This window comes from Streptomyces sp. NPDC102437 (assembly GCF_044765565.1).
GTDB lineage: Bacteria > Actinomycetota > Actinomycetes > Streptomycetales > Streptomycetaceae > Streptomyces.
Genome location: NZ_JBIWKI010000024.1, coordinates 1 through 56,505, shown reverse-complemented (window position 1 = coordinate 56,505; position 56,505 = coordinate 1). Strand labels below are relative to the sequence as shown.

The 56,505-nt window shown below is 71.8% G+C and carries 51 protein-coding genes and 4 pseudogenes (1 of these 55 only partly in view); 11 read left to right on the top strand and 44 right to left on the bottom strand.

Annotation, left to right across the window (positions count from 1 at the left end):
- On the bottom strand, window positions 1-76 hold the start of the coding sequence (gene fxsA, locus ACIRJP_RS27480) for an FxSxx-COOH cyclophane-containing RiPP peptide (RefSeq protein ID WP_404179411.1). It extends 92 nt beyond the left edge of the window; only the first 76 of its 168 coding nucleotides appear in the window; its start codon is at window positions 74-76; the stop codon falls past the left edge of the window.
- A gap of 256 nt (window positions 77-332) precedes the next feature.
- Here fxsA and ACIRJP_RS27475 point away from each other — a divergent pair, with 256 nt between their 5' ends.
- Window positions 333-1,229 (top strand): DUF4231 domain-containing protein, encoded by an 897-nt coding sequence (locus ACIRJP_RS27475; protein WP_404179552.1) that lies wholly within the window; start codon window positions 333-335, stop codon window positions 1,227-1,229.
- Between the two features lie 36 nt (window positions 1,230-1,265).
- On the opposite strand, the gene ACIRJP_RS27470 is transcribed toward ACIRJP_RS27475, so the two are convergent.
- From ACIRJP_RS27470 to ACIRJP_RS27445, 6 genes and pseudogenes are all read right to left on the bottom strand, one after another.
- A complete protein-coding gene (locus ACIRJP_RS27470; protein ID WP_404179408.1) occupies window positions 1,266-1,745 on the bottom strand; it encodes a hypothetical protein in 480 nt (159 codons plus the stop codon).
- A 214-nt stretch (window positions 1,746-1,959) separates the two neighbouring features.
- Window positions 1,960-2,858: pseudogene (locus ACIRJP_RS27465) on the bottom strand (S1 family peptidase).
- A 254-nt stretch (window positions 2,859-3,112) separates the two neighbouring features.
- Entirely contained in the window at window positions 3,113-3,928 is an 816-nt protein-coding gene (locus ACIRJP_RS27460) for a DUF1684 domain-containing protein (protein ID WP_404179405.1), read from the bottom strand.
- A 4-nt stretch (window positions 3,929-3,932) separates the two neighbouring features.
- A pseudogene (locus ACIRJP_RS27455) lies at window positions 3,933-5,207 on the bottom strand (NtaA/DmoA family FMN-dependent monooxygenase).
- Window positions 5,184-5,417 (bottom strand): annotated as a pseudogene (locus ACIRJP_RS27450) (FAD/NAD(P)-binding protein); the annotation flags it as partial. The pseudogenes ACIRJP_RS27455 and ACIRJP_RS27450, both read right to left, overlap by 24 nt.
- Window positions 5,414-6,281: pseudogene (locus ACIRJP_RS27445) on the bottom strand (amino acid ABC transporter permease). The pseudogenes ACIRJP_RS27445 and ACIRJP_RS27450, both read right to left, overlap by 4 nt.
- A gap of 506 nt (window positions 6,282-6,787) precedes the next feature.
- On the opposite strand from ACIRJP_RS27445, the gene ACIRJP_RS27440 reads away from it, so the two are divergent.
- Complete coding sequence (locus tag ACIRJP_RS27440) at window positions 6,788-6,949, top strand: hypothetical protein (protein WP_404179402.1); 162 nt, start codon at window positions 6,788-6,790, stop codon at window positions 6,947-6,949.
- Window positions 6,950-6,985: 36 nt separating this feature from the next.
- Here ACIRJP_RS27440 and ACIRJP_RS27435 read toward each other — a convergent pair whose 3' ends face one another.
- Entirely contained in the window at window positions 6,986-8,221 is a 1,236-nt protein-coding gene (locus ACIRJP_RS27435) for a DUF5685 family protein (protein WP_404179399.1), read from the bottom strand.
- 308 nt (window positions 8,222-8,529) lie between these two features.
- On the opposite strand from ACIRJP_RS27435, the gene ACIRJP_RS27430 reads away from it, so the two are divergent.
- A complete protein-coding gene (locus ACIRJP_RS27430; RefSeq protein ID WP_266736239.1) occupies window positions 8,530-8,970 on the top strand; it encodes a cell division protein SepF in 441 nt (146 codons plus the stop codon).
- 22 nt (window positions 8,971-8,992) lie between these two features.
- Here the strand turns inward: ACIRJP_RS27430 and ACIRJP_RS27425 are convergent, their stop codons facing one another.
- A complete protein-coding gene (locus ACIRJP_RS27425; RefSeq protein ID WP_404179396.1) occupies window positions 8,993-10,189 on the bottom strand; it encodes an acyl-CoA dehydrogenase family protein in 1,197 nt (398 codons plus the stop codon).
- A gap of 73 nt (window positions 10,190-10,262) precedes the next feature.
- Window positions 10,263-11,963, bottom strand: coding sequence for an MFS transporter (locus ACIRJP_RS27420; RefSeq protein ID WP_404179393.1), 1,701 nt, complete (start codon window positions 11,961-11,963; stop codon window positions 10,263-10,265).
- A gap of 531 nt (window positions 11,964-12,494) precedes the next feature.
- Here ACIRJP_RS27420 and ACIRJP_RS27415 point away from each other — a divergent pair.
- Window positions 12,495-13,502 carry a phosphatase PAP2 family protein gene (locus ACIRJP_RS27415; RefSeq protein WP_404179390.1) on the top strand — a complete coding sequence of 336 codons (1,008 nt, stop codon included), beginning with the start codon at window positions 12,495-12,497 and terminating at the stop codon, window positions 13,500-13,502.
- Window positions 13,503-13,616: 114 nt separating this feature from the next.
- Here ACIRJP_RS27415 and ACIRJP_RS27410 read toward each other — a convergent pair whose 3' ends face one another.
- The 4 genes from ACIRJP_RS27410 to ACIRJP_RS27395 all read right to left on the bottom strand — a co-directional run bounded on the left by ACIRJP_RS27410 (window position 13,617) and on the right by ACIRJP_RS27395 (window position 17,390).
- Window positions 13,617-13,832 (bottom strand): I78 family peptidase inhibitor, encoded by a 216-nt coding sequence (locus tag ACIRJP_RS27410; protein WP_266736245.1) that lies wholly within the window; start codon window positions 13,830-13,832, stop codon window positions 13,617-13,619.
- 411 nt (window positions 13,833-14,243) lie between these two features.
- The gene (locus tag ACIRJP_RS27405; protein WP_404179387.1) at window positions 14,244-15,203 is read right to left on the bottom strand and encodes a helix-turn-helix transcriptional regulator; all 960 of its coding nucleotides are present in this window, start codon (window positions 15,201-15,203) and stop codon (window positions 14,244-14,246) included.
- A 58-nt stretch (window positions 15,204-15,261) separates the two neighbouring features.
- Window positions 15,262-16,110, bottom strand: coding sequence for a transferase (locus ACIRJP_RS27400; protein WP_404179384.1), 849 nt, complete (start codon window positions 16,108-16,110; stop codon window positions 15,262-15,264).
- Complete coding sequence (locus tag ACIRJP_RS27395) at window positions 16,107-17,390, bottom strand: glycosyltransferase (RefSeq protein ID WP_404179381.1); 1,284 nt, start codon at window positions 17,388-17,390, stop codon at window positions 16,107-16,109. The genes ACIRJP_RS27400 and ACIRJP_RS27395 overlap by 4 nt, the downstream gene beginning before the upstream one ends.
- 365 nt (window positions 17,391-17,755) lie before the next feature.
- On the opposite strand from ACIRJP_RS27395, the gene ACIRJP_RS27390 reads away from it, so the two are divergent.
- Together ACIRJP_RS27390 and ACIRJP_RS27385 are read left to right on the top strand one after the other, a co-directional pair.
- Entirely contained in the window at window positions 17,756-18,556 is an 801-nt protein-coding gene (locus ACIRJP_RS27390; RefSeq protein WP_404179379.1) for a hypothetical protein, read from the top strand.
- A gap of 137 nt (window positions 18,557-18,693) precedes the next feature.
- Complete coding sequence (locus ACIRJP_RS27385; protein ID WP_404179376.1) at window positions 18,694-19,047, top strand: hypothetical protein; 354 nt, start codon at window positions 18,694-18,696, stop codon at window positions 19,045-19,047.
- Between the two features lie 91 nt (window positions 19,048-19,138).
- Here the strand turns inward: ACIRJP_RS27385 and der are convergent, their stop codons facing one another.
- From der to ACIRJP_RS27355, 6 genes are all read right to left on the bottom strand, one after another.
- A complete protein-coding gene (gene der, locus ACIRJP_RS27380; protein ID WP_072484253.1) occupies window positions 19,139-20,608 on the bottom strand; it encodes a ribosome biogenesis GTPase Der in 1,470 nt (489 codons plus the stop codon).
- A gap of 67 nt (window positions 20,609-20,675) precedes the next feature.
- Window positions 20,676-21,332, bottom strand: coding sequence for a lysophospholipid acyltransferase family protein (locus ACIRJP_RS27375; RefSeq protein ID WP_404179373.1), 657 nt, complete (start codon window positions 21,330-21,332; stop codon window positions 20,676-20,678).
- The gene (gene cmk, locus ACIRJP_RS27370) at window positions 21,329-22,030 is read right to left on the bottom strand and encodes a (d)CMP kinase (RefSeq protein ID WP_404179370.1); all 702 of its coding nucleotides are present in this window, start codon (window positions 22,028-22,030) and stop codon (window positions 21,329-21,331) included. Before cmk ends, ACIRJP_RS27375 begins: the two co-directional genes overlap by 4 nt.
- 128 nt (window positions 22,031-22,158) lie before the next feature.
- The gene (locus ACIRJP_RS27365) at window positions 22,159-23,244 is read right to left on the bottom strand and encodes a prephenate dehydrogenase (protein ID WP_404179367.1); all 1,086 of its coding nucleotides are present in this window, start codon (window positions 23,242-23,244) and stop codon (window positions 22,159-22,161) included.
- Window positions 23,241-23,603 carry a chorismate mutase gene (gene aroH, locus ACIRJP_RS27360; RefSeq protein WP_266736258.1) on the bottom strand — a complete coding sequence of 121 codons (363 nt, stop codon included), beginning with the start codon at window positions 23,601-23,603 and terminating at the stop codon, window positions 23,241-23,243. Before aroH ends, ACIRJP_RS27365 begins: the two co-directional genes overlap by 4 nt.
- Before the next feature lie 204 nt (window positions 23,604-23,807).
- A complete protein-coding gene (locus tag ACIRJP_RS27355) occupies window positions 23,808-24,236 on the bottom strand; it encodes a YidB family protein (protein WP_404179364.1) in 429 nt (142 codons plus the stop codon).
- A gap of 144 nt (window positions 24,237-24,380) precedes the next feature.
- Here ACIRJP_RS27355 and ACIRJP_RS27350 point away from each other — a divergent pair, with 144 nt between their 5' ends.
- On the top strand, window positions 24,381-25,076 hold the full coding sequence (locus ACIRJP_RS27350; RefSeq protein WP_404179361.1) for a DNA polymerase beta superfamily protein: 696 nt from the start codon (window positions 24,381-24,383) through the stop codon (window positions 25,074-25,076).
- 24 nt (window positions 25,077-25,100) lie between these two features.
- On the opposite strand, the gene ACIRJP_RS27345 is transcribed toward ACIRJP_RS27350, so the two are convergent.
- The 14 genes from ACIRJP_RS27345 to ACIRJP_RS27280 all read right to left on the bottom strand — a co-directional run bounded on the left by ACIRJP_RS27345 (window position 25,101) and on the right by ACIRJP_RS27280 (window position 40,533).
- On the bottom strand, window positions 25,101-25,886 hold the full coding sequence (locus ACIRJP_RS27345) for a DNA polymerase beta superfamily protein (RefSeq protein ID WP_404179358.1): 786 nt from the start codon (window positions 25,884-25,886) through the stop codon (window positions 25,101-25,103).
- A 3-nt stretch (window positions 25,887-25,889) separates the two neighbouring features.
- Window positions 25,890-26,912 (bottom strand): ADP-ribosylglycohydrolase family protein, encoded by a 1,023-nt coding sequence (locus ACIRJP_RS27340; RefSeq protein WP_404179355.1) that lies wholly within the window; start codon window positions 26,910-26,912, stop codon window positions 25,890-25,892.
- Entirely contained in the window at window positions 26,909-27,643 is a 735-nt protein-coding gene (locus ACIRJP_RS27335) for an NUDIX domain-containing protein (protein ID WP_376623261.1), read from the bottom strand. Before ACIRJP_RS27335 ends, ACIRJP_RS27340 begins: the two co-directional genes overlap by 4 nt.
- Entirely contained in the window at window positions 27,640-28,719 is a 1,080-nt protein-coding gene (locus tag ACIRJP_RS27330) for an AAA family ATPase (RefSeq protein WP_404179352.1), read from the bottom strand. The genes ACIRJP_RS27335 and ACIRJP_RS27330 overlap by 4 nt, the downstream gene beginning before the upstream one ends.
- Complete coding sequence (gene pnuC / locus ACIRJP_RS27325) at window positions 28,716-29,369, bottom strand: nicotinamide riboside transporter PnuC (RefSeq protein WP_404179349.1); 654 nt, start codon at window positions 29,367-29,369, stop codon at window positions 28,716-28,718. Before pnuC ends, ACIRJP_RS27330 begins: the two co-directional genes overlap by 4 nt.
- Window positions 29,370-29,511: 142 nt before the next feature.
- A complete protein-coding gene (locus ACIRJP_RS27320; protein WP_404179346.1) occupies window positions 29,512-30,666 on the bottom strand; it encodes a pseudouridine synthase in 1,155 nt (384 codons plus the stop codon).
- The gene (scpB, locus tag ACIRJP_RS27315; protein WP_404179343.1) at window positions 30,666-31,313 is read right to left on the bottom strand and encodes an SMC-Scp complex subunit ScpB; all 648 of its coding nucleotides are present in this window, start codon (window positions 31,311-31,313) and stop codon (window positions 30,666-30,668) included. Before scpB ends, ACIRJP_RS27320 begins: the two co-directional genes overlap by 1 nt.
- Complete coding sequence (locus ACIRJP_RS27310; protein WP_404179341.1) at window positions 31,310-32,356, bottom strand: segregation and condensation protein A; 1,047 nt, start codon at window positions 32,354-32,356, stop codon at window positions 31,310-31,312. Before ACIRJP_RS27310 ends, scpB begins: the two co-directional genes overlap by 4 nt.
- A 110-nt stretch (window positions 32,357-32,466) precedes the next feature.
- Entirely contained in the window at window positions 32,467-33,096 is a 630-nt protein-coding gene (locus ACIRJP_RS27305) for a hypothetical protein (RefSeq protein WP_404179549.1), read from the bottom strand.
- Complete coding sequence (locus ACIRJP_RS27300) at window positions 33,093-34,211, bottom strand: ParA family protein (RefSeq protein ID WP_404179338.1); 1,119 nt, start codon at window positions 34,209-34,211, stop codon at window positions 33,093-33,095. Before ACIRJP_RS27300 ends, ACIRJP_RS27305 begins: the two co-directional genes overlap by 4 nt.
- A 369-nt stretch (window positions 34,212-34,580) precedes the next feature.
- Complete coding sequence (gene ald / locus ACIRJP_RS27295; protein ID WP_360920597.1) at window positions 34,581-35,696, bottom strand: alanine dehydrogenase; 1,116 nt, start codon at window positions 35,694-35,696, stop codon at window positions 34,581-34,583.
- Between the two features lie 143 nt (window positions 35,697-35,839).
- Window positions 35,840-37,903: a tetratricopeptide repeat protein gene (locus ACIRJP_RS27290; RefSeq protein ID WP_404179335.1), complete on the bottom strand. Its 2,064-nt coding sequence runs from the start codon at window positions 37,901-37,903 to the stop codon at window positions 35,840-35,842.
- A 228-nt stretch (window positions 37,904-38,131) separates the two neighbouring features.
- A complete protein-coding gene (locus ACIRJP_RS27285; protein WP_376623246.1) occupies window positions 38,132-38,758 on the bottom strand; it encodes an NUDIX domain-containing protein in 627 nt (208 codons plus the stop codon).
- An 89-nt stretch (window positions 38,759-38,847) separates the two neighbouring features.
- Window positions 38,848-40,533, bottom strand: a complete 1,686-nt coding sequence (locus ACIRJP_RS27280) for a CTP synthase (RefSeq protein ID WP_404179332.1) — start codon at window positions 40,531-40,533, stop codon at window positions 38,848-38,850.
- A gap of 418 nt (window positions 40,534-40,951) precedes the next feature.
- Between ACIRJP_RS27280 and ACIRJP_RS27275 the strand changes: the two genes are divergently transcribed.
- Complete coding sequence (locus ACIRJP_RS27275) at window positions 40,952-42,754, top strand: glycoside hydrolase family 15 protein (RefSeq protein WP_404179546.1); 1,803 nt, start codon at window positions 40,952-40,954, stop codon at window positions 42,752-42,754.
- A 7-nt stretch (window positions 42,755-42,761) separates the two neighbouring features.
- Here the strand turns inward: ACIRJP_RS27275 and ACIRJP_RS27270 are convergent, their stop codons facing one another.
- Window positions 42,762-43,643 carry a sulfurtransferase gene (locus ACIRJP_RS27270; protein WP_404179329.1) on the bottom strand — a complete coding sequence of 294 codons (882 nt, stop codon included), beginning with the start codon at window positions 43,641-43,643 and terminating at the stop codon, window positions 42,762-42,764.
- Between the two features lie 215 nt (window positions 43,644-43,858).
- Between ACIRJP_RS27270 and ACIRJP_RS27265 the strand changes: the two genes are divergently transcribed.
- Window positions 43,859-45,484, top strand: coding sequence for a PucR family transcriptional regulator (locus tag ACIRJP_RS27265; RefSeq protein ID WP_383714573.1), 1,626 nt, complete (start codon window positions 43,859-43,861; stop codon window positions 45,482-45,484).
- A gap of 19 nt (window positions 45,485-45,503) precedes the next feature.
- On the opposite strand, the gene ACIRJP_RS27260 is transcribed toward ACIRJP_RS27265, so the two are convergent.
- The 6 genes from ACIRJP_RS27260 to ACIRJP_RS27235 all read right to left on the bottom strand — a co-directional run bounded on the left by ACIRJP_RS27260 (window position 45,504) and on the right by ACIRJP_RS27235 (window position 51,495).
- Window positions 45,504-46,598, bottom strand: coding sequence for a glycosyltransferase family 4 protein (locus ACIRJP_RS27260; RefSeq protein WP_404179327.1), 1,095 nt, complete (start codon window positions 46,596-46,598; stop codon window positions 45,504-45,506).
- Between the two features lie 187 nt (window positions 46,599-46,785).
- Window positions 46,786-47,550 (bottom strand): hypothetical protein, encoded by a 765-nt coding sequence (locus tag ACIRJP_RS27255; protein WP_404179325.1) that lies wholly within the window; start codon window positions 47,548-47,550, stop codon window positions 46,786-46,788.
- 48 nt (window positions 47,551-47,598) lie between these two features.
- Window positions 47,599-49,344 (bottom strand): DNA repair protein RecN, encoded by a 1,746-nt coding sequence (gene recN / locus ACIRJP_RS27250; RefSeq protein ID WP_404179322.1) that lies wholly within the window; start codon window positions 49,342-49,344, stop codon window positions 47,599-47,601.
- Between the two features lie 108 nt (window positions 49,345-49,452).
- Complete coding sequence (locus tag ACIRJP_RS27245; RefSeq protein WP_072484231.1) at window positions 49,453-50,358, bottom strand: NAD kinase; 906 nt, start codon at window positions 50,356-50,358, stop codon at window positions 49,453-49,455.
- Complete coding sequence (locus tag ACIRJP_RS27240) at window positions 50,355-51,170, bottom strand: TlyA family RNA methyltransferase (protein ID WP_404179319.1); 816 nt, start codon at window positions 51,168-51,170, stop codon at window positions 50,355-50,357. The genes ACIRJP_RS27245 and ACIRJP_RS27240 overlap by 4 nt, the downstream gene beginning before the upstream one ends.
- A gap of 7 nt (window positions 51,171-51,177) precedes the next feature.
- A complete protein-coding gene (locus ACIRJP_RS27235) occupies window positions 51,178-51,495 on the bottom strand; it encodes a hypothetical protein (protein WP_404179316.1) in 318 nt (105 codons plus the stop codon).
- A gap of 43 nt (window positions 51,496-51,538) precedes the next feature.
- Here ACIRJP_RS27235 and ACIRJP_RS27230 point away from each other — a divergent pair, with 43 nt between their 5' ends.
- Complete coding sequence (locus ACIRJP_RS27230; protein ID WP_404179313.1) at window positions 51,539-51,886, top strand: SCP2 sterol-binding domain-containing protein; 348 nt, start codon at window positions 51,539-51,541, stop codon at window positions 51,884-51,886.
- Between the two features lie 57 nt (window positions 51,887-51,943).
- On the opposite strand, the gene ACIRJP_RS27225 is transcribed toward ACIRJP_RS27230, so the two are convergent.
- Window positions 51,944-52,798, bottom strand: coding sequence for an ABC transporter ATP-binding protein (locus ACIRJP_RS27225; protein ID WP_404179310.1), 855 nt, complete (start codon window positions 52,796-52,798; stop codon window positions 51,944-51,946).
- A gap of 111 nt (window positions 52,799-52,909) precedes the next feature.
- Entirely contained in the window at window positions 52,910-53,938 is a 1,029-nt protein-coding gene (locus ACIRJP_RS27220) for an HAD hydrolase-like protein (RefSeq protein WP_404179307.1), read from the bottom strand.
- Window positions 53,939-54,010: 72 nt separating this feature from the next.
- Here ACIRJP_RS27220 and ACIRJP_RS27215 point away from each other — a divergent pair, with 72 nt between their 5' ends.
- Entirely contained in the window at window positions 54,011-55,288 is a 1,278-nt protein-coding gene (locus ACIRJP_RS27215) for a DUF1015 family protein (protein ID WP_404179304.1), read from the top strand.
- Window positions 55,289-55,343: 55 nt separating this feature from the next.
- Here ACIRJP_RS27215 and ACIRJP_RS27210 read toward each other — a convergent pair whose 3' ends face one another.
- The gene (locus ACIRJP_RS27210; RefSeq protein ID WP_404179301.1) at window positions 55,344-56,060 is read right to left on the bottom strand and encodes a tetratricopeptide repeat protein; all 717 of its coding nucleotides are present in this window, start codon (window positions 56,058-56,060) and stop codon (window positions 55,344-55,346) included.
- Between the last annotated feature and the right edge of the window lie 445 nt (window positions 56,061-56,505).

Here is a 56,505-nt window from a genome sequence, read left to right as displayed (position 1 = left end):
GGACATCGATCTGGGCGAGCGGCACACGGCTCTTCTTCGCAACGGCGAAGGAGAGGGAGGATTCTGAGGTGTTCACGGCCGTCCTTGAGGGGGTTTGTTCCGATGGAATGGTTCCGGACAGGAATGCAGCAACAGTATCTGCACCATTGCAGTGTCCGGCGGCACGACTTTACTCTCATGGCCTCCGTTGGCAACTGAGGACGGCCACTTGGAACGAGAGCGTCACACAGGCCTGTCCCGAATCGAACGGAACCCCTGATTCCGCCATTCAGGCGACGACATAACCGCAGACGGGAGTGAACATGACGGCGCTTCCCGGGCCGCTCCAGAGCATGGTCTTCAGGAACGCCGATCTGCCGGCGCTCTTTCACCACACGGACGAGATCGCCATCGCAAGGCAACGGGAGGCCGTGAACACCACCCGCGTACAACTGATACTCCTGGTCGCAGGGGCACTGCCCGCCGCCGCCCCCTGGCACGCCGAGCTGGGTGACACGTTTCAACTCACCGATGCCGCAGGTGCGTTGGCCTACCTGGGTGTCCTGATCACGACGTACCTCTCCGCCCGGCGCAAAGCAAAGTCGCATTGGCAACTCAACCGCTCTGCGGCCGAGTTCATCAAGTCGATGTGCTGGCGATACTCGGTGCATGGATCACCTTTCGACACCGGCACCCAGCACCCGGAGGCGGTGTTCGCGAACCGTCTCGAAGAGGGCCTTCAGGAGCTGCGCAAGGTGGGGTGGGCCGATCCCCGCGACCTGACGGCCGATTCGGGCGGGCTGATCACCGAATCGATGCGGGAGTTACGGGACAAAGCGTTCACCGTACGCAAGGAGACGTACGTGCGTGACCGCCTTATCGAGCAGAGAAGTTGGTACCGCAGGCGCCAGGAGGTGTCCCGGTGGGCCACCCTGGTCTGGTCGACCACCATCGCCGCCCTGACCGCACTGGCCCTGGTGTTCGCCCTGCTGCGGACGTTCTCCGTCACCCAGTCCTTCGCCCTGACGGGGGTGCTCTCGGCCGCGGCGGCGGCCTGTCTGGCGTGGAGCGAGATGCGCCGTCACCACCCGCTGATCTCGGCCCACTCCCTGGTGGAGCAGGATCTCGAGGCGATGCAGGTGGCGATGGAGACCACACTGACCGAGCGCCAGTGGCCGGGCGCGGTCTTCGAGACCGAGCGCATCGTCTCCCCGCAGCACACCGACTGGCTTGCCCGGCATCAGATGTGACGTGACGTCAGTAGTGCCGGGCGGCCGGGCCGGCCGTCAGCTCCGCTCCACGCCCTCGCGCCAGATCACCGTGACGGGGCGGCCCAGGCTGCGGGCGTACGTCACGATGTCGCCGGTGCCGCCGAGGCCGCGGGCCGGCCTGCCGTCCCACACCGCGAGCAGCCGGTCGCAGTGGTCGGCGATGTACGCGCCCGCCGCGTAGTACGCCTCGTCGGTGGAGTGCGGGTAGCCGAGCCGGACCTCCCGCACCGCCCGGTCCTTGAGGGCCCGGTAGCGGGCGAGTTCGGCCGCGTCCTCGAAGCAGGACTCGTAGTCGCCGCTCGGGATCACCACCGTCAGGTCGGCGCCGCGGGCCAGGGCGAGGTCGGCGAAGAGCTGATCCGCCCCCACCGCGAGGCTGGAGAGGGCCTCCATGGCGCCTTCGTGGCCGCAGAGCGCCGCCCGTAACCCCGCGAGCACATGGGCGTGGGCCTCCTGCGGAATTGTGCGATGACCGGTCACTCCGATGCGTTTCACGGACCTGGAACCCCCTGAGGTGTCTGCCGGGGGTCCCGGAGGTCATTCCCTCCGGTTGGCACAGCTCCGCCCCCGTGCTCCTGCGTGACCGACCTGCCCCACATCCTCTCAAAAGCCGCGGGGTGCGCGGGAGCCCCCGCCCGGGATTCGGGCAGGGGCCCCTTCACGGTCGGCCGCTTGTTCGAGGGCCGGTCATGGGGGTGTGCCGGGGGGGTCAGTAGACGCTGACCCCGTACGCGCTGAGCGCCTCGGTGACCGGCTGGAAGTACGTGGTGCCGCCGGAGGAGCAGTTGCCGCTGCCGCCGGAGGTGAGACCGATCGCCTTGGAACCGGAGTAGAGCGGACCGCCGGAGTCGCCGGGCTCCGCACAGACGTTGGTCTTGATCATGCCGTAGACGATGTCGCCGTTGCCGTAGTTGACGGTGGCGTTGAGGCCCGTGACGGAGCCGCTGTGGATGCCGGTGGTGGAGCCGCGGCGGGTGACGGACATACCGACCGTGGCGTGGCCGCGCTGGTGATGTCGACGCTGCCGACGGTGCCCTCGTGGGAGACCGCGGCGTTGTCGTACCGGACCAGGCCGTAGTCGTTGGTCGGGAAGCTGGAGCCGACCGTCGGGCCGATGCTGGTCGAGTTCGACGAGTTGGTGTACCAGGGCGGGTTGCCGTCGGTGCAGTGACCGGCGGTCAGGAAGTAGTAGGTGCTGCCGCTGCGGACGTTGAAGCCGAGGGAGCAGCGCCAGCCGGGAGCGTAGATCGCGTCGCCACCGGAGAGCAGTTTGCTGATCTTTCCTGTGGTGCGCTCGATCTTCAGGGCGCCGGCGTTGACCCCGGCGGACTGCTTGATCTGTTCGATCTCGGCTTTCGAGACCGTGCGGTCGACGGTGACCACGAGCTTCTTGCTCACCGGGTCGACGTTCCACGCCGTGCCCGCCACGTCGGCACCGAGCACGGCGTCGCTCGCGGCGGAGAGCTGCGCGGTGCTGAAGGTGGTGTTGGTGTCGGCCTGGGCGCTGGGGACGGCGAGGGCGGCGACGGCGACGAGGCCCGCGGTGATGGCGACGACCCTGGTCCGTCTCGCGGCGCCGCTGAGGGGGGTGGTGCGCTTGATCCTCACTTTTCATTCCTCCCGAGGGGAAGTCGGGGGTCCGCCTGTGGGGTGGTCGGACCCGTGAGGCGCAGTCGATCACACGGCCGTGCGCCCGCGATGCGAGCATGCCGTGTTCCTGACAAGCGCTGCTCGGGAGTATTCAAGGCGTCAACTTGTGGCGCAAGAGGGCCCTCTGGCCTGAACTTGTCGCGCCGCACGCGCGCGGCCCCGGCAGCACACGGGCTGCCGGGGCCGTCGTCCCGGAGAAATGCGACTGCACGTCAGCTGTCGAGGCGGTTGCGCTCCCCCGCCTCGACGGCGACGGACAGGGTGTTGCCCGGGGGCGGGAAGGGGCAGATGAAGTGGTCCGCGAAGGCACACGGCGGCAGCAGCGCACGGTTGAGGTCGACCGTCACGCTGCCGTCCTCGGCGGGTGCCGCGGGCCGCAGGAACCGGAAGCGGTAGCTGCTGTTCCCGCTGGTGGCGTCGGCGAACACCGCCCAGAGCGAGCCGTCCGGCTCGACCGCGACGTGCAGCGTGTGCTCCGTACCGTCGAGCTCGAAGGCGATCTCACCGGCAAGCCCGAGCCCGCGCTCGACCCCGTCGGCGTTCTCGACCCGGACGGTGCGGGCGCTGTCGTACGGGCGGAAGGTTCCCGGCAGCACCCAGCGGGGGTCGTACGGGGTGGCCTCGATGGCCCGGAAGGCACGCCGCGCCGGGGAGTCCGGGTCGAAGTCCCGTACCGCCCACAGCCCTTCGCGGCTCAGCACGACCAGCCGCCGCTCGCCGTGCCCGACGCGGGACCCGCCGATCGGGCCTCGGTCGGCGGTGAGGCGGACCTGGCCGGTGAAGGGCTCGCCGTCCACGGTCAGCCCGTCCGCTGCAAAGGCGCTGAGCACCAGCTCCTCGCCGTCCTCCCGCCACTGCCCGGGTACCTCGGGGATACGGCCCTCCGGGTGGTCGGAGAGCCAGTGGGTGCCGGTGAGGGAGAGCGGTCCGTAGGGGCCGGTCACCGTCGCGGTGCGCTCCTCGTGCCAGTGCTTCCAGTCCGGTGCCGCCTGCTCGGATCCGTGCGGCTGCTGTGCGTCCGTGCTCATGCGGTCAACCCTTCCATACCGGCTCCGCGAGCCCGAGGTGCGATCGCAGCGTGGGACCGGTGTATTCGGAGCGGAACACTCCGCGCTCCTGGAGGAGCGGGACCACCTGGTCGACGAAATCGTCCAGGCCGCCTGGTGTGAGGTGCGGTACGAGGACGAATCCGTCGGCGGCTTCGGCGGCGACGAACTCGGTGAGCTGCTCCGCGACCGTCCGCGGGCTGCCGATGAAGGACTGCCGGCCGGTCGTCTCGATGACGGTCTGCCGGATGGACAGCCCCTTCTTCTTGGACAGCGCCCGCCAGCGCGCCGCGACGGCGAGCACGTCGCCGGTCCTGACCCGGTCCTGACCCGGTCCTGGACCAGCGAGGATCCGGGGTCCGGGTCGATGTCGGGCAGCGGCCCGTCGGGGTCGTACGAGGAGAGGTCGCGGCCCCAGATCTGCTCCAGGGCCAGTAGCGCGTTCTGTGGGGAGACCTGCTGGAGGCGGATCTCGGCGGCCCGCTCCTGGGCCTCCGCGTCGCTGTCGCCGAGTACGAAGGTGACCCCGGGCGTGATCTTCAGCTCGTCGGGCTCCCGGCCGTACTTCGCCAGCCGCGCCTTGACGTCGGCGTAGAACGCGCGCCCCGACTCCAGGGTTCCGTGCCGGGTGAACACGATGTCGGCGGTGGACGCGGCGAACTCGCGGCCGTCCGGGGAGTCACCGGCCTGGATGACGACCGGATGGCCCTGCGGGGAGCGCGGGACGGTGAACTCGCCCTCGATGGCGAAGTGCTGCCCCCGGTGCGTGAAGGGGCGCGGGGTGCCATCGGGCGTCCAGCTGTCCCACAGTTCGCGGGCGGTGGCGACGAACTCCGCGGCCCTGGTGTACCGGTCGGCCCGGTCCAGGTGGCCGCCGCGCCCGGAAGTTCTCCCCGGTGAAGGCGTCGAAGGAGGTGACGACGTTCCAGGCGGCCCGGCCCTCGCTGAGGTGGTCGAGGGTGGCCAGGCGGCGGGCCAGTTCGTACGGCTCGTTGAAGGTGGCGTTGACGGTGGCGGCGAGGCCGAGCCGGTCGGTGACGGCGGCCAGCGCGGCCAGCACGGTGAGGGATTCGGGGCGGCCGACCACGTCCAGGTCGTGGATGCGGCCGTTGTGCTCGCGCAGCCGCAGCCCTTCGGCGAGGAAGAAGAAGTCGAACCTGCCGCGCTCCGCGGTGCGGGCGAGGTGGAGCGCCGCCCAGGTGTGCAGCGCGGGACCGGGACGGACCGGCCCTTCCTGCTGGACGGTGTCGTCGGTGAACATCGTGACGTCCTCGGCCATGGAGTTCATCCAGAGCAGCGGCGACTGGTCGTGCCGCCAGATCCGTCCGCCGCCGGGCGGATACGGGTCGACGAGGTGAATGGTCAGCGGACGGTCCCCGTACAGGGCTGGGACGTTGGCGGCGATGCGCTCGATCAGGCCGGTGCCGCGCGGTCCGGCCCCTATGACGACGAGCGTCGGCGTCCCGCTCACCGGGCACCCGCCGTGCCGCGCGCGTAGTGCCGCTCGACGTAGTGCTGGCCGATGCCGAGCAGCGAGGTCACCACGGCGTACCAGATGGTGGCGACCAGCAGCAGCGGGATGACCTGGCAGGTACGGTGGTACACGAGCTGCACGGAGTAGAGCAGGTCCTGTACGGCGATGACGCTGACGATCGAGGTGCCCTTGAGGGTGCCGATCAGCATGTTCCCGGCGGGCGGGACGACGGAGCGCATCGCCTGCGGAAGGACGATGCGGTGGAACCGGCGCCATGGTCCGGGACCGAGCGACTGGGCGGCCTCGATCTGTCCGCGTTCGACGGAGAGGATGCCGCCGCGGACGACTTCGGCGGCGTACGCGGCCTCGTGCAGGGTGAGCCCGATGACGGCGACCGTGACCGGGCCGGGGAGGTTCACCGTGCGGACGCCGAGGATCTGCGGGTACAGCGCGCCGATGTTGAACCAGAGCAGCAGCTGGACCAGGATCGGGGTGGACCTGAACAGCCAGACGTAACCCCAACTTACCGCCTGCAGAAAGCGGTTGGCGGGGAGCCGGAGGACGGCCAGCAGCGTGCCGAGAGCGAAGCCGAGCACCATGACCAGTGCCGTGAGCCAGAGCGTGAGCCCGAGACCGCGCAGCACCGCGGTGGTGGTGAAGTGGTCGGCGACGACATCCCACTGCAAGGCGTCGTTGCGGACGACGGAGTCCCAGCACCAGGGCGAGCAGCGCCAGGACGGCAACGGCCGCCGCCCACTGGCCGGTTCGGCGTACCGGGACGATCCGGAGCCGGTCGGCTCCGTCGCTCTTGGTGAGCGGTGCGGTGGAAGAGGGAAGGAGGGTATCTGTCTGCGCGGGCATGCGAAGGCTCCGTGGATGCAGAGATCGAACACGGGGCGTGCCTTCGGCGCGAACACAACGCGGACCGGGCCCCTCAGCGCCGGTCCGCCTCCGAGATAAGCGCTGTCCGCCGCGCGCTGTCAAGCTCGTCCACACTGTGGGCCGTGCACCGGGGCTCGGTTGACGGGCCACCGGATGCCTGTTCCACTGGGGCCATGCATTCGCAGCAGTGGCTGGTCAAGCGCTCCCACATCGACTTCGGTCGCGTGTGGTCCTCCTCCTGTTGAGCCGACCCCCTGCGTTTTCACGTGACCTGTCCGGCGCCGTGTGCGGCGCCTGAGCACATTTCCCCGCGTGTCCTCCCGTACACAACACCGTTCTCCCCTCCCCTCGCTCCGCCGTCCTTCCCCCGGGCCTGTCCGACCCTGATCCGCCGGACCGGCCCCAGCCCCGGCCGTGGGGCCGCGCGTGCTGCCGTCGCCGGCGCGCGCCTGCTCACGGCCGACGAATCCGGAGAACCACACCTCATGCCCCGGACCCGGCACACCTCTGCCTTCGCACTGATCACCGCCGCCTCTCTCGCCCTCACCGCGTGCGGGTCCGGTGATCCGGCGGCCGCACCGGGCAAGTGGGGCATCAGCGCTTCGGCGATCAAGGCCTCGCAGATCTCGCCGCCCGAGATCAAGTGAGCCGGGCCGCCCGGCCGCCCGGCCGGGCTCCCGCCCTCAGCAGCTGCAGTCGCAGTCGCAGCAGTCGCACCCGTCGCAGCAGTCCCCGCAGTTGCTGCAGCAGTCACAGGCATCGCAGACGTCGCCGCAGTCGCACTGGCTGCACAGTCCTTCGCGGCGCTGATGGCTCCACGGGTCCTCGAAGGTGCCGCAGCACATCTGGCAGGTGCAGGCCAGCCCCGCCCACACCAGGCATCCCATGATCAGACCGCGCCGGTCGCGCGGCGGCTCGGGCGGTGGCTGCGGCGGACCGGCGGGGCCGCCCGGACTCGGCGCGTACGGATTGCCCGGCGCCGGCCCGAAGGACCCGGTCGGCCGCGCGACTGACGGGCCGCCAGTTCCGTCCAGGAGCACGGCGCCCGGCTGGTGCGAGCACGCCGTGGTGCCGAAGGCCCGGTCCACCGACTGCCGCAGTTCGTGCGCCAGCAGCACATGGGCCAGCTTGCCGTCGGTGAATTCCGCGTCGCGCAGCGCCAGCCGTACGCCGTGCAGCGCGTCGTCGCACAGCCGCCGGGCCTCCGCCCGCGAGGTGCCTGTGGCGGTGAGCGGGTTCCAGGCACCCGACGCCGCGTCGGCGTCCTGGTCCTCCACGGCGTCCAGCAGATGCGCCAGCCGCCCGAAGAGGCGGCCGGCCTCGGCGAGCGGCTCCGCGTTCTGCGGCTTGCCCGCGAGCACAGCGGTGTGGGCGAAGGCGGCCGCGGTGGCGGTCTCGGTGGGTTCGGTGACCGTGAGCAGCGGGGTGCCGGGGCCGGCGATCAGCTCGATGCCGGTCTGCCGGTCCACGGCGTCCACGAGCAACGCGGTGTCGAAGCCGAGCTGGGCGCCGGTGCGCGCGCCGGCCCGGTCCCAGCCGGCGGCGACCCGGCGCGCGGCGGCGGCGACCGGACGGCGCCTCAACAGGCCGTCCCCGTCCGCGACGTGGTCCCGGACCTTCGCCGAGGCCAGCACCAGGGAGACGGCGGCGGCCAGCCTGGCGCCTTCGCCGCGGGCGACCGGGGCGGTCCGCATGGCGCGCAGCGGGCAGGGACCCGCCGTGCGGCGCCATCCGGTGGTGCGCTCGGACTGAGCCTCCGTCAGAACAGAAACGATCAGGCCGTCATAGTTCGTAACGATCCGGGCGAATTGCCCGTGATCGGAGCGAAGTGCGAGGCAGAGCCCGCAGAGATGGGCCATCCACTCGGTCCTGAGCCCCTCGGACAGCCGATGGGTGCAGGGCCTGACTATTCCGAACACGACGATCCCCCGAGAGTCGTTCACCTTCGCGCCGAGCTCGTACGGCGTGCGCGAGGTGCATCGTATCGAGCGGTCCGTTCACCCGTACGCCCCCCATGTCACCCGTACGGGCTGGGCATCATATTTTCTTTCTTTCTGACCACTTATGCGGGAGGAAACCTGACGAATCGCCACATCTTCTGTGCCAGTACCGTCACGAACCCCCTGCGCGCCGACTATCCACTTGGCGCACGATCCGCATCATGGACGACCATAGGGATACGAAAAAGATGCGGAACGCCACGGAACCGCGGTGAGAGGAGGCGTCCATGGGATCGGTGCGCAAGGCGAGTGCCTGGCTGGGCCTCGTGGAGGACAACGACGAGCGGTACTACGACGACGAGTACGCCGAGGGCGCGCAGACCGGGACCGGTGGCCAGGCCTGGGTGACCGACCCCCGGGTGCAGGTCGCGTCCGAGACGGCCGAGGAGACGGGGCGCCGGATCGCCACCGTCACCCCGGACAGCTTCCGTGACGCACGGGCCATCGGAGAGCTCTTCCGGGACGGCGTCCCGGTGATCGTCAACCTCACGACCATGGACCCCACCGACGCGAAGCGCGTCGTGGACTTCGCCGCCGGGCTGATCTTCGGACTGCGCGGCTCGATCGAGCGCGTGGCCACCCGGGTCTTCCTGCTGACCCCGGCCGACACCCAGGTGGTCAGCGAAACCGCCGGCCGGTCGGCCGACGGCTTCTTCAACCAGAGCTGAGCAGGGCGCTCGCCGGGCGTTCCTAGCGGAACGCGTCGAGACCGGTGAGCGCCTTGCCCAGCACCAGCTGGTGCATCTCCACGGTTCCCTCGTAGGTGAGCACCGACTCCAGATTCGTCGCATGGCGCATCACCGGGTACTCCAGCGAGATCCCGTTGGCGCCGAGGATCGTGCGCGAGGTACGGCAGATGTCGATCGCCTCCCGCACATTGTTGAGCTTCCCGAAACTGACCTGCTCCGGGCGGAGCCTGCCCGCGTCCATCCGCCGGCCCAGATGGTGGGCGAGCAGGATGCCCTTGTGCAGCTCCACGGCCATGTCCGCGAGCTTGGCCTGGGTGAGCTGGAAGCCGCCGATCGGCCGGTCGAACTGTTCCCTGGTCCTCGCGTAGTCCACGGCCGCCTCGAAGCTGGCGCGGGCCGCGCCCATGGCTCCCCAGACGATGCCGTAGCGGGCATGACTGAGACAGCTGAGCGGGCCGCGCAGACCGGTGACACCCGGGAGCACGGCGTCGGTGGGCAGCCGCACCTCGTCCAGGACCAGCTCGCTGGTGACCGAGGCGCGCAGCGACCACTTGTGCTTGATCTCGGGCGCCGAGAAGCCCGGGGTATCGGTCGGCACGGCGAATCCGCGAATTCCGTCGTCGGTCTGCGCCCAGACGACGGCGACCCCGGCGACCGAGCCGTTGGTGATCCACATCTTGCGGCCGGTGAGCACCCAGTCCCCGCCGTCGCGCTTGGCGTAGGTACGCATCCCGGCCGGGTCGGAGCCGTGGTCCGGCTCGGTGAGGCCGAAGCAGCCGATGATCTCACCGGCCGCCATGCCCGGCAGCCAGCGCTGCCGCTGCTCCTGGGAGCCGAAGCGGTGGATGGCGTACATGGCGAGCGAGCCCTGCACGGAGACCAGGGAGCGGATCCCGGAGTCGGCCGCCTCCAGCTCCAGGCAGGCCAGTCCGTACTGGACGGCGGTGGCGCCCGCGCAGCCGTACCCCTGGAGGGACATGCCGAGCGCGCCGAGCGAACCGAGCTCACGGGCCAGCTCTCGGATGCCGGGCAGCTCGCCGCTCTCGTACCACTCGGCGATGTGCGGCAGGACGCGGTCGGCGGCCCAGTCCCGGACGGTCTGGCGGATCGCGAGGTCCTCGGTGCTGAGCAGATCGTCGATGCCGATCGGGTCGGCGGGGTCGAAGGGCGGGAGCTTCGACGACTCGGTGGTGGACATGAGGGCGCCTCCGGCGGCTCGCACGATGCTAAAACTAGCAGTGTTAGTTATGCTCTCGCGCCGACGTTACGGCTCAGTGTGCCGCTCGTCCAGAGCCGGTCACCTCGGCGGGTCGACGCCGGGCGGGCCGCGTCAGGGGCCGCTGCGCACGGCCCGGGGCGGGCACCTCGTGCCCTGCGCGGTGTTCCCGCACCTCGCACACCTCGGCCCGCTCCGGCTCGTCCAGCACCGGCGCCGGGCAGTCCATCGCCCTCGGCAGCCGCAGCGCGGCCAGCGCCCCGGCCAGCAGCAGCGCGGCGCTGACCAGCAGCGTGACATGCAGCCCGGTGATGAAGGAGTGACGCGCCGTGGAACGCAGCACCGCACCGAGCGGGCCGCCCAGCCGGTCCGCCACCTGGTACGCCTCGCCCAGCGAGTGGGCGGCGGCCGCGCGGGCCCCGGCCGGGACACCCGCTTCGGGAAGCTTCGAGAGCCCGGGGGCGTAGGCGGCGTTCATGACACTGCCGAGCAGGGCGATCCCCATGCCCGCGCCCAGCTGGTACGAGGTCTCACCGATGGCCGCCGCCCCGCCCGCACGGTCGGCGGGTGCCTCGCTGAGCATCGATTCGTACGCCCCGAACAGGGTGGTCTGGAGCCCGAAGCCGAGGGCGACGAAGGCCGCCGTCAGCAGCGCCGGCCGGTCGTGCTGCCCCATCGAGGTCAGGATCAGCACCGAGACGGCCGTGAGCACGAAGCCCCAGCCGACCATCCGGCGTGGACCGATACGGCGCAGGGTGTACGAGCCGGTGGCGCCCGCGGCCATGGCCGCGAAGGTGAGTGGAAGCAGCCGCAGTCCGGTCTGCAGCGGGCTCAGTCCCAGGACGAGCTGGAGGTACTGGACGGCTATGAGCTCAAGGCCGACCAGGGCCAGCATGGCTATGACGATGCAGCCCACCGCGGTGGAGAACGCGGGCCTGGTGAACAGCCCCATGTCGATCAGCGGATGCGTACGCCGCTTCTGACGGCGCACGAACACGACGAGCAGTGCCGCCCCGATCAGCAGCGGGGCGAGCGTGGCCGGACTCAGCACCTCACCGGCGCCCGCCCGCTTCACCCCGAGGACCACGCCGAGCACTCCGGCGGCGGCCATCAGTGCGCCCAGCACGTCCCACGGGCCCTCGTGGCTGCCGCGCGACTCGGGCAGCAGCAGTCGGCCGACCGGCAGGATCAGCGCCATCAGCGGGACGTTGATCAGGAAGACCGAGCCCCACCAGAAGTGCTCGACGAGGAAGCCGCCGATGACCGGCCCGGTGGCGGCGCCCACGGCGGCGACGGCGGTCCAGATGCCGATCGCCACTGCGCGTTCACGCCGGTCGGGGAAGACCTGCCGGAGGATCGAGAGCGTCGCCGGCATGATCATCGCGCCGCCGACCCCGAGCAGTGCACGCGCCACGATGAGCACCGCGGGGCTGTCGGCCATCGCGGCGAGCGCGGAGGCGACACCGAAGAGGGCGTAGCCGAGCAGCAGGACGCGGCGGCGGCCGACCCGGTCGCCGAGGGTGCCGAAGAGGATCAGCAGCGAGGCGCAGACCAGCGGGTAGGCGTCGACGATCCAGAGCAGACCGACCGCACTGGGGTTCAGGTCCTCGGTGACGGCGGGCACCGCGACATGGAGCACGGTCGAGTCGAGCGCCACGAGCAGGAGGCTGAGGCAGAGGACGACCAGGACGACCCATCGATTGGCACCGTCGGCCGCCGGGCGCAGCCGGATCCGGGCTGTGGTCGTCCCTGACATGCATGTACCTCCCAAAGGTCCCTCGCGCTCGGCGGGCCAACCGGGGATGCGGCGGTTCGCCGCTCCTCATGGCCCGGCATCGACGGGCGAGTGGGCGTCAGCGTACGCGAGTTCGGAGCCCTCCCACGTGGCCGACCTCATACCCGGCCGAGCCGCGGGGTGTGGCGTACGCCACCCCGGTCCGCCGTCCGGACCTGCGAGGACACCCGGCGTACCCGGAACGGGACGGTACCCGGTGGCCTCCTCGGAGCACCCGCCGGGCCCGCGCCGAAAGCGGCCGGTGACCGGACCGGCACGGTCCGTTCCCACCTTCCGGGCACGGATAAATTCATACCGGCACCTCCTGCGCTTTTCTGCCCACGCCCAAACACCCTTCCGAAATGCGTGCGAAATCAATAGCGCGAAGACCTGTCGAGACGCTTATCCGGATCAGGAATTAAGACCGCACTGAGACATAGTCCACATCACATCGTCATCACAAAGAGACCGGAACGACCTGGTCACTCACTAACTCGCTGTAACGTCGATTGGGTGCGTACCGACATCTTTGCCCGGCTGGACCGGGAGCCGGAGCCGCCGAAGATAGAGCCACCGCGGATGAGCCGTCACCGCATCGCGCTCTTCGGCGGGACGTTGGCGTTCTATCTCGCCATCGTCATTGCCGTGCTGGCCTCGTCCTGGCTGGTGACCCTGGACTGGAAGGTCATGCTCTTCCGGCCGTATCAGCAGTGGCCGGAAATCCATGCCTTCCTCGACTACTACATCGTGCTCGGCCAGCGTGGCCCCACCGCCACCATGGTCGCCTGCTGGCTCGGCTGGCGCTCCTGGCGGCAGCACACGCTGCGCCCCCTGATCACGCTGGGCGTGGCGCTGCTGCTGCTCAATGTGACGGTCGGCGCGGTCAAGATCGGCCTGGGCCGTCTCGGCCCGCACTACGCGACCCAGATCGGCTCCGCGGAACTCTTCGCGGGCGGCGATATATTCCCCTCCGGCCACACCGCCAACGCGGTTGTGACCTGGGGAATCCTCGCCTATCTGGCCACCACCCCCCGCGCCCGGCGCTATCTGTCGGCCATGTCGGCGATCGTCTCGCTGGGCGTCGGCCTCACCACCGTCTATCTCGGTACGCACTGGCTCAGCGATGTCCTGCTGGGCTGGGCCGCGGGGCTGCTGATCATGCTGGGCCTGCCGTGGGTGGAGCCGCTGATCACCCGGGCCGAGGCCTGGATCTTCGCCCAGCGCGAGAACCTGCGGGGGTTCGGCCGTCCCGTGCCCTCCGTGCCCGTCGCGGCCGGAGGCCCCCGGACCGTCCTGCTGCCGCAGCCGGACGGCGGCGACGCCCCGGCCCATGGCCCGGCGCCGGTGCCGGTCGCCGCGGCGGCCACGGGCACCCGCTCACGCGCGCACGCCTCACACCCGGCGCATGTGGTGCGCTCGGAGCGGACCCCGGTCACCCCGGCCGGCAGTCGGCGCCCGCCGCACGCCGACCGCGCACCGCGCGGCGGCACGAGCCCGGCCCGCCCGGTGGCCGGCGGCTGAGACCCGGCGAGGGAGCCGGTACGCACAACCGCTCCCCGGACATGGCAGAAGGCCCCGACGGACGTCGGGGCCTTCTGCTGTATCCGGGCCCGGGGTCCCGGGCCGCAGGGGGCCTCAGCCCACCCAGCAGCGGGTGACGCGGGCTCCGTCGACCTCGAAGTTGATCCGTCCGCTGCGGAACTCCATGGTGATGATCGCGCCCGGCGGCAGGGATCTGACGGTGCTCCAGCCACGGCTGCGGGCCCGCCGTTCGGCGGCGTCGGCAGCGAGGCCGACGTACTCACCGGGAGCGTCGTCGGGCTGGGCGGAAGGGGTCGGTATGGGTGCCATGCCCCTCACGGTAGGCGGCCTCGGGCGTCGACGGAAGCCGGGGCGCCCGCCGTCGCGGGGCATCCTCACGTTCCCCGCCGGTCACACTTGTGTCACAGGATCACGACACGCGCACGGCATGAATCACGCCACCCGGACTGGCGGCCCGGGACCGGACACACAGTAATCACACAACCCGGAGAACGATCATTCGGAAGGCCCGGAATCGGAGCGGAATATCCCGCATCGAGGGGGTGCAATTTCCGTCCCGAATAACGTGCGTAAATGAGCATGTCGCCAGGAATTCACGCTTCCTTATGGCAGCCTTATCCTCTGGTCACAATATTCCCGCCGCGGTACGGGACGACCTCCGATCGCCACCGGTATAGCGGGCGGAGGTGATCGTCCGTATGCCGTCGCCGCAGCCGGCGCTCAGTCCAATGCCCTGGTCAGCCGGTCCCTGGCCAGTCTGATCGCATCCTTCAGCTCCGGCGGTTCGACGACCTCGAAGTCGAACCCTGTCATCATCACGTGGATGACCATCACGTCCGTCGTGGCCGCCCCTGCGCGCAGCAGACAGGTGTCCGCGTCGACCGCCTCCAGCACCCCGGCCGAGGGCGATATCCGCTCGGCCGCCCGCTCCATCCCGACCTTCAGCCGGATCACCGCCCGCGTCGGGTACACGGCCGTGGAGATCCCGTTCGAGACATAGGCGGCCAGGTCCTCGGCGGGCGCCTCGCGCGGCACGAACCTCGGGCCGTGCGGCGGCGTGGGGGTGATCCGGTCCGCCCGGAACGTACGCCAGTCCGCACGGTCCAGGTCCCAGGCGACGAGGTACCAGCGGTGCTCGGTGCACACCAGCCGGTGCGGTTCGACGGTCCGCCGCGAGACGGAGCCGGAGTGGTCCCGGTACTCGAAGCGCAGCCGCTCGGCGTCCCGGCAGGCCCCGGCGAGCTCGGTCAGGACGCCCGCGTCGGCGACCGAGGCGCCGGGCCCGCGGAGCAGCGGCACGGTGAAGGTGTTCAGCGCGTTCACCCGGCGCCTGAGCCGGTCCGGCAGTACCTGTTCGAGCTTGGTCAGGGCGCGTACGGAGGTCTCGCCGATGCCCTCGACGCCGTTGCCCGCCGCGGTGCGCAGCCCGACGGCGACAGCGACGGCCTCCTCGTCGTCCAGGAGCAGCGGCGGCAGCTGGGCCCCGGCACCGAGCTGGTACCCGCCGCCGGTGCCGGGGCTGGCGTTGACCGGGTAGCCCAGTTCGCGCAGCTTGTCGACGTCGCGCCGGACGGTGCGCGGGGTGACCCCGAGCCGGTCGGCGAGATCGGCGCCGGACCAGTCGCGGTGTGCCTGGAGCAGTGAGAGCAGTCGCAGCAGTCGTGCCGAGGTCTCCAACATGGCGGCGAGTCTGCCAGGGGTTGCCGACAGCCGCGGTCCGCGACCCCCGGCCGGGTCCTCAGGGCGCCGGTTCCGGTTCGAGCCGTACGCAGAGGTCGTTGTCGGTGGAGTAGCAGGGCGTGGCCCGGCCCCCCTCGCCGGCGTCGCGGCCCGGGTAGACGAAGATCTTCTTGCGGTCCCAGACGTCGTCGAGGATGCGGGAGATCCGTACGCCGCCGGCCGGTCCGTCCTCGGTCGTCCCGGGGACCAGCCAGAGCGTCCACAGCTGCGGTGCGGTGACGGGCCCGTCGGCCAGCCGGTCCAGGGGGAGCGTGAAGGCGAAGGCGCCCTCCTGACCGGTGACCGGCACCCGCAGGACCCGGCCGTCGGCGCCGGGCTGTCGCGCCTCGGCGCGGGCATCGGCGCCGAGGCCGGTCCCGTACAGCGTGCCCTCGACCGTCATCCCGTGCCCGTCGAACGTCACCGGTCCGGCCTCGGCATGCGGTGCGCGCAGCCAGCAGCGCACGGCGAGCCGGCCGTCGAGGGTCGGGTACGGGATCCGGACCGCGATCCGCCCGCTGTCCGGCGCGTGGTCGACGAGCAGCCGCAGGTCCCGGACGCCGGGCTCGACGGCCACTGCCTTGTCGTCGTCCGCGCCCGGCTCCCGCAGATAGACGTCCCAACGCCCCTCCGCGGGTTCCACGGCCCCCGGCAGCACCGCGCGCAGCCGTCCGTCGCGCAGCGGGCTCAGCGGCAGCCTCACGGTGTCGCCGTCGCCGCCCGTGCCCTTGGCGCCGCGCAGCCGGAGCAGCAGTTCGGGTGCCTCCCCGTCCTCGCTGCGGCCGAGGTCGAGATCGAAGGTGATCCCGCCGCCGGGTCCCGCGGTGCAGTCGGCCCGCGGTGTCCTTCGCCCTGCGGAGTCGGTCATGCGGTCTTCCCCTTGCGGATCACGGCGGCTGCCTTGTAGCGCAGGGCGTACGCCCCGTCCAGCACGGTGCCCCGGGCGCGGTGCAGTGTGGTGCTCAGCGCGCCGTGCGAGCGCTCGCGCGGGCCCCGCGAGGCGAGTTCGGTGAAGAGCCGTTCATGGCGTTCGGCGATCCGGGACGGGTCGAACCGCTGCGACGCGGTCAGTGCGGCGCGCCCCGCGCGCTGCCGTGCCTCGTCGTCGCCGATCAGACCGAGCAGCGCGTCGGCCACGGCCGCCGTGTCACCGACGGGCACCAGCCGTCCGTCGGTGCCGTCGGCGATGATCTCGCGGGGGCCGTGCGGGCAGTCGGTGGCGACGACCGGCAGGCCGCAGCGCATCGCCTCGACGATGGTCATGCCGAAGGACTCGCGGTCCGAAGTGACTGCGGCGATCGATCCCTTGGGCCACTCGGCCTCCAGCGGGTTGACCGGTCCCATCAGGAACACGTGGTTGTGCAGGTCGAGTTCCGCGATGAGCGCGAGCAGCGCCGCTCGTTCGTTCCCGGTCGCGTCGCCGCCGCCGTAGATGCGCAGCCGCCAGTCCGGGCGGACCGCGACCACGTCTGCGAACGCCCGGACGAGCAGGTCGTACCGCTTGACCTTGTGCAGCCGGCCCGCGGCGATCACCCACTTGTGGCCGCCGTCGGCGGGCGGGACCGCCGGTTGGGGCACGCTGTTGGCGATGGCCTCGATCCGTACGCCCGGCAGTTTGAACCCGGTCCGGTAGGCGTGGGCGTCGGCCTCGGTGACGGTGGTGATCGCGTCGAGCAGAGGGTAGCGGTGCGCGATCTCGCGGCGGAGCCGGTAGCCGTGGCTGTCGAGGGTGAGGTGCTCCTGCCCGATCCGTACCGGTCCCCGGCGGGCCTGCCTGCTGATGTGCACATTGAGCCCCGGCCGGGTGCCGACCACCACGTCCGCCTCCAGGGAGCGCAGATGGTCCGCCACCCGTGTGTCGGACAGCCTGCTGTACTGGCGGTACCTGCTGTCGCCGCGCGGGAACACGGTCGCGGGGCGGGCGTATTCGGCGGCGTCGCCGTCGTACGTCGGGCTCTTCTTCCGCAGATCGACGAGGTGGCTCATGTGCACCCCCTCGGGGGCGCCCAGCGCGGGAACGTCACGGTGCCGGAAGACCGAAACGATCTCCACGTCATGGTGCCCGGCCAGCTCCCCGGCGAGATTGAACGTCGTGCGGATCGTGCCCCCGACTCCATAGGCGTTGTGGAGCAGGAAAGAAATGTGCATGAAACGCCATATCTCCTGGTTCGGCTGATCAGCGGCAGGCTGCACTTGCCAGGACGGCACAGGCCCGTCGACGGTTCACTCCGAGTAGGGGCCAATTTCGGTCATTCGTGAACTCGTCCGCTTTGTCGTTCTGCCGCTTTGGTGCCGTATGCGGTGCACCGTCGCATCGCCGAGTCGACCACACCCCGAACCGTCGGACCGGCGCGAACGGCCCCAAGTGCGCTCCTGGGCCTCGGGATTCACTCTCCGGGCCGGTTGGTTCGATTACGTTCCCTTTCTCGCGTGACCCCGGCCACGGCTCGCCCGTTGTCATATCCATGAGCCGGGAACCGCCCGGCGCACGTACCGAGTTCGAGGAGCCACCCGTGCCGCGCATGCTCGACGTCAGCGAGGACGTACGCGCCGAGATCGGCGACGCCGAAGCCGACCGGCTGCTTGTCGGCGACAACGCCCCGGGCAGTTACGACTGCACTTCCTGCCGCACCCCCGGAGACTCCGAGCAGGAACGCACCAGCACGGTGCTCTTCGTCGGCGACGAGACCGCCGTCCTCGCGTTCGCCCACGCGACGTGCATCCCCTCCCAGGTCGTCCAGGTCGCCGAGGAGCAGCTCCAGGGCGCCGTACGCAGCATCACCGGCGGCGAGGGCCCGGAGAGCGCCGGCGCGGGCCGGCCGCAGGACGCCCTCACCGAACAGGCCGTCCTCGGCATCACCAGCGGCCTCGTCCTGATCGACGACGAGCTCCACCCGGCCCTCGTCGTCGAGCCGGCCGGCCCGATCGCCCGGCCGGGCACGGACGGCAGCCGTGGCGACGAATTCCTCCAGCTGCTGCTGGAGCAGGGCTTCCACCCGGCCCACCGGATGGACCAGGTGCCCCCCGTGCTGCACGGCTGGTCGGTCCTGCTCGCCATGGGCCAGCTGCACGCCGTGCTCCAGCCGGGCACCGGCGGCGGCGCACCGGTCGCCTGGTGGCAGGCGCACGCGCCGCTCCAGGTCACCGAGGGCTGGCGGACCGCGGCCAACAGGTCGCAGACCGTCCTCGTCTTCGCCGCCCCGGCCGGATCGATCGGCCAGCAGCCCCGCGAGGATCTGCTGCGCGACGCCCTGGACAAGGCCGCGGCCAACGGGCTCCTGGTCGCCGCCGCGATGCCGCTGGCCGGTACCTGATCGTGGCCGCCGGCTTCTCGCACAGACGGCGAACAGCTATTTCTCCGCCGTGCCCGCATCCGACCGACACCGGTGTCGTTGGCACATACGTGCACTCATACGACTCCTCCCACCAGCGCCCGAGCCCGATCCCTGCCATGCGGCCCTCGCAGGAGCCATCGGGCGGTGAGTCCCACACCCCGATCTACGACGCGCTGTACTCCGAGTACCGCCGTTCGTTCCGGGCGCTGCCGGGTGACCGGAGCGGCGAGGAGAATCTCGGCTTCATTGCCTTCGGGAGCAGTCTCTTCGGCAGCCGCCTGCCGCTGAGCGGCCACTCCGGCCACTCCGGCCACTCCGCCGGTTTCTCCACCGGTCTCGCCGTGGCGGGCGGTGCCACGGGTCACGGCACCGGTGCCGGCTCCGGCGGCCTCGGTTCCTGGCACCGGGTGGGCCGGCACTCCGGGCGCACCCAGCCGGCGGCCCTGCCCCCGGGTTCGCGGGGCGCCTGACGTCACGTTCGCGGGCGCCCGACCGCACGAAGGAGCCCCGGGCCGTCTCTCGTCCGAGACGGCCCGGGGCTCTTTCGTGCGTCCGTGCGTGCTACTTGTTGCGGCCGCGCTTCTCGCGGACCCGCACCGAGATATGGATCGGGGTGCCCTCGAAGCCGAACTCCTCGCGCAGCCGGCGCTCGACGAACCGCCGGTAGCCGTGCTCCAGGAAGCCCGAGGCGAACAGCACGAAGCGCGGCGGCTTGGTGCCGGCCTGGGTACCGAAGAGGATCCGGGGCTGCTTGCCGCCGCGGACGGGGTGCGGGTGGGAGGCGACGATCTCACCGAGGAAGGCGTTCAGCCGGCCGGTGGGGACGCGGGTCTCCCAGCTGGCGAGGGCGGTCTCGATGGCCGGGACGAGCTTCTCCATGTGCCGGCCGGTGACGGCCGAGACGTTGACCCGCGGGGCCCACGCGATCTGCGCGAGCTCCGTCTCGATCTCCCGCTCCAGGTAGTAGCGGCGCTCCTCGTCGAGCTTGTCCCACTTGTTGTACGCGATGACCAGGGCGCGCCCGGCCTCCACGGCCATGGTGATGATGCGCTGGTCCTGGACGCTGATGGACTCGCCCGCGTCGATCAGGACGACGGCGACCTCGGCCTTCTCCACGGCGGCGGCGGTCCGCAGCGAGGCGTAGTAGTCCGCGCCCTCCTGGAGGTGGACGCGGCGGCGGATACCGGCTGTGTCGATGAACTTCCAGGTGATGCCGCCGAGCTCGATCAGCTCGTCGACCGGGTCACGGGTGGTGCCGGCCAGCTCGTTGACGACGACGCGGTCCTCGTTGGCGACCTTGTTCAGCAGCGAGGACTTGCCGACGTTCGGACGGCCGATGAGCGCGATCCGGCGCGGGCCGCCGATCGCGGTGCCGAAGCGCTGCGCCGGTGCCTCGGGAAGCGCTTCGAGCACGGCGTCGAGCAGGTCGCCGGTGCCGCGGCCGTGCAGCGAGGAGACGGGGTGCGGCTCGCCGAGACCCAGCGACCACAGGGCGGTGGCGTCCGCCTCGCCGCTCTGTCCGTCGACCTTGTTGGCGCAGAGCACGACGGGCTTGCCGGCCCGGCGCAGCAGCTTGACGACGGCCTCGTCGGTGTCGGTCGCGCCGACCGTCGAGTCGACCACGAAGACGACCGCGTCGGACGCCTCGATGGCGTACTCGGCCTGGGCGGCGACGGAGGCGTCGATGCCCAGCACGTCCTGCTCCCAGCCGCCGGTGTCGACGACCTTGAAGCGGCGGCCCGCCCACTCGGCCTCGTAGGTGACGCGGTCGCGGGTGACGCCGGGCTTGTCCTCGACGACGGCCTCGCGGCGGCCGATGATCCGGTTCACCAGCGTCGACTTACCGACGTTGGGGCGGCCGACGACTGCGAGCACCGGCAGCGGTCCGTGACCGGCCTCGTCGATGGCGCCCTCGACCTCTTCGAGGTCGAAGCCCTCCTCCGCGGCGAGCTCCATGAACTCCGCGTACTCGGCGTCGCCAAGCGCTCCGTGCTCGTGGTCCGAGCCGTCGGAGTGAATCTGGTCGTTCATGAAGTCCGTTCCTCTTTGCATCATCATCGATGGGCCACGACTGCGCGGCCCACTACTCAAGTCTTACCTAGCGCCCGGTGAAACGCCTGGCCTCGTCCAGGTGGGCGGTCAGCCGCGCCTGGATCCGTACCGTCGCCTCGTCCAGCGCCTTGCGCGTACGCCGACCGCTGCCGTCGCCCGCATCGAACGCGTCGCCGAAGACGACGTCCACCCGGCTGCGCAACGGCGGCAGTGCCGATATCAACCGTCCGCTGCGCTCGGTGCTTCCCAGGACGGCCACGGGCACGATCGGCGCCCCGCTGCGCACCGCGAAGTACGCGAGTCCGGCACGCAGGGAGGCGAAGTCGCCCTCGCCCCTGGTGCCCTCGGGAAAGATCCCGAGCGCCCCGCCCTCCTCCAGCACGCCGAGGGCGTGGGTGATGGCGGTGCGGTCGACGGTCGTACGGTCCACCTTCAGCTGACCGATTCCACGCAGGAACGGGTCGAGCGGGCCGACGAACGCCTCCTTCTTGATCAGGAAGTGGACGGGCCGGGGCGCGGTGCCCATCAGCATCGGACCGTCGATGTTGTGCGAGTGGTTCACCGCGAGTATGACCGGTCCGGAGGCGGGGACCCGCCACGCACCGAGGACGCGGGGCTTCCACAGCCCGTACATCAGCCCGATGCCGATCCCGCGCCCGACCGCCGCTCCGCGCGGCGAGGGGCGGCCCGTGGCCTGGGTCACTTCGTGGCCCGCTTCTCCTCGACGAGGGTGACGACACACTCGATGACCTGCTGAAGGGTCAGCTCGGTGGTGTCCACCTCGACGGCGTCGTCCGCCTTGGCGAGCGGGGAGGTCTTGCGGCCGGAGTCGGCCGCGTCCCGCTTGATCAGCGCTTCCTTGGTGGCGGCGAGGTCGGAGCCCTTGACCTCTCCGCTGCGCCGGGCGGCGCGGGCCTCCGGGGAGGCGGTGAGGAAGATCTTCAGGTCGGCGTCGGGCAGCACCGTGGTGCCGATGTCGCGACCCTCGACCACTATGCCCCGCTCGGCCGCGGCGGCGATGGTGCGCTGCAGCTCGGTGATCCGGGTGCGCACCTCGGGGACCGCGCTGACGGCGCTGACCCCGGAGGTGACCTCCTGGGTACGGATCGGGCCCGAGGCGTCCTCGCCGTCGACGGTGATCGTCGGGGCGGCCGGGTCCGTGCCGGAGACGATGACCGGCTTGGAGGCCGCGGTCGCTACCTCCATCGTGTCCTGGACGTCGATGCCGTTGTTCAGCATCCACCAGGTGATCGCCCGGTACTGGGCGCCGGTGTCCAGGTAGCTCAGGCCGAGCTGCGCGGCGACGGCCTTGGACGTGCTCGACTTGCCGGTGCCGGAGGGCCCGTCGATGGCGACGATCACTGCGGCCGGGGCCGTACGGGTTTCCACGGTGGTGGACACCTTCCTGGTACACGGGGTGGGCGGGACGGGGGCGTGTGCGAACCCGCCCCGCACAAGGTTACCGAGTGTCGGGGCCGGCCTCCGCACCCCTGTGGACAACTGCCTCCCGGTCCCGCCGCGCCCCTGCCCTACTGCCGTATCGACCAGCCGCGCTCGCGCAGCGCCGCGCTCAGTGCGGGGACCGCGCTCGGCTCGACCATCAGCTGGACCAGACCGGCCTGCTGCCCGGTGGCGTGCTCGATGCGCACGTCCTCGACGTTGACCCCGGCCCGTCCGGCGTCGGCGAAGATCCTGGCCAGTTCGCCCGGCCGGTCGCTGATCAGCACGGACACCATCTCGTACGCGGTGGGGGCGCTCCCGTGCTTGCCGGGCACCCTGACCCGGCCGGCGTTGCCGCGGCGCAGGACGTCCTCGATGCCCTCGGTGCCCTCGCGGCGCTTGTCGTCGTCACCGGACTCCAGGCCGCGCAGCGCCCGTACCGTCTCGTCCAGGTCGGCGGCCACCCCGGCCAGCACGTCGGCGACCGGGCCGGGGTTGGCGGAGAGGATCTCCACCCACATCCGGGGGTCGGAGGCGGCGATCCGGGTGACATCTCTGATGCCCTGGCCGCAGAGGCGTACGGCGGTCTCGTCGGCCTCCTCCAGGCGGGCGGCGACCATCGACGAGATCAGCTGCGGGGTGTGGGAGACCAGGGCGACGGCCCGGTCGTGCGCGTCGGCGTCCATGACGACCGGGACGGCCCGGCAGAGCGCGACCAGCTCCAGGGCGAGGTTGAGGACCTCGGTGTCGGTGTCACGCGTCGGGGTGAGGACCCAGGGCCGGCCCTCGAACAGGTCCGCGGTGGCGGCGAGGGGGCCCGACCGCTCCTTGCCGGCCATGGGATGCGTGCCGATGTACGGCGTGAGGTCGAGGCCGAGCGCCTCCAGCTCGCGGCGCGGGCCGCCCTTCACGCTGGCGACGTCCAGGTAGCCGCGGGCGATGCCGTCCCGCAGGGCGGTGGCCAGGACCGTGGCCACGTGGGCGGGCGGCACGGCGATGATCGCCAGGTCCACCCGCTCCTCGGGCGCCTCGTCCGTACCGGCGCCCAGCGCGGCGGCGGTGCGGACCGACTGGGGGTCGTGGTCGACGAGGTGGACCCGGATGCCGCGCCCGGCGAGGGCGAGGGCTGCGGACGTGCCGACGAGGCCCGTTCCGATGACGACGGCGGTTCTCACTGGGCGATGTCCTTGCGGAGTGCGGCGGTGGCACCGAGGTACACATGGGCGATCTCGGACTTGGGAAGGTAGGTCTCGACGTGCGCGAGGACGCGCACCACGCGGGGCATGGCGCCCACGATGTCCAGCTCCTGGGCGCAGATCAGCGGTACGTCGACGATACCGAGCCCGCGTGCCGCGGCGGCCGGGAAGTCGCTGTGCAGGTCCGGGGTGGCCGTGAACCAGATGCTGATCAGGTCGTCCGCGACGAGGCTGTTGCGTTCGAGAACGGCGGTCAGCAGGGCGCCGACCTGCTCGTCCATGTGTCCGGCCTCGTCCCGCTCCAGCTGGACGGCTCCGCGGACCGCTCGTACCGCCACGTCGTGCTCCTCGGTTCTTCGTGCTCGATCTCTGCACGATCAGCCTAGAGGGGTGGCGGGGTGGGCGGTCCGGGGTGCTCTGTCCGTGAGACGGGGCGAGCACGCAGTCCTCTGCCGCTACGACGGAGCGCGCACACGGCCGCGGCCCGGGTCCTGCCCGGCCATGATCCGCCGGACCGGCCCCCGGGTCGCCTCCACTGCCGGTCAGAGCTGCTGCTCGCGGACCAGGTCCTCGATCGAGCGGCCCTCCGGCACCTCCCCCGACGGGGTCAGTCTGTCGACCGCGGTCGGCAGCGACCGGGCGATCTGGTCGGCCGCCTGTTCCGCGCTGACCCCGGCCTCCCGGGCGACCTTCCGCAGGGTCTCGTCCGGCAGCGCCTCGGCGATCTGGGCGCCGCTGACCGGCTGGTTCTCCCCTGTACCGACCCAGGAGTGGGCCTGGTCGACGAGGCCGGACCTGGTGAGCATCGCGATCAGCCCTTCGAGCGCGCCGCCGCCGCCCGCACCGCTCCGGCCGCCCTGGCCGTTGCCGAGCGCGCCCAGCAGCGCGCCGAGTATGTTCCCCGCACCGCCGCTCCGGTCGCTGTCGCCCAGCAAGCCGCCGAGCAGGCTGCCGAGATCGTTTCCTGCCATGGTTCTGCCTCTCCAGAGGGGATGATTTATCGACAATGTCGATCAGAACCGGGGCTTGTGCCACTTGAGCGCGGCACTCCGTGCCAGGGTGGCGACGCCGAAATACCCGGTGCGCCCCGGCCCCGCTCACGTACCCTCGCCGGCATGATCACCCCCGGCCCCGAGGCGCTCGTCCGCGACCACACGGTCTACTCCTGTGTGATGGGCTCGCGCGCCTTCGGGCTCGCCACGGAGGAGAGCGACACCGACCGGCGCGGTGTGTTCCTCGCGCCGACCCCGCTGTTCTGGCGGTTCGAGAAGCCGCCGACGCATGTCGACGGCCCGGAGCCGGAGCAGTTCTCCTGGGAGCTGGAGCGCTTCTGCGAGCTGGCGCTGCGCGCCAACCCCAATGTGCTGGAGTGCCTGCACTCGCCGCTGGTGGAGCACATCGACGACGTGGGCCGTGAACTGCTCTGCCTGCGCGGCGCGTTCCTGTCCCGGCTGGCCCACCGGACGTTCGTCCGCTACGCGTCGGGACAGCGCAGGAAGCTGGAGGCGGACGTACGGCAGTACGGGGCGCCGCGCTGGAAGCACGCCATGCATCTGCTGCGGCTCCTGAGCACCGGCCGGGACCTGCTGCGCACCGGCGAGCTCACGATCGAGGTGGGCGCGGCCCGCGACGAACTGCTGGCGGTGAAGCGGGGCGAGGTGACGTGGGAGGAGGTCGAACGCCGCATGAACCGCCTCACCGAGGAGAGCGAGGAGACCGCTCGGAACTCCCCGCTCCCCCCGGAGCCCGACCGGGCCCGGGTGGAGGACTTCCTGATCCGCACCCGCCGGGCGTCCGTGGACCGGCCTTAGGAGACCCCCGTCCACGGACCGGTCTCAGGAGACCCCCGCCAACCGCGCCCGCACCACGAGGTCGTGCAGCGCGTCGAACCCGCCGGCCGCCGCGGGAAGCCCCGATTCCGCCTGGGCCTCGTCCAGCACCCCGTGCAGCGCCTCGACGTCCCGCGACACCACCGCACCGTCCACCTCCCCCGCTCCCCCGTGCTCCGCCTCGGCCTTCGCCTCGATCAGCCCGGGCAGATACGCGGGCGCCGACACCTCCCCCAGGAGGGTCGGCAGATGGGCCCGCACCTCACCGCTGCGCATCAGGTGGATCCCGGTGAGCAGCGCCCGGAACGTGTACAGCAGCGGCTTCAGTTCACCGGTCTTCCCGAAGAGCCGCCACTGGGTGCCCGCGAACCCCCGGTAGTGGTGGGCGTGGTTGCGGGTGACCACGCCCGGCGCCAGCTCCACCAGTTCCGCGTGCGGCTCGCTGGTGTGCACGACCAGCGGCGAGAGCAGCTGTTCCAGCACGTAGCCGTTGGGCTTCAGCATCAGCCGGACGAACTTCCGCAGGTCATGCGTGACGAGATCCATCTCGACCCCGTCCCGGTCCCACATCCGCGAGCGCGTCTCCTCGGCCTCGCGCAGTCCCACGAGATCCTCCGCCGGCAGGAGATGGACCCCCCGAAGGTCCACATCCGAGTCCTTGGAGGGGAACCCGTACAGATGGGCCCCGGAGACCGTGGCGAAGAGCAGCGGGTGGCGTTCCCCGGCGAGGACCGGGCCGAGGTCGGTGACCGGCAGCCCGGCTTCACTGAGGTGCTTGGTGTCCATGCGCATGGATCAAGAATCCCAGAGCGCCCCCAGCGACAGCAGATCGCTTCGGTACTCGATCCGCTCCGCCCACTCCTTGGGCCAGGCCGCCGCCCCCAGGTGCGCCCCGGCGAACGCGCCGGTGAGGCAGCCGAGGGAGTCCGAGTCGCCCCGGGTGCAGGCGGCCCGGCGGAGTGCGGTGACGGGGTCCTCGGGGAAGAGGAGGAAGCAGTGCAGGGCCGTGGCCAGGGCTTCCTCGGCGATCCAGCCGTCGCCGGTCAGCTCGCAGGGGTCGGTCTCCGGGGACGGGTTGCGCAGCGCGTCCTGGACGCGGGCCAGGGCGGTGAGGCATTCGTCCCAGCCGCGCTGGATGTACAACTCGGGCGAGGAGTCGCCCGCGTACCGCCAGAGGTCGCCGAGCCAGCGGGTGAGGTAGCGGCCGCTGTTCTCGTACGCGTAACTGCGCAACTGGCCGATCAGGCCCATGGGTTCCGCCCCCTGCGCCAGCAGGTACACGGTGCGGGCCGTCAGGTCGGACGCGGCGAGCGCGGTCGGGTGCCCGTGGGTGAGGGCCGCCTGCAACTGGGCCGCGCCGGAACGCTGTTCCTCGCTGAGTCCGGGGACGAGTCCGATCGGCGCGACCCGCATGTTGGCGCCGCAGCCCTTGGAGCCGGTCTGACTGGCCTCCTGCCAGAGCCGGTCGCTGTCGAGCAGCCGGCAGGCAGTCATGCAGGTGCGGCCGGGGGCGCGGTTGTTGTCGGGCGAGTGGTACCAGTCGACGAACTCCTCGCGCACCGGGCGGGTCAGCCGCAGGGGGGTGAGCAGCCCGCGGTCCATGGCGGTGCGGATGCCCCGCCCCAGGGCCAGCGTCATCTGGGTGTCGTCGGTGACGTGCGCCGGCTTCGGCAGCCGCATCGTGCGCCACGGCCCGCACTTGGCGAGGATCGACGGGACGTTGTTGAACTCGGTCGGGAAGCCCAGTGCGTCGCCGAGCGCGAGCCCGGTCAGCGCGCCGGTGGCGGCCTGCTTGGTGATGGTCCTGGTCACGATCACGTGCTTCTTCCTTCCGGTCTCAGCAGTGGTGGGTGCAGGGCGGTAGCGGCACCCGCCCGGTAGAGCGCGGCGGGTTTCCCCCGTCCGCCGGTGCGGCGCGGCGATCCCTCCACGGCCTGGACGAAGCCGGGCGTGGTGAGGACCTTGCGCCGGAAGTTGGGCCGGTCCAGCTCGACGCCCCAGACCGTCTCGTACACCTGCTGGAGTTCCCCCAGGGTGAATTCGGGCGGGCAGAAGGCGGTGGCCAGACAGCTGTATTCGAGCTTGGCGCCGATCCGGTCGTGCGCGTCGGCGAGGATCCGGTCGTGGTCGAAGGCGAGCGGGCCGAGTGCCCCGGCGTCCCACCACTGGGCGCTGGCCGCGTCGCCGCCGCCGCGCGGTTCGGGCAGGTCGGGTACGAGTGCGGCGTAGGCGACCGAGACGACCCGCATCCTGGGATCGCGGTCCGGATCGCTGTAGGTGCGCAGCTGTTCCAGGTGGAGGGCGCTGACGGTGCCCTCGGTCAGTCCGGTCTCCTCGGCGAGTTCCCGGCGGGCGGCGGACTCGGCGGACTCCCGCGGCAGCACGAAGCCGCCGGGCAGCGCCCAGTGCCCCTTGTACGGGTCCTCGCCCCGTTCGACGAGCAGGACGTGCAGCCGGCCGTCGCGGACCGTGAAGACGGCGAGGTCGACGGTGACAGCGAAGGGTTCGAAGGCGTGCGGGTCGTAGCCTTCGGGGGCTTCGGGGCTCATCGGTGCTCCGGCAGGGGCGCGGCGAAGTTCCAGCTGTCGGCGAGCAGTGCGTCCACGGCGGCGACCGCGGTGGCCAGGCGTTCCTGACGGCCTCCGGTGAGCTCGATGAACTCCCTTCCGGTACGGGTGAGTTCGGCCCGGAAACGGTCGGTCATCCAGGGCCGCAGCTCCTCGCCGTCGCGCAGTCCGTCGTCCTCGAAGGCGACGCCCTCGTGGTCGGTGAGCAGCCACAGGTGGTGGCCGACCCGGTCCGCGGTCTCCTCGACGAGCGGGTTGCGTCCGCCGATGTACCGCTCGTGCCAGACGGTGGTGGCGAAGGAGTCGGTGTCGCAGAAGAGCACCGGCGACCCGGTGCGTGCGGCGGCCTCCTCCCTGTCGTTCTGGGTCCGGGCGATCAGCGGGAAGTCGTCGGTGGTGAAGCTGACGTCCTCCCACTGGGCCCCGGGCCACCGCTCGCGCAGGGCGGCCAGCTTCTGTTCGCTGAACTCCCGCCCGTACTCGGCGACGTATCCGGTTCGCGCCCAGACGCCGCCGCGCGCGCGGTAGTGGTCGGCGAGGGCGCGGGCCACGGTCGTGGTGCCGGTGGATTCCGCTCCGAGGACGACGACCCGGCGGGCGAGGGCGGCCCGTACGGGCGGCTCCAGGAAGTCCCAGCAGCCGACCGGGTCCTTGCGGACGGCGGTGCCGGAGACCGGGAAGACCGTGCGGTCGGGGTCGACGCAGACGGATTCGGCACCGAACCGGCGGGCGAGTTCGTCCCCGTACGACTCCGAGGTGAAGACGGCGTCCACCGGCTCCGGCACGGCCCCGGTGAAGACGGCCATGTGCGCGTCCCAGATCACCGGGTCGTGGAGGTCCATGCGGATGTCGTCCACGGCGCCGACGACCCTTACGTCCGGGTGCACCTCCCGCATCCAGGCCACCCGGTCGGCGAGCGGCACGGACTCGACGGAGGCGGCGCAGACCAGGACGGTCAGCCGTTCGCAGCGGTCCTGCGCGGTGCGGACGAGGTGGTGGTGGCCGGCGTGCGGCGGGTAGAACTTGCCGAGTACCAGCCCGTGCCCGAAGCGCTTCATGCCGCCACCTCCGCCGGCTGGAGCCGATGTCCGGCGAGATCACGCCTCCAGTTACGCAGGCCGAGCAGGCAGAGCGTCAGGAATCCGATGTACAGCAGCGAGGTCAGATAGAGCTCCTTGTACGCGTACAGCGGGATGTACACCACATCGGCGGCGATCCAGAGCCACCAGGACTCGACGAGCTTGCGGCACTGCCCGTACGTAGCCGTCAGGGACAGCGCGGTCGTCAGGGCGTCCCAGAAGGGCACGGTCGAGTCGGTGGCGTGGTCGAGCAGGGCGGTGAGGGCAACGGTCCCCACCGCCCCCGCCGCGAGCAGCCAGGTCCATTCGGTGCGCGTGGTGCGCCGCACCGGCAGGTCCGGTGAGCCCGGTCCACCCCCATGGGTCCAGGACCACCAGCCGTACGCGGCGAGGGCGATGAAGACGATCTGGAGGCCGGCGTCGGCGTACAGACCGGACTGGGTGAACAGCAGGATGAAGAAGATGTTGTTGGCGATGCCGATCGGCCAGTTGGCGAGGTGCTGGCGGGCCACGAGCCATACGCACAGCGCCCCGCTGCCGAAGCCGAGCACCTCGGTCCAGCTGACCGGGGTGTCGAGCACCGTCACCAGGGGTTGCTGCAGGGGATCGAGGAAATCCGCGAGACTCACGCCCGCCTCCTTCTTAATAGTCACTCTGACTATAAAGGTGGAAGGGGTGCAGGAAAAGGCCCGCGGCCGATTCCTGTTCGAAAATCGAAGACAGGAACCGGCCGCGGGCCGTGGAGCGTACGGAGGAGGGATGCCGGCAGGGCTACAGGCCGACCTCGCGCATCAGCATGCCCACCTCGGTGTTGGTGAGGCGGCGCAGCCAGCCGGACTTCTGGTCGCCCAGCGGGATCGGCCCGAAGGACGTCCGTACGAGCCGCTCGACCGGGAAGCCGGCCTCGGCCAGCATCCGGCGGACGATGTGCTTGCGGCCCTCGTGGAGGGTCACCTCGACCAGGTAGTTCTTGCCGGTGTTCTCGACGACCCGGAAGTGGTCGGCGCGGGCGTACCCGTCCTCCAGCTGGATGCCGTCCTTGAGCCGCTTGCCCAGGTCGCGCGGGAGCGGTCCCTGGATGGCGGCCAGATAGGTCTTCTTCACCCCGTACTTGGGGTGGGTCAGACGGTGGGCCAGCTCACCGTGGTTTGTGAGCATGATGATGCCCTCGGTCTCGGTGTCCAGCCGGCCGACGTGGAAGAGCCGCGTCTCACGGTTGGTGACGTAGTCGCCGAGGCACTGGCGGCCGTCCGGGTCCTCCATCGAGGAGACGACACCGGCGGGCTTGTTCAGCGCGAAGAAGAGGTAGGACTGGGCGGCGACGGTCAGACCGTCGACCTTGATCTCGTCCCGGTTCACATCGACGCGCATGCCCTGCTCGAGGACGATCTCGCCGTTGACCTCGACGCGCGCCTGCTCGATCAGCTCCTCGCACGCCCGGCGCGAGCCCATGCCGGCCCTGGCGAGGACCTTCTGCAGCCGCTCGCCCTCCTGCTCGGCGCCCGGGTGGGTCTTGGGCGTCCTGATGTCGGCCTTGCCCGCGTACCGGTCCCGGTTGCGCTGCTCGATCTTGGCGTCGAGCTCACGCGGACGGGACGGGGCACCGTACGGGGTACGGCGGCCACTGCTCCTGGAGCCGCCGGTCGCCGCCTTCGGGCCGCCCTTGGCGCCGCCGCGGGCCGCCGCGCCGCGACCCTTGCGGGTGCCTCCGTCGCCGCCCGGCTTGTCGTTGCCCACGTCGTAGCGGCGCTCCTCGGGGCGGGGCCGGCGGGGGCGCTGTTCCTGCTTGTCGTCACGCTCGGAGCCGGAAACCCGAGGCTTCGGGTTGCTGTTCCTGCCGCTGCCGAGGTTGTTCCTGCCGCCGCTCCTGCCGCCGCCGCTCCTGGCTCCGCCGCCGCTTCCGCTGTTCCTGCCACTGCTTCGCATCAAAAATCCGTCTTGTCGTCTGCGTGAGTATCCGGGGTGTCCGGTGCGTCCGGATCGAACGACGGCACACCCTCTAGCGTCTCAGCCTCGATCGCGTCCGCCTCGGGGAGGAAGGGCGCGAGCTCCGGGAGCTCATCCAGGCCGCGCAGGCCCATCCGCTCCAGAAAGTAGTTCGTCGTCCTGTACAGGATCGCACCTGTTTCGGGTTCCGCGCCCGCTTCCCCCACCAGCCCCCGCTGCAACAGGGTCCGCATGACCCCGTCACAGTTCACACCGCGGACCGCGGAGACCCTGGAACGGCTGACCGGCTGGCGGTACGCGACCACCGCGAGGGTCTCCAGCGCCGCCTGGGTCAGCCGGGCCTGCTGGCCGTCCAGGACGAAGCCCTCCACGGCCGCCGCGTACTCGGGACGGGTGTAGAAGCGCCAGCCGCCCGCCACCAGCCGCAGCTCGAAGCCGCGCCGCTGCACGGTGTACTCGTCGGCCAGCTCGCGCAGCGCGTCGGCGACGGCCCTGCGCGGCCGCTCCAGCACCTTGGCGAGGTGCTCCTCGGTGGCGGGTTCGTCGACGACCATGAGGACGGCCTCCAGCGCGGGCCTGAGATCGAGATCCGCGACGCCGGAGCCGCTCTTCTCCTGCTGACTCATGCCTTCCCATCCTCCTGGACGTCCCTTGCCCCGGTGTCGAACTCGTCCGTGACGACGGGCCCGGCCCCCTCTCCCCCGGCCCAGCGCACCATCAGCTCCGCGAGCGCCTCGTCCTGGTCGAGCGCGACGGCCTTCTCCCGGTAAAGCTCCAGCAGCGCGAGGAACCGGGCGACGACGGTGAGGGTGTCCGGGGCGTCCTCGGTGAGCGTACGGAAGCTGATCTCGCCCGCCTCCCGCAGCCGCGCCACCACGATCTGGGCCTGTTCCCGCACGCTGACCAGCGGCGCGTGGATGTGGTCGACGTACACCTGCGGCTCGGGCCTGGGCTGCATCGCCTTCACGGCCAGCGCGGCGAACCCCTGTGCCCCGATGCTGATCACGACCTCGGGCAGCAGCTCGGCGTGGTGCGGCTCCAGCCCCACGGTCCGCGGGAACCGCCGCCCCTCCGAAGCCAGCCGCTCGCTGAGGATGTCCGCGATGCGTTTGTACGCGCGGTACTGGAGCAGCCGGGCGAACAGCAGGTCCCGCGCTTCGAGCAGCGCCAGATCCGCCTCGTCCTCCACCTCGGCGGCGGGCAGCAGCCGGGCCGCCTTCAGATCGAGCAGGGTCGCGGCGACGACGAGGAACTCGGTGGTCTGGTCCAGGTCCCAGTCCGGCCCCATGGCGCGGATGTGCGCCATGAACTCGTCGGTGACCTTCGACAGCGCGACTTCGGTCACATCGAGCTTGTGCTTGGCGATGAGCTGGAGGAGGAGGTCGAACGGCCCCTCGAAGTTCGCCAGCCGGACGGTGAACCGACCGTCGTCGGCGGGCCCGGGAGACCCTGGAGGCTCGGTGGGCCCTGGGCCCGCATCAGGCAACTCGGGCACTTCATGCGCCTCGGGCGCGGGCGGTACCTCCGGCGCCGCGGCTTCGGGCGCGGGCGGCGCAGGGGCCTGCGCCCCGGCCATCCCGCCGCCCACCGGCTCCGGCACGCTCGCGCCGCCCGGACCGCGCCCCAGGGGGCGGCGTGGGGTGCGGGCGGGCTCGTCGGTCGTCGGCATGAAATTCCAGGGGCAGCGGGATACGGGCGGCGGGCCGTGGCCCGTACGGAAGGGGCCTGGCCGCTCGTCCGGCGGCCGCCCACCGGGCAGGCTACCGGCCGCCGCACCGGTCAGCGGCCGCGCAGCCGCCGTACGAGGATGCTCGCGTCGCCCCGCGACTCCAGATCCGCGAGCACCACCGCGACCGCCTCACGGACGATCCGCCCTCGGTCGACGGCGAGCCCGTGCTCCCCACGCAGCACGAGACGGGCGTGCTCCAGGTCCATCAGCTCCTCGGCCGAGACGTAGACGGTGATCTTCTCGTCGTGGCGCTCGCGGCCGCTGGGCCTGCGGTTCGCCCCGCGCCCGCCTCCACGCCTGCGCTGCTGCTGGACGGCAGGGGCGGGAACCGCCTCCTGCGCGGACGAGGACGCGGCGGGCGACGCGGACGGGGGCGCGGCCACCGGTACTGACTGCTGGGGCCTGCGGCCCGCCTGTGCGGCCGCCGCGACCCGGTCGGCGTCGCGGCTGCGTGACTCCCCCGCGTCGGCGTCCGCCGCGGAGTGCTCCTCGCGCGAGGAGCCGGCGGCGTCCTGCGCCGCTTCCGTGCCGGATCCGTCCGCCCCGGAATCGTTCTCCCCGGCCGGGCCGGGCACCCGGGCCTCACCGTTCGCCTTGCGTCGCCGGTCCGCGGGGGACGAGGCCTGGAGCCCCATTCCTCCGGTGGTACGGAACAGTTCGTCGGCCCCGGGCAGACTCACTCGGCGTGACACCGGGCGAGCACCTCCCTGGCGAGCTGGCGATAGGCGGCGGCACCGACCGAGTTGGAGGCGTACGTGGTGATGGGCTCACCGGCGACGGTGGTCTCCGGGAAGCGCACCGTGCGCCCGATGACCGTGTGGTAGACGTGGTCGTCGAACGCCTCGACGACGCGCGCGAGGACCTCACGGCTGTGCACCGTACGGGAGTCGTACATGGTGGCGAGGATGCCGTCGAGCTCCAGATCGGGGTTGAGGCGCTCCTGGACCTTCTCGATGGTCTCGGTGAGCAACGCCACACCACGCAGGGCGAAGAATTCGCACTCGAGCGGCACTATGACCTTGTGGGCGGCCGTGAGGGCGTTCACCGTGAGCAGGCCGAGCGACGGCTGGCAGTCGATCACGATGTAGTCGTAATCGGCCATCAGCGGCTTCAGGGCACGCTGCAGCGTGGACTCCCGGGCGACCTCGCTCACCAGCTGCACCTCGGCGGCCGACAGGTCGATGTTGCTGGGCAGCAGGTCCATGTTCGGGACCGCGGTCTTCAGCAGGACCTCGTCGGCCGACATGCCCCGCTCCATGAGCAGGTTGTAGACCGTGAGGTCGAGCTCCATCGGGTTGACGCCGAGCCCGACCGACAGGGCACCCTGCGGGTCGAAGTCGACGAGCAGGACGCGCCGTCCGTACTCCGCGAGTGCGGCGCCCAGGTTGATGGTCGACGTGGTCTTGCCGACGCCGCCCTTCTGGTTGCACATCGCGATGATCTTGGCGGGGCCGTGATCGGTCAGCGGGCCCGGGATCGGGAAGTAGGGCAGGGGCCGGCCGGTGGGGCCGATCCGCTCGCGGCGCTGACGGGCAGCGTCGGGCGCGAGGGTGGCCGCGTACTCCGGATCGGGTTCGTACTCGGCGTCGGGGTCGTAGAAGTGCCCCTGGGGCACCTCGTCGAAGTCGGCGAAGTGGGCGGTTCCCCGGCCACTCTCGTTGCCGGCCATGGCGTTCACGTGTAGGCCGTCCATCATCTGGGGGGCTGTCGTCATGTGCTGTTGGGTGGCGAAGGTGCGGACAGCGACGGAGCCGACAGCCTCCAGCCCGTTCGGGCTCTGGCCCCGCGCAGGCATCCCTGGATGAACACCCCCGGGAGTAAATGTCGACTCATTCACAAGTCGTCTTACCTCCTTGGACGTGACCAGGAAACTTATCGATAGGTCAGCGTGGCACCATGCCGACGATTGGCGACTCTATGGCGTGTCACCGCTTCGCAGCAACACAATCCGCCGGACCCGGCCCGATGTGTCGGCAATCGAACACGCCCCTGTCAAGGGCGTGCGGCCACCGGGGCACAGATTTAACGGGCGTACGAATCGGTTAAAGGGTTACGTTCGAGACGAGTTGAACGGGGTCGCCGAAGGGGCCCGGCATGCGTACGGCCGGACCTTGCTCGGCAAGGTCCGGCCGTGTGCGTGAGGTTGACGGAAGGCGTTGACCCGTCAGCCGAGGAGCGAGCTCAGCTCGACGTGCTCCAGGCCGTGCGCCTCGGCCACCTCGCGGTAAACAACCTGCCCGTCATGGGTGTTGAGGCCCTTGGCGAGCGCGGCGTCGCGGCGCAGCGCCTCGACCCAGCCGCGGTTGGCGAGCTCCACGATGTACGGCAGCGTGGCGTTGGTGAGGGCGTACGTCGAGGTGTTCGGCACCGCGCCCGGCATGTTCGCGACGCAGTAGAACACCGAGTTGTGGACCTTGAAGGTCGGCTCGGCGTGCGTCGTCGGGTGCGAGTCCTCGAAGCAGCCGCCCTGGTCGATCGCAATGTCGACAAGTACACTTCCGGGCTTCATCTTGGCGACGAGCTCGTTGGTGACCAGCTTCGGCGCCTTCGCGCCGGGGATCAGGACGGCGCCCACGACGAGGTCGGCCTCGATGACGGCCTTCTCCAGCTCGAAGGCGTTGGAGACGACGGTCTTCACCTTGGTGCCGAAGACCTTGTCGGCCTCACGGAGCTTGTTGATGTCCCTGTCGAGCAGCGTGACGTGGAAGCCGAGGCCGACAGCGATCTGCGTGGCGTTCCAGCCGGAGACGCCGCCGCCGATGACGACGGCCTCGGCGGGCGCCGTGCCCGGGACGCCGCCCGGCAGCACGCCGCGGCCGCCGACCGAGCGCATCAGGTGGTAGGCGCCGACCTGCGGGGCCAGCCGGCCCGCGACCTCGGACATCGGGGCGAGCAGCGGGAGCGCGCGGTTGGCGGTCTCGACCGTCTCGTAGGCGATGGCCGTGGTGCCCGACTCGATCAGCGCGTCGGTGCACTCGCGGGAGGCCGCGAGGTGCAGGTAGGTGAAGAGCGTCTGGTCCTTGCGGAGGCGGTGGTACTCCTCGGCGACCGGCTCCTTGACCTTCAGCAGCAGGTCGGCGGTGGCCCAGACCTCGTCGGCGGTGGGGAGGATCTGCGCCCCGGCGGCGATGTACTCCTCGTCCGTGATGGAGGAGCCGGCCCCGGCGTTCTCCTCGACGACGACCTGGTGGCCGTGGCGGACGAGCTCGTGCACACCGGCAGGCGTGATCGCCACGCGGAACTCGTTGTTCTTGACTTCGCGGGGGATGCCGACCTTCACGTCGATCACGGTCCTTGGCTCAGAGGGTTACCCGGGCACAGCTATACATACCCGGATAGACACTACGTAAATGGATACACCGCGAACACACGCGGCAAAGCCAGTCTAATGAAGGGTTTCGTGCTGTCTAGCCTTACAAAGCATTATTTTTCTGTCGCCGTACTACGGATTTCGCAGGCCACACCCTCCTGGCCCAGCAATCTGTCGGCCAGACCCCGGTGCAGCTTGGCCGCAGCCGGGTCGCCGAGCCTGTCGAGCGTGTCGGCCAGCCGGAGCTCCAGCGCCGCCTGGAGTCGTACGTCACCTGCCCGCCTGGCCCACTCGACGGCCTCCTGGCAGGTGTGCAGGGACTCGTGCGGCCGGCCCGCGTACTCCTGGACCCGCGCCGCCTCGCTGAGCGCCCGCGCCTGGGCCGGCACGTCGCCGAGCCTGCGGTACCCGGCCGCCGCGGCGCGCCAGTTCCGCAGCGCCTCGCCGTACCGCCCGGCATAGGTGTGGACGGCGCCGAGCCGCCCGTACAGCCGTGCCTCGTCGGCCCGCTCCCCCTGGGTGAGGCGCTGCGCCAGCGCGCGGCCGTACCAGTCGGAGGCCCGCTGGAAGTCCCCCAGCTCGGCGTAGGCGCCGCCTACGGATTCCATCGCGCGGCCGGTGGCGTACGGGTCCTTCGCGGCCCTTCCGGCATCCAGCGCGGCCCGGTAGCGGGCCAGCGCCTCCCGGGTGCGGCCGGTCCTGGCGTCGAGGTCGGCGAGGTTGAGCAGCGCCGCGGCCCGCTCGCGGGGCAGCTCGCGCCGCTCGGCCACGGCCAGCACCAGACCGTGCAGTCCGTACAGCTCGGGCGCGGCGGCCTCGGTGCCCTGGTGCACGGCCAGCGCCCGCACCAGCGCGGCCACCAAGCGCCTTGCCAGGGTGTCGAGTTCACCGTCCTCGACGGCGATCCGGGCCGAGGCCAGCAGGGCGGGCCGGCGGATCCGCAGCCATTCGGCGGCCGCCTCGGGACCCGGGAAGCGCAGCGAGCGCGGGAGCCCTGCGAGCTTGCGGCGGGCCGGGGAACCCTCGGGTTCGGTGACCGCCCGGCAGGACTGGAGCAGCCGTACGGTGCGCTCCAGCATCCGGGCCCTGGCCAGCTGGAGCTCCGCCGGCCGGTCCCTGGCCTCCAGCAGCGCCCGCAGCAGCGGCGCGAGGCAGCCGGGAACCTCGTACTGCGGCTGGTCCGCCGCGTTGGTGTGCAGCAGCCCCAGGGCCACGAAGTCGTCGAGGGTCGCCTGAGCGGCCGAGACGGAGCAGCCGGCCAGCGCGGAGGCTGTGTGGGCGTCGGCGAGTCCGGCGGGGGCGAGGGCGAGCAGTCGCAGTATCCGGGCCGCGGTCGGCGGCAGCGAGTCGTGGACCAGCCGGAACGCGCGGGCCAGCGGGCGGGAGCCGGTGGACTGCTCCGTGTCGTCCGGCAGTTCGCGCAGCTGCTTGGTGACATCGGCGACCGATGCCATGGGGCGGGCGGCGAGCCAGCCGGCGACCATGACCAGGGCGGCCGGCAGCCCGCCGCACTCCTCGGTGAGGGTCTCGGCGGTCCGCGGGTCGACGGTGATCCTGACCTCTCCGATGGTGCGGGCGAGCAGCCGCACGGCGGAGCCCGCGTCCAGGCCTCCGATGGTGCAGGGGCGGACGCCCGGGATGCCGGTCAGTGGGCCCCCGGACGTGGCGACGACCAGGCAGTCCGGGTTGTCCGGCAGCAGCGGGTCGACCTGTTCCGCGTCCGCCGCGTCGTCCAGGAACAGCATGGCGCGGCGTCCGGCGAGCTCCTCGCGGACCATCCCGGACAGTTCGTCCCCGTCCGCGCCGGGCGGCCCGGTCACCCCCATCCGGTCGAGCAGCTCGCGGGCGGTGCGCTCGGTGGGCACCGGTGCGCCGCCGGGTTCGGTGAGCCGGACGCGGAGCAGTCCGTCGGGGTGGTCGCCCTCGGCGAGCAGCCTGCGGGTGAGTTCCTCGGCGAGCGCGGTGCGTCCGGATCCGGGGCGTCCGGCGATCAGCAGGACCCGGGCGCGGGCGGCCTTGCGGCCGGCCAGGGTGTCCAGGCCGACCCGTTCGATGTCGGCCCGCAACGCCTTCAACTCGCGTGCACGTCCGAAGAATTGGGGTGGGGCGGTGCCGGACGGCTCCTCGGTTCCCGCTGCCTCGGCCGGGCCGCTGGTGTCCACCGCCTGATCCGTCACGGGCCACGCTCCACTTCGCTGCACGCGTCGCCCGCCGGAACTCCGGTCCGGGCATTGTGAGCGTAGTTCAGGCGCATGGACGTTCTGCCTGGAGCAGGACCGAGCACGACACAGAGGTCCCCCGATCGGATCAGCATCTTGTCCGATCGAAGGATCTCGGTGTGCGCCACCAGGCGGCACCGCGGCTCGTCAGATCTCAGCGCGCCGCCCGGCGGTCCTGCCGTCCCGTCAGGCCTCGAAGGGGCGGGCCGGCCACGGCGCGTCGGCCGGGCGCAGCGAATCGATCCCGTCACCGGCGAGCACCGCCGCGAGCGAGAGGACGCCCACCACGAGGCAGTTGTTGTGCAGATCCCCCGCGAGCACGCCCCGTACCAGCTCCTGGAGCGGCACCCGGGCCAGCTCCATGTCGGCCTCCTCCTCGGAGACCTCGAAGCGCTCCCCGTCGGCCTCGGAGAGGTTCCGGGCCAGGAAGATCCGTACGGCTTCGTCGCAGCCGCCCGGTGTGGTGTAGACGTCGGTCAGCACCCGCCAGTCCTCGGCCTTGACGTACGCCTCCTCGTAGAGCTCGCGCTGCGCCGCGTGCAGCGGGTTCTCGCCGGGGACGTCGAGCAGTCCGGCCGGGATCTCCCAGAGCTTGTGGCGCACCGGGTGGCGGTACTGCCGCAGCACCACGACCCGGTTGTCGTCGTCGAGCGCGAGCACGGCGACCGAGCCCGGGTGGACCTGGTAGTCGCGGCGCACGACCGTGCCGTCCGGCATCACCACTTCGTCGGTGCGGACGCTGGTCTTGTTGCCGGTGAAGGGCGTCTCGGTCGCGGTGACCTGCCACTCCTCGGGCGTGTCCTGGAAACCCATCTACGTCCTCCCACGAAAAACAGAAACCGGGGTACGCGTCCTCGAAGGACACGTACCCCGGTCAACGTTAACGCCTGTGCGGCGCCGGACTACTTGCCCGACGGCTTGCCCTTGCTGTCACCGGCCGCGGCGCCCGTCTTGCGCGCGACGGCCGCCTTCACCAGACCCGCGAAGAGCGGGTGCGGGCGGGTCGGGCGGGAGCGGAGCTCCGGGTGCGCCTGGGTGGCGACCAGGTAGGGGTGGATCTCGCGCGGGTACTCGACGTACTCGACGAGCTTGTTGTCCGGGGAGGTGCCGGAGAAGACCAGACCGGCCTTCTTCTCCAGCTCGGCCCGGTAGGCGTTGTTGACCTCGTAGCGGTGGCGGTGGCGCTCCTCCACGTACGGCTGGCCGTCGTACGCCTCGCGGACCAGCGAGCCCTCGGCGAGCTTCGCCGGGTACAGGCCGAGCCGCATGGTGCCGCCCAGGTCGCCCGCGCCCTCGACGTACGCCAGCTGCTCCTCCATCGTCGAGATGACGGGGTGCGAGGTGGCGGCATCGAACTCGGTGGAGTTGGCGTCGGGGATCTCGGCGAGGTTGCGCGCGGCCTCGATCACGATGCACTGGAGGCCGAGGCAGAGGCCGAGCAGCGGCACCTTGTTCTCGCGGGCGTACTGGATGGCGCCGATCTTGCCGTTGACACCGCGGTCGCCGAAGCCGCCGGGGACGCAGATCGCGTCGACGTCGCCGAGCTGCTTCGCGGCACCCGCCGTGGTCTTGCAGTCGTCCGAGGCGACCCACTTGACCTTGACCCGCGCCTTGTTGGCGAAGCCGCCGGCCCGGATGGCCTCGGTGACCGAGAGGTAGGCGTCGGGCAGGTCGATGTACTTGCCGACGAGCGCCACGGTGATCTCGTGGTCGGGGTTGTGGACGCGGTCCAGCAGGTCGTCCCACGTCGTCCAGTCGACGTCGCGGAACGGCAGATCGAGCTTGCGCACCACGTAGGCGTCCAGGCCCTCGGTGTGCAGCACCTTCGGGATGTCGTAGATCGACTTGGCGTCCACGCAGGCCACCACGGCGGCCTCGTCGACGTCGCACATCAGCGAGATCTTGCGCTTGATGGCGGTCGGTACGTCGCGGTCGGCGCGCAGCACGATGGCGTCCGGCTGGATACCGATGTTGCGCAGCGCGGCGACGGAGTGCTGGGTCGGCTTGGTCTTGAGCTCGCCGGACGGGCCGATGTAGGGCAGCAGCGAGATGTGCACGACGAAGACGTTGTCCCGGCCGACCTCGTGGCGGACCTGGCGGACGGTCTCCAGGAACGGCAGCGACTCGATGTCGCCGACCGTGCCGCCGACCTCGGTGATGACGACGTCGACGTCCTCGGTGGCCATGCGGCGGATGCGGTGCTTGATCTCGTTGGTGATGTGCGGGATGACCTGCACGGTGTCACCGAGGTACTCGCCGCGCCGCTCCTTGGCGATCACCTGCGAGTAGACCTGGCCGGTGGTGACGTTGGCGGAGCCGTCGAGGTCGACGTCGAGGAAGCGCTCGTAGTGGCCGATGTCCAGGTCGGTCTCGGCACCGTCGTTGGTGACGAACACCTCACCGTGCTGGAACGGGTTCATCGTGCCCGGGTCGACGTTGAGGTAGGGGTCGAGCTTCTGCATGGTGACCCGAAGGCCGCGCGCCTTGAGCAGGGCACCGAGGCTGGAGGCAGTCAGACCCTTGCCGAGGGAAGAGGCGACACCCCCGGTGACGAAGATGTGCTTGGTCGTCGTGGATGTGGGCTGCATAGCCAAAGGGGGCTCCCGTGGTCGCGATCGTGAGGTGCGTACCGGCGTTTTCGTCCGGAGACTCCGGAGGCGCCGTCGCTGCGGTTCGGGGGCCTCGTCTGCGGTTGCGGACGACCACCGGTCCACGGGCTACCAGGGTATCAGCGCCGAGAGGAGCCCGCTTCCGGCCGCATCCCGACGCCCACCTCGCATGATCACCACGAGTGTCCGCACACACACCCGTTCGGGTGAGACCGGTTGTCAAGACGGTCGCGCGGATCACCTGGGTTGCGTCGTATCCTGCTCGGACACTCGCCCCGGCACTCGCCCCGGGCGAGGTGACGCGTTCGCAGGTTCCCCCACAACACACCCTTGCGACGACCTCTTGACCCGCAGTAATGCCCTACGGGGCGACATGGCCGTTCGACTGGAGACGCACGTGGCCGGGCGCATCGAGGATTACGCACTCATCGGAGACATGCAGACCGCCGCCCTGGTCTGCCGGGACGGCACAGTGGACTGGCTGTGCCTTCCCCGCTTCGATTCGCACGCCGTCTTCGCGGGCCTGCTGGGCACCGAGGAGCACGGCTTCTGGCGCCTGGGCCCGTCGCGGGAGGACGGGACGCAGCCGCCGGCCGCGGACCGCCGCCGCTACCGCGGGGACTCCCTCATCCTGGAATCGGAGTGGGACACACCGCGCGGAACGGTCAGAGTGACCGATTTCATGCCACCGCGTGACGGTGCGCCGCAGGTGATCCGGATCGTGGAGGGGATCAGCGGCCGGGTGCCGATGCGCTCCGAGCTGCGCATGCGGTTCAGCTACGGCCGGGTCACCCCCTGGGTGCACAAGGTCGACGGCCGCACGGTCGCCGTCGCGGGCCCGGACTCCGTCTGGCTGGACACCCCCGCCGACACGTACGGCGAGAACCTGACGACGTACTCGGACTTCACGGTCGCGCCGGGTGACCGGATCGCGTTCACGATCAGCTGGCAGCCCTCGCACCACGAGCCGCCCGGCCTGCCGGACCCGGAGGGTTCGCTGGACGCGACCGCGGACTTCTGGCGCGAATGGGTCGAGCAGTGCACGTACCACGGGCCCTACCGCGAGGCCGTGGTCCGCTCCCTGATCACCCTCAAGGCCCTGACGTACGCGCCGACCGGCGGCATCGTCGCCGCGCCCACCACCTCCCTGCCGGAGGACATCGGCGGCTCCCGGAACTGGGACTACCGCTACACCTGGCTGCGCGACGCCGCGATCACCCTCTCCTCGCTGCTGCGCACCGGCTACCGCGAGGAGGCCCGCGCCTGGCGCGAGTGGCTGCTGCGGGCGGTCGCCGGCGACCCGGAGAACCTCCAGATCATGTACGGCATCGCGGGCGAGCGCGAGCTGGGCGAGGCCGAGCTGGACTGGCTGCCCGGCTACGAGAACTCGGCCCCGGTCCGGGTCGGCAACGGCGCGGCGGGCCAGCTCCAGCTGGACGTGTACGGCGAGGTCACCGAGGCGCTCCACCTCGCCCACATGACGGGCCTGACCCGCAACGACTACGCGACCGGGCTCCAGCTCAAGCTGATCGAGTACCTGGAGAAGCACTGGGACGAGCCGGACGAGGGCATCTGGGAGGTGCGCGGGCCGCGCCGTCACTTCGTCCACTCGAAGGTGATGGCCTGGGTCGCCGTCGACCGCACCATCAAGCTCATCGAGTCCGGGGACGCGGAAGGGCCGCTGGAGCGCCTGCACGAGCTGCGCGACGACATCCACCGCGATGTCTGCGAGCGGGGCTACGACCCGGAACGCAACACCTTCACCCAGTCCTACGGCTCGAAGGAACTGGACGCCTCGCTCCTGCTGATCCCGCAGATGGGCTTCCTACCGCCGGACGACAAGCGCGTCATCGGCACGATCGAGGCGATCCAGCGCGAGCTTTCCACCGAGGACGGCTTCGTGCTGCGCTACCCCACCTCGGGGGAGCACGCGGGCGTCGACGGTTTGGAGGGCGACGAGGGCGCGTTCCTGGCCTGCTCGTTCTGGCTGGCGGACGATCTGGCGATGATCGGCCGGGTCGACGAGGCCCGCCAGCTCTTCGAGCGGCTGCTGTCCCTGCGCAACGACCTGGGCCTGCTCGCGGAGGAGTGGGACTCCCGGCTCCAACGCCAGGTGGGGAACTTCCCGCAGGCCTTCAGCCATGTGCCGCTGATCGACACGGCGCTGCGCCTGACGGCGAGCGGGGCGTACGTCGGCTGAGGCCAGGTCACGGGGCGGGCGGAGATCCGTCCGCCCCGGTCACCACGGGCCGCCGCGACGGCAGCCCCCATTCGCTCCAGGACCCGTCGTACACGGCCTGTCCCCGGTACCCCGCCAGTTCGGCCCCCAGTGCCAGCACGCACGCGGTGACGCCCGATCCGCAGCTGAGGACCAGCCGCTCGCGCTCCCCGGCGAGGGCCGCGAACAAGGCGCGCAGCTCGCCCGCCGGACGCATCCGCCCGTCGCGCCGGAGCTCCCCGAAGGGCAGGTTGACCGCCCCCGGCATGTGTCCGGCGCGCAGTCCGGGCCTGGGTTCGGCGACGCTGCCGGCGAACCGTTCCCGGGTACGGGCGTCGAGGACCACCGCCGCGGGGTCGGCCAGGGCCGCCGCCACCTCATCGGCGCCGACGAACATTCCCGGGCGCGGCCGTGCGGTGAAGTCGCCGGGTACGGGGGCGGGCGCGGGCCCGCCGTCCTCCAGCGGCAGCCCGGCGTCGGCCCAGGCGGGCAGGCCGCCGTCGAGCACCGCGACCCGGTCGAAGCCCATCGCCCGCAGCATCCACCAGGCCCGGGCGCTGGAGTAGATGCCCGCGCCGTCGAGGACGACGACGGTGTCGGAGCCGTTCACGCCGAGGGCGCGCAGCTCCTCGGTGAACCGGGCGGCGCCGGGCATCGTGTGGGGCAGCGGGCCGGAGTGGTCGGACAGCGCCCCGTCGATGTCGAAGGCCCGCGCTCCCGGGATCCGCCGCTCGCCGCCCCGGTGCGCGCCGACCGAGGCATCGAGGACCACCAGTCCCGGCCCGCCGAGCCGCCTCGCCAGCCAGTCGACCCCGACCAGCGGGCCGGGAAGCTCCGGACCGCTCGGGTGCTCCGTCGCTTCGTCGCCCATGTCTGCTCCAGGTCCGGTCCGGCTGTCGGGGCCGCCCGGCATGCGGGGCCCGATCGGCCCGGCCCGCGCGGCGCCCACAAGATCGCAGCGGCGCTCGTCCCGTGTCAACAGCTCTCCCCCGGCTCCCCCGACGACGCCTCGGGCGCCCCGGGCCGGTACCTTCCTGATAAGGGCGACCGCCGTCCGACCCGAGGGGAAGCGCGAGGCCAGAGCCAGTGGAGACGCAAGGCGGAATCACCGTGCAGCGAGCACTCGAACTGCCGGGGCTGCGCGGCGGGCTTCCGGAGGTGGTGGCCGGCGCGGACCGGCTGAACCGTACGGTGCGCTGGGTGCACGCGGGCGAGGTCCCCAACATCGCTTCGCTGCTCAAGGGCGGTGAACTGCTGCTCACCACCGGTCTCGGGCTCGGCACCCGCCCGGCCGAGCAGCGCGCCTTCGTCCGCAGGCTCGCCGACCGGGGCATCGCCGCCCTGGTGGTGGAGCTCGGGCCGCGCTTCAGCAGACTGCCCGCGTCGATAGTGGACGCCGCCCGCGCCGCCGGTCTGCCGCTGGTGCAGCTGCACCGCGAGGTGCCGTTCGTGACGGTGACCGAGGAGATCCACACCGAGATCGTCAACGGTCACTACGCGCTGCTGCGGCAGGCCGAGGACGTGCACCGCCGGTGCACGAAGGCGCTCCTGGGCGGCGGCGGGGTGCCCCAGGTGCTCGGCATCCTGGCGGATTTCGCGGCCAATCCGGTCTTCCTGGAGACGGCGGACGGCCAGCTGCTGTATGCGGCGGGCCCCGGCTCCGGCCCGGTCTGTGCCGACCCGCTCCAGGTGTGGGACGGGATGCGCGGCGGCCGGGCGGCCCGCGAGACTCCGCCCACCGGTTCGGTGCTGGTGGATGTGCCGGGCGGCGGGCCGGGCGCCGGTTCGGTACGGGCCCGGCTGGTGCTGCTCGCCGTGTCCGGGCCGCTGGTGACCGTGCACCGGATGGCGGCGGAACGGGCGGCGGGCATCCTCGCCGTGGTGCTGATGCAGGCCCGTCAGGAGGAGGAGCTCGCGGCCCGCGGCCGGGGCGACTTCCTGACCGATCTCGCCGAGGGCCGGATCACGCCGGAGGACGCGCCCGCGCAGGCCCGCGTACTGGGCTTCAAACCGGCGGAGATGCCGCTGTTGCCGGTGGTGATGCGGCTGGCCCCCGAGCTGTCGGTGTCCGGGAACTGGGCGCTGCTGGCGCGGGCGGTGCTGGAGGAGCTCTCGTCGGTGGGGGTACCGGTGCTACTGGGCGTGCGGCCCGTGGAGGGCCGGGTTCCGGTGCTGCTGGGGCTGCGGTCCGAGACGGAGCGCACGGCGGTCGCGGACCGGGTCGCGGCGGCGCTGCGGGCCGGTGTGGAGCGGGCCGGGCTGGAGCGGGCCGGTTCGCATCCGCCGGTCGTGGTGGTCGGTGTGGCGGGCGGCTGGGCGACGGCCGGCGCCGGGCTGCGGCACGCCGCCGAGACGGCGACGGCCGCGCACGGCCTCAGCGACCGGCCCTGGTACGACGCCCGGCGGCTCGACATCGACCTGTTGCTGTGGCGGTTGCGGGACCACCCGGATCTGGCGGCCTTCGTGGACCGGGCGATCGGCCCGCTGCGCGATCACGACCGCACCTCGCGCCCGGCGCTGCTGCCGACGCTGGAGACGTATCTGGCCCACGCGGGCCGCAAGGCGGAGACCGCACGCGAGCTGCACCTGAACCGTCAGACGCTGTACAACCGGCTGGCCCGCATCGGCGAGCTGCTCGGCACCGACCTGGACGACCCGCAGGCGGTACTGGCGCTGAGCCTGGCTCTCCGGGCCCGCCGCCACACCGCGTAGCCGGGCCCGGACGTCCGGCTCACCGCGCCCGTGCCGCCAGTGGCTGGGTCAACTCGTCGTACACGCTGAGCACCTGGGCGACCGTGTCGTCCTCGGTCGGCCAACTCGCCGCCTGGGCAAGCCCGTCGGCCACCATCTCGGCGCGCCGCCGGGGATCCCCGAGCAGCCGGGCCACCACCCGCGCGAGCGCCTCCGTGTTCCCGTACGGCACGAGTTCCGCCGCGTCCCCCACGAGTTCGGGCACGCCGCCGACCGCGGTGGCGACCAGCGGGACGCCGAGCCGCAGCGCCTCCTGCGCCGACACCGAACGCGCCTCCCAACTGCTGCACAGCACCGCCAGATCCGCCGCGGCGAGCAGTTCGATCCGGTCGTCCCGGCTGCCGATGAGCCGGACGGGCAGCTCCTCGTTCCTGATCCGGCGCTGGAGGGCGGACCGTTCGCGCCCCTCGCCCACGATGACCAGGAGCGGCGCGGGGTCGAGCTCGCGCCACAGCCGTGCGGCGTCGAGCAGTGCGCCGTAGCCGTGATGCGGTACGAGACTTCCACAGGCGATGATCAAGGGCCTTTCCACCGCCCCGAGTTCGGCCCGCGCCTTGCCCGCGTGGGCGGTGCCCGGCAGCCGGGGGACGGGGGCGGAGACGGGGGCGAGCCGCGCGTCGCGCGCGCCCCGGTGGCGGGCCCGGTCGACCAGGTCGGAAGTCGTACCGAGTACAACTGCCGCCGCTCGGGCGGCCCTTCGCTCCATCAGCCGGATCAGCCGGCTGCGGGCCCCTTCGACGTGGGCGCGGGCGTGCCAGGTGACGACCAGCGGGACACGCCGGCCGCCGAGCGCGAGAGCGGCGCGCACGGCGGCGTGCGGCCCGTGCGCGTGGACGACGTCCGCCGTCAGGCAGGCGGCGCGCAGGGCGGCCACAGAGGCGGGGTCACTGCGCCGGGGCACGGGGGCGAAACCGGCGCCCGTGCCGGAGTAGTCGTAGGCGTGGTCCAGTTCGGCCGGGGCGCAGACGGTGACGTGCACACCCCTCGCCACAAGTCCCGCGGCCAGCGAGCTGACGTGGGCACTGCTGCCCGCGCTGCCGCCGCCCAGGACTTGGACCGTACGCAGCTGTGACACGTTGAATTGGCTCCCGGGGCTCCCGAAGGGCTGTGATGGCACCGCCAAGGATGCCAGTCCGCACGCGCGTTCCTGCACGGCCGGGCCGTCGTTGCGGCCCGCACCGCAACAACCGGACCCCGCCTACCACTCTCGCAGGTGAGAAACTGGCGGACGATTGACTCGCCCACTCCCGCGCCTTCCTCCGTCAGCGACCCGCCGCCACCTGGACGAGTCGGCCGATCCGGTCCCCGTACACCGCTGCGGCGACCAGCCCCGCGGCATGCGCGGTGAGTCCGGCCCGGCCGCGGCCCACGACGGTCGCGACCCCGAGGGCGGCCCCCAGGGCATGGACGCCGGTGTCCCCCAGCATGGTCCGCTCCCCCAGGTCGTCGGCGACGAGCGCGGCCACGACGCCCATCGGCGCGGCGGCGAGCCCGCCCTGCGGCAGGCCGGGGGCCCCGAGGGCGAGCACGGTGGCGGCGGCCGCCGCGGGCCGCACGTCGACCAGGTTGACGAGATGGGCGGTTCCGGCGATCACGACCCCGGCGAGCACCCGGTCGACGGGCCGCTCCTTGATCAGCGCACCGGCCGCGAGCCCGGCGGCCCCGATCCCGAAGAGCTTCACCGCGCCGGAGGTCACCTCGCCCTCCCGCAACGCACCCAGGTGGTCGCGGAACCCGCGGCGCGGATCATCCGCCCCGACCAGGTCGTCGTACGCACCGCAGCCACCGGCCGCCAGCACGGCGAGCACCGCGGCACACCGGGTACGGACGGGCAGCGCGAGGACGGCCGCTCCGGCCGCGGTGCCGAGGGCTGCGGCCGGACCCGCGTACAGATCCACGGTGCGGCCCGCGTAGTTGGTGCGCTGCAGGAGCGGGCGCGGCCGGGCCCGCAGCGCCCGGTACACACCCCCCGCGACGACGGCGGCGACCGCACCGGACTTCGCGGCCCTGCTGAACGCTGCTCCCATGCGCGCCACCCTGTGCAGCGGCGCCCGGGGACGGCCCCGGGCCCGCCCCTACCCGTCGGCCCGCGCCGCGGCCAGCAGCTCCTCCGCGTGGGCCCGTGCCGTCTGGGAGTCCTCCTGACCCGCGAGCATCCGGGACAGCTCCCGTACCCGGTCCTCGCCCTCCAGGACCGTGACCCCGCTGCTGGTCACCGAACCGTCGACGGTCTTCTCGACCAGCAGCTGCCGGTCAGCGAAGGCCGCCACCTGCGGCAGGTGCGTGACGACGACGACCTGGGCGGACCTGGCGAGCTTGGCGAGCCGCCGCCCCACCTCGACCGCGGCCTTGCCGCCGACGCCCGCGTCGACCTCGTCGAAGAGGTACGTGGGTACGGGGTCGGCGCCCGCGAAAACCACCTCGACGGCGAGCATCACCCGGGACAGCTCACCGCCCGAGGCCCCCTTGGCGATCGGCCGGGGCTGGGCACCGGGGTGCGGGGCCAGCAGCAGCTCGACCTCGTCGGCGCCGGACGGCCCGTAGACCACGCTCCGCCCGTCGATCTCGATGCCGGACGCCTCGTCGGCCGCCTCGGTCTGCCGGATGTCGAAGGAGACCCGGGCGTGCGGCATGGCCAGCGAGGCCAGCTCCGCGGTCACCGCCTCGGCGAAGAGCGCGGCCGCCCGGTTGCGCGCATCGGTCAATGCCTGGCCGAGGCCGGAGAGTTCGTCCCGCAGCGCGTCGCGTTCGGCGGTCAGCTCGCCGATCCGGTCGTCGTCGCCCTCCAGCTCGGTGAGCCGGGCGGCGCCCTCCTGGGCCCAGGCGAGCACTGCGCCGATGTCCTCGCCGTACTTCCGGGTGAGCGCGGTGAGCGCGGCGCGGCGCTCCTCCACGGCGGCGAGCCGCAGCGGATCGGCGTCCAACTGATCGGCGTACCCTGCCAGTTCGCCCGCCACGTCGGAGAGCAGGATCGAGATCTCGCCGATCCGGTCGGCGAGCGCCGCCAGCGCCGGATCGTGGGCGCGCACGGCGTCCAGAGACCGTCCGGCGGCGGCGACCACGGTCGTGGCGTCGACGCCCTCCGGGTCCTCAGGATTTCCCGCGAGCGCGGTGTGCGCGAGAGCCGCGGCGGAGGAGAGCGCTTCGGCGTGGCCGAGCCGTTCGGCCTCGGAGGCGAGGTCCAGGTCCTCACCGGCCAGCGGTTCGACCGCGGCGATCTCGCCCAGCCCGAAGCGCAGCAGATCGGCTTCCTGGGCGCGTTCCCGGGCCCGTGTGGTCAGCTCGTCGAGCTCCGTGACGACGGCCCGCAGCCGCCGGTACGCCGCCGCGTACTTCGCGTGCGGCCCGGCGACCCCGTCGCCCGCGTACCGGTCGAGCGCCTGTCGCTGCCGGGCGGGCTTGAGCAACCCCTGCTGGTCGGTCTGGCCGTGCACGGCGACGAGTTCGTCGGCGAGTTCGGCGAGCACCCCGACCGGCACCGACCGGCCGCCCAGATGCGCCCGGGAGCGCCCCTCGGCGGAGACGGTACGGCTGATCAGCAACGCGCCGTCCTCGATCTCGGCCCCGGCCTCCTCGGCCCGCAGGGCGACGGTGTCGCCGTCGGACACCGTGATCCGCCCCTCGACGACGGCGGCCTTGGCCCCGATCCGTACCAGGGCGGGGTCTGCGCGCCCGCCGAGCAGCAGCCCGAGGCTGGTGACGACCATGGTCTTGCCCGCGCCGGTCTCACCCGTCACCGCGGTGAAACCGGGTGACAGCTCCACCACCGCGTCGTCGATGACTCCGAGCGACCGTATCCGCATCTCCTCCAACACGGACACGACCTTACGAGGTCCGGGCGCCGATGTGCGACGGACCCCGCCTCCGAGACCTCACTCTCCCGTGTGCTCACGATCCGTTCGCCACACCTCCGGGGGAATGTCCGACGGTCAGTGCGGTGCGCCCCGCCACCCCGAGACCGGCAGGGCGAACTTCGCGACCAGCCGGTCGGTGAACGAGGCGTGGTGCAGCCGCGCCAGCCGCACGGGCACCGCGCCGCGCCGCACCTCGACCCGTGCGCCCGCGGGCAGTTCGACGGTCCTGCGGCCGTCGCACCAGAGCACTCCGTGCGGGGTGTGCTGCTGGACCTCGACGGCGAGCACGGAGGTCGGGGAGGTCACCAGCGGCTTGGCGAACAGCGCGTGGGCGCTGATCGGCACCATCAGCAAGGCCTCGACCTCGGGCCAGACGACGGGACCGCCCGCCGAGAAGGCGTAGGCGGTCGATCCGGTCGGGGTCGCGCAGACGATCCCGTCGCAGCCGAACCCGGTCACGGGGCGGCCGTCGATCTCCAGGACGACTTCCAGCATCCGCTCGGGCGACACCTTCTGCACGGCCGCTTCGTTCAGCGCCCAGTCGGTGTGGACGATGTCGCCGTTGCTGTGCACCAGGACGTCGAGGGTCATGCGTTCCTCGACCTGGTAGGCGCGGGTGACGACCCGGTCGACGACCTTGTCCAGGTCGTCCCGCTCGGCCTCGGCGAGGAAGCCGACCCGGCCGAGGTTGACGCCGAGCATCGGCACCCCGGACGCGCGGGAGAACTCCGCGCCGCGCAGCAGCGTCCCGTCCCCGCCCAGCACGATCAGCAGTTCACAGCCGTCCACGGCCTTGGGCGTGGTGTCCGTGACCGTCTCGACGGAGGGCGGCAGCGGCAGATCCGCCGCTTCGGTGGCCAGTACCCGTACGCCCAGGCCGCTGCGCAGCAGCCCCTGTACGACCAGTTCGGCACTGCGGATCGCGGCCGGGCGGCCGGTGTGTGCCAGAAGAAAGACAGTTCGTGCCGCATTCGTCGTCAACGAGGCCCCTCCGCCACTGCGCGGTCGACATCTGCGGGATCCAGTTCAGGTGCTCCTGCCCGCAGCCAGAGAAAGTACTCGACGTTTCCCGAGGGCCCCGGCAGCGGGCTCGCCGTCACCCCCCGCACCCCGAGCCCCAGCGCCCAGGCCCGGCGTGCCACTTCCCGTACCGCTTCGGCCCGCAGCTCGGGGCTGCGCACCACGCCGCCGCTGCCCAGCCGTTCCTTGCCGACCTCGAACTGCGGCTTGACCATGAGGACCAGGTCCGCGTCGGAGGCGGCGCAGCGCGCCAGGGCGGGCAGGACGAGGCCCAGCGGGATGAACGACAGATCGCCGACCACCAGGTCCACCGGCAGGCCGTCGATCGCCTCCGTCGTCAGTTCCCGTACGTTGGTGCGGTCCTTGACGGTGACGCGTTCGTCGGACTGGAGCGACCAGGCGAGCTGCCCGTAACCGACGTCGACGGCGACGACATGGCCGGCGCCGGCCCTCAGCAGCACATCGGTGAAACCACCGGTCGACGCCCCGGCGTCCAGGGCCCGCCGCCCCTCGACCTTCAGTCCGAGGGGGATGAAGGCGGCGAGGGCGCCCGCGAGCTTGTGCCCGCCGCGCGAGACGTACTCGGGGTCGCTGTCGTCCTTGATCACGACGACGGCGGCGCTGGTCTCGACCTGGGTGGCGGGTTTGGTCGCGGTGTTCCCGCCGACGGTCACCCGCCCTGCGGCGATCAGCTGGCTCGCATGCTCGCGCGAGCGGGCGAGTTTACGGCGTACCAGCTCGGCGTCGAGGCGGCGACGTGCCACTCCTGCCACGTTCGGTTCAGCTCCTGTTGTCGTACGAGGGCATCGGTGCGGGTACCGGTGCGGGTGCGGGCCTTGCGTCCAGCGCGGTCAGCGTTTCGCGCAGCCCACGGTGTACATCCTCGTACACCTCGATGTGTCCGTCCGCCGGGAGGTGGTCCGCATCGGCGAGACGCGCCAGCTCCGCGTCGACCGCGGCGTAGCCCGTGGAGGTGCGCACGACGCCGAGGGGCGCGGGCACGGCGGGGTCGAGCGGGGCCCCGGCGGCCGGGTCCTCCGCCTCGTTCCCGGGCGGTGTTCCGGCTGCCGTCCCCGGTTCCGGCATCGAGTCGCTCATGCGGGAAACGCTACCGCGAAGGGCTGCGGTACCGTCGGTCACGATGGCGACCATGGCGGAGTGCCGCAGCGCACTCGACAGACTTTCCGACAACCTCGCGGGGGCCGACGGCGACGTGCGCGGCGCGGCCGCCCTCGACCGCTCGCTGAGCTGCCACATCAAGGACCTCGACATCACCTTCACCGGCCGGCTGGCCGATGGCCGGATCCAGGTCCTGGACACGCTCGACGGCGGGCCCCTCGAGAAGGCCGAGATCCGGCTCGCGATGACCGGCGACGACCTGGTGGCCATGGTGGACGGCGAGCTGAACTTCGCCAAGGCGTGGGGGTCGGGCCGGGTCCGCCTGGAAGCCGGCTTCCGCGACCTGCTGAGACTGAGATCGCTCCTGTAGCCGGGCGGGGGCTTCCCTCGACCGGCCGGACCGGGCGGGCCGTTCCGGCCCTGCCCGTCAGCCCGCGGCCGACGCCCCGGCGGGCGCCCCGCCCGACGTCTCGCGCCGCGCACCCGCCGCGTCGCCGCGCGGCTTGCGCGCGGCCGGTACCACCAGCGGGGTCCCGGTCTCCGGGTCGTCGATGACCTGACAACGCAGCCCGAAGACCCGCTCCACCAGTTCAGCGGTGACGACCTCGCCCGGTGCCCCCGCCGCGATCACCTCGCCGTCCCGCATCGCGATGAGGTGGGTGGCGTACCGCGCGGCGTGATTCAGGTCGTGCAGGACGGCCACCAGGGTGCGCCCCTGCGCCTCGTGCAGCTCCGCACAGAGGTCGAGGACATCGATCTGGTGCTGGATGTCGAGGTACGTCGTCGGCTCGTCGAGCAGCAGCAGCGGCGTCTGCTGCGCGAGCGCCATCGCGATCCAGACACGCTGCCGCTGCCCGCCGGACAATTCGTCGACATAGCGATCGGCGAGCGCACCGACTCCGGTCGCCGCCATCGATTCCTCGACAATGCGTTCGTCGTCCGGCGACCACTGGCGCAGCAGTCCCTGGTGCGGATACCGGCCACGCCCGACGAGGTCGGCGACGGTGATGCCGTCCGGCGCGATGGAGGACTGCGGCAGCAGCCCCAGCGTCCTGGCGACCTTCTTCGCCGGCATCCCGTGGATCGCCTGCCCGTCCAGGAGCACCCGGCCGCTGTCCGGCTTCAGCATCCGCGAGAGCGCGCGCAACAGGGTCGACTTGCCACAGGCGTTGGGGCCGACGATCACCGTGAACGAGTTGTCGGGAATCTCGACCGAGAGGTTCTCCGCGATGACCCGCCGGTCGTAGCCGAGGGTCACCGAGTCCGCGGTGAGGCGCTGCATGGTCGTACTCCCGGAGTCGCAGGTGATCGGGTGCGGACGACGACACACCGAGCAGAATGAAGTTAGGTTAGCCTATCCTATGCTATGTCGATGTGGCCGGGCACCTCCCCGCTACAGCCCCAGCCTGGCGACCGCCTTGCCCGCGTCCAGTCCGCACGAACCGTCCCCGGCGTACGACCAGGCCGCCCCGCAGAGCGCCCGCAGCCCGTCGAGCACGTCCCCGTCCCCCGCCAGCACCAGCTCGTCCCCGCGCACCGACGCCGTCCACTGCCCGCACACGAAGCCCTCGCCGCTCTCCGCCACCTCGGGCTGCCCGGTCAGCAGCCCCCGCAGATCCGCGTCCACGTATGTCGGCCGGTGCTCCGGCGGGGCGGCGACCAGCTGTGCCGCTTCCGTCACCCCGGTGAGCACCAGCAGGGAGTCCACCCCGCCGTTGAACGCGCCCTCGATGTCCGTGTCCAGCCGGTCGCCGACGACCAGCGGGCGCTCGGCCCCGGTCCGCAGCACCGTCTCCCGGTGCATCGGCGGCAGCGGTTTCCCGGCGACCTGCGGCTCGGCCCCGGTGGCGATCCGTACGACCTCCACCGCCGCGCCGTTGCCCGGTGCGATCCCCCGGGCACTCGGGATCGTCAGATCCGTGTTGGACGCGAACCACGGCACCCCGCGCGCGATCGCGTACGCGGCCTCGGCGAACCGCCCCCAGGCCATGTCGGGGCCGCCGTACCCCTGCGCCACCGCGACCGGCTCGTCGTCCGCCGACTCCACCGGCACCAGACCGCGCTCCCGGAGCGCGACCCGCAGCCCCTCACCGCCCACCACGAGCACCCGAGCCCCGGAGGGAAGCTGATCGGCCATCAGCCGGGCCACCGCCTGCGCCGAGGTGATCACATCGGCGGACTCCGCGGGTACGCCGAGTTCGGTCAGGTGCGCGGCCACCGCGGCCGGCGTCCGCAGGGCGTTGTTGGTCACGTACGCCAGGTGCATCCCGCCCTCCCGTGCCGCTCCCAGCGAGTCGACGGCGTGGACGATCGCGTGACCGCCCGCGTACACCACCCCGTCGAGATCCAGCAGCGCCGTGTCGTACGCCTCGTTCAACGCGGTGCTGCTGCCGCTGGGCCTGGTCCTGCTCGCCTGACTCATTCTTTGCGCTCCTCGTCCCATGCTTTCTGCTCCGATCATCGCGCATGCCGTCCGCGCACATACGATGCAGAAATGAACACATCAGGTCCGGCCGTCCAGGGACTGCGTCTGATTCCGTTCCGCGGACTGCGGTACGTCCCCGAGCGGGTCGGCAGTCTCGCCGCGGTGACCTCACCGCCTTACGACGTCGTCGTGCGCCCCGACGGTCTGCACCACCTGGAGTCGGCGGATCCGCACAACATCGTCCGGCTGATCCTGCCGCAGGCGGACACGGCCGCGGCCCGTCACCAGCAGGCGGCACAGACCCTCGAACGCTGGCTGGCCGAGGGCGTCCTCGCACCGGACAGCGAGCCCGCGCTGTACGTCTACGAGCAGCGCAACGCCGAGATACTGCAACGCGGCGTCGTCGGGGCGCTGGCGCTGTCCGCCCCCGCCGACGGCATCGTCCTGCCGCACGAGGACGTGATGGCCCATGTCGTCGAGGACCGGGCCGACCTGATGCGCACCACCGCCGCCCACCTGGAACCGCTGCTGCTCACCTACCGCAGCGACAACGACGGCCCCGGAGCGACCGCCGTCATCGAGCGGACCACGGACCGCCCGCCGCTCCTCGCCACCACCACCGAGGACGGCTATCACCACCGGCTCTGGGCGGTCACCGACCCGGCCGACCGCGCCGAGATCGAGACCGACCTGGCCCGCCACCAGGCCCTGATCGCCGACGGCCACCACCGCTGGGCCACCTATCTCCGCCTCCAGCAGGAGCACACCGCACCGGGCCCCTGGGACTTCGGCCTGGTCCTCCTCGTCGACACGGCCCGCTACCCGCTCCGGGTCCGCGCCATACACCGGCTGCTGCACCGCCTCCCGGTCGCCGACGCACTCGCCGCGCTGGATGGCCTCTTCCGCGTCCGCCACCTGGACGAACCGCTCCCCCGGGCCCTGGACGCACTCGCCGAGGCGGCCGCCGAAGGCAACGCTTTCCTGCTCGCCGGCGACGGCGTCTTCCACCTCATCGACCGCCCCGACCCCGGCCTGCTGTCCCGCACGATTCCCACCGGCCGCCCGGCCGCCTGGCAGACCCTCGACGCGACGGTCCTGCACTCGGCCCTGCTCGACCACCTCTGGCGGATCCCCGACGCCCCGGAACACATCGCGTACATCCACGACACCGCGGCCGCCGTCGAGCAGGCCGAGCGTCACGACGCGACGGCGGTCCTGATGCATCCGGTACGCGAGGAAGTAGTCCGGGACCTCGCCCGACAGGGCGTCACCATGCCCCGCAAGTCGACCTCCTTCGGCCCCAAACCGGCCACCGGCCTGGTCCTGCGCAGCCTCGACCTGGGCTGACCGACAGCAACAAAAAAGGGCGGCACCCCTCTGGGGTGCCGCCCTTTTTTCATGCCTACGCCTCGGACGTACGGTCCTCGTCCGTGTCCTCGCTGCCCTTCGCAGTGGCAGCCGACTCGGAAGCCGCGTCGGCCTCGCCCTCGTCCTCATCCTCGTCGAGCGCATCGACGAACTCGACGCCGTCCATCTCGGCGAGCCGGTCGGACGCATCGGTGGAGCCGTCCTTGTCGGCCTCCAGCGCCTTCCCGAACCACTCGCGCGCCTCGTCCTCGCGCCCGGCCGCCAGCAGCGCGTCGGCGTACGCGTAGCGCAGGCGAGCCGTCCACGGGTGCACGGCGTTCGACGCGAGCTCGGAGCTCTGCAGCGTGACGATGGCCGCGTCGAGCTGCCCCATGTCCCGGCGCGCCCCGGCAGCGACCAGCCTCATCTCGACCTGTCCGGCCTTGTCGAGCTTCTGCACCTCGGGCTCGCCGGCCATGGCCATCGCCCGCTCGGGCCGCCCGAGTCCACGCTCGCAGTCGGCCATGACGGGCCACAGCTCCACGGACCCGGTCATCCGCTTGGCAGCCCGGAACTCCGCCAGCGCCTCCGAGTACTTCTGCGTGGCGTACGCGGCGAACCCGGCCGCCTCACGCACCGCAGCCACCCGCGAGGCCAGCCGAAGCGCGATCCGCGAATACGCGTACGCCTGCTCCGGGTCCTCGTCGATCAGCCGGGCCACCATGACCAGGTTGCGCGAGACGTCCTCGGCCAGGGTCTTCGGCAGGCTCATCAGCTCCTGCCGCACGTCCTTGTCGATCTCGTCACCGGTGACGTCCTCGGGAATCGGAAGCCGCTTGATCGGCTCACGGTCCCGGTCGTCCCGCCGCTCGTACCCACCACGGTCTTCGCGCCCGCGGTAGCCGCCCCGGCCCCCACGGTCGTCCCGCTGCCCGCGGTATCCCCCACCACGGCTGTCGTCCCGACGGAACCCACCCCCGCGGTTGTCGTCGCGCCGGTAACCGCCACTGCGGCTGTCGTCGTCGCGGCGGGGGCCGCGCGGCCGGTCGTCACGCCGCTCGAAACCACCCGACGGACGCCCACCACGCTCATCATCCCGACGCGGCCGACGATCCCGGTCATGGTCGTCCCGCCGGAAGCCACCGCCACCGGAGCCGCCACCACGGTTGTCATCACGGCGGAACCCACCACCGGAGCCGCCACCACGGTTGTCATCA

Excerpts from the sequence above, each read along its gene's own strand:
- ACIRJP_RS27475 (WP_404179552.1), top strand. The coding sequence starts at position 333 with ATGGTCTTCAGGAACGCCGATCTGCCGGCGCTCTTTCACCACACGGAC.
- ACIRJP_RS27460 (WP_404179405.1), bottom strand. The coding sequence starts at position 3,928 with ATGAGCACGGACGCACAGCAGCCGCACGGATCCGAGCAGGCGGCACCG.
- ACIRJP_RS27440 (WP_404179402.1), top strand. The coding sequence starts at position 6,788 with ATGCCCCGGACCCGGCACACCTCTGCCTTCGCACTGATCACCGCCGCC.
- ACIRJP_RS27430 (WP_266736239.1), top strand. The coding sequence starts at position 8,530 with ATGGGATCGGTGCGCAAGGCGAGTGCCTGGCTGGGCCTCGTGGAGGAC.
- ACIRJP_RS27425 (WP_404179396.1), bottom strand. The coding sequence starts at position 10,189 with ATGTCCACCACCGAGTCGTCGAAGCTCCCGCCCTTCGACCCCGCCGAC.
- ACIRJP_RS27420 (WP_404179393.1), bottom strand. The coding sequence starts at position 11,963 with ATGTCAGGGACGACCACAGCCCGGATCCGGCTGCGCCCGGCGGCCGAC.
- ACIRJP_RS27410 (WP_266736245.1), bottom strand. The coding sequence starts at position 13,832 with ATGGCACCCATACCGACCCCTTCCGCCCAGCCCGACGACGCTCCCGGT.
- ACIRJP_RS27405 (WP_404179387.1), bottom strand. The coding sequence starts at position 15,203 with ATGTTGGAGACCTCGGCACGACTGCTGCGACTGCTCTCACTGCTCCAG.
- ACIRJP_RS27400 (WP_404179384.1), bottom strand. The coding sequence starts at position 16,110 with ATGACCGACTCCGCAGGGCGAAGGACACCGCGGGCCGACTGCACCGCG.
- ACIRJP_RS27395 (WP_404179381.1), bottom strand. The coding sequence starts at position 17,390 with ATGCACATTTCTTTCCTGCTCCACAACGCCTATGGAGTCGGGGGCACG.
- ACIRJP_RS27385 (WP_404179376.1), top strand. The coding sequence starts at position 18,694 with ATGCGGCCCTCGCAGGAGCCATCGGGCGGTGAGTCCCACACCCCGATC.
- der (WP_072484253.1), bottom strand. The coding sequence starts at position 20,608 with ATGAACGACCAGATTCACTCCGACGGCTCGGACCACGAGCACGGAGCG.
- ACIRJP_RS27355 (WP_404179364.1), bottom strand. The coding sequence starts at position 24,236 with ATGGCAGGAAACGATCTCGGCAGCCTGCTCGGCGGCTTGCTGGGCGAC.
- ACIRJP_RS27350 (WP_404179361.1), top strand. The coding sequence starts at position 24,381 with ATGATCACCCCCGGCCCCGAGGCGCTCGTCCGCGACCACACGGTCTAC.
- ACIRJP_RS27345 (WP_404179358.1), bottom strand. The coding sequence starts at position 25,886 with ATGCGCATGGACACCAAGCACCTCAGTGAAGCCGGGCTGCCGGTCACC.
- ACIRJP_RS27335 (WP_376623261.1), bottom strand. The coding sequence starts at position 27,643 with ATGAGCCCCGAAGCCCCCGAAGGCTACGACCCGCACGCCTTCGAACCC.
- ACIRJP_RS27330 (WP_404179352.1), bottom strand. The coding sequence starts at position 28,719 with ATGAAGCGCTTCGGGCACGGGCTGGTACTCGGCAAGTTCTACCCGCCG.
- ACIRJP_RS27320 (WP_404179346.1), bottom strand. The coding sequence starts at position 30,666 with ATGCGAAGCAGTGGCAGGAACAGCGGAAGCGGCGGCGGAGCCAGGAGC.
- scpB (WP_404179343.1), bottom strand. The coding sequence starts at position 31,313 with ATGAGTCAGCAGGAGAAGAGCGGCTCCGGCGTCGCGGATCTCGATCTC.
- ACIRJP_RS27310 (WP_404179341.1), bottom strand. The coding sequence starts at position 32,356 with ATGCCGACGACCGACGAGCCCGCCCGCACCCCACGCCGCCCCCTGGGG.
- ACIRJP_RS27300 (WP_404179338.1), bottom strand. The coding sequence starts at position 34,211 with ATGCCTGCGCGGGGCCAGAGCCCGAACGGGCTGGAGGCTGTCGGCTCC.
- ACIRJP_RS27285 (WP_376623246.1), bottom strand. The coding sequence starts at position 38,758 with ATGGGTTTCCAGGACACGCCCGAGGAGTGGCAGGTCACCGCGACCGAG.
- ACIRJP_RS27280 (WP_404179332.1), bottom strand. The coding sequence starts at position 40,533 with ATGCAGCCCACATCCACGACGACCAAGCACATCTTCGTCACCGGGGGT.
- ACIRJP_RS27270 (WP_404179329.1), bottom strand. The coding sequence starts at position 43,643 with ATGGGCGACGAAGCGACGGAGCACCCGAGCGGTCCGGAGCTTCCCGGC.
- ACIRJP_RS27255 (WP_404179325.1), bottom strand. The coding sequence starts at position 47,550 with ATGGGAGCAGCGTTCAGCAGGGCCGCGAAGTCCGGTGCGGTCGCCGCC.
- ACIRJP_RS27235 (WP_404179316.1), bottom strand. The coding sequence starts at position 51,495 with ATGAGCGACTCGATGCCGGAACCGGGGACGGCAGCCGGAACACCGCCC.
- ACIRJP_RS27230 (WP_404179313.1), top strand. The coding sequence starts at position 51,539 with ATGGCGACCATGGCGGAGTGCCGCAGCGCACTCGACAGACTTTCCGAC.
- ACIRJP_RS27225 (WP_404179310.1), bottom strand. The coding sequence starts at position 52,798 with ATGCAGCGCCTCACCGCGGACTCGGTGACCCTCGGCTACGACCGGCGG.
- ACIRJP_RS27220 (WP_404179307.1), bottom strand. The coding sequence starts at position 53,938 with ATGAGTCAGGCGAGCAGGACCAGGCCCAGCGGCAGCAGCACCGCGTTG.
- ACIRJP_RS27215 (WP_404179304.1), top strand. The coding sequence starts at position 54,011 with ATGAACACATCAGGTCCGGCCGTCCAGGGACTGCGTCTGATTCCGTTC.
- ACIRJP_RS27210 (WP_404179301.1), bottom strand. The coding sequence starts at position 56,060 with ATGAGCCTGCCGAAGACCCTGGCCGAGGACGTCTCGCGCAACCTGGTC.